Here is a 56,942-nt window from a genome sequence, read left to right as displayed (position 1 = left end):
TTCGATGTCGTATGTGCGCCGCGCGGCAAATCCCATGTCACCCGTCGAGAGGACGACGACGCGATAAGGCAGTTCGAGCTTCTTGAGCACCGTTTCGGCGCACGCCGTCATGCGCTCATGCTCTTCGAGGCTCGCCTGCTGACTGGTGATGGAGACGAGCTCGACCTTGTTGAACTGATGCTGTCGCAGCATGCCGCGCGTATCGCGCCCGGCCGAACCCGCTTCGGACCTGAAACAAGGCGTCAACGCCGTGAAGCGGAGCGGCAGCTCCGCTTCTTCGAGGATCGTCTCACGCACGAGATTGGTGAGCGGCACTTCCGCCGTTGGAATGAGCCAAAGACGCGCGGCCGAGGCTTCATCGTCATCGACGGCTGCGGTCGCATAGAGATCTTCGGCAAATTTCGGCAGCTGCGCAGTGCCAAAAAGCGCATCATCCCGCACCAGGGTCGGCGGCGCGACCTCCGTGTAGCCGTGCTCGCTCGTGTGAAGATCGAGCATGAACTGGCCGAGCGCCCGCTCCAGACGCGCAAGCTGGCCCTTCAGCACCACGAAACGCGAGCCGGAGAGTTTCGCCGCGCTTTCGAAATCCATCAGGCCCAGGGACTCGCCGATCTCGAAATGCTCCGGCGCGCTATCGCTCAACATTGGATCGCCGAAGAGGCGCAGCTCGACATTGGCCGTTTCGTCGGGGCCCACGGGCACGTCGGGCAAGGGAACGTTCGGGATTTCGGCGAGCGCCGTTCGCAGCGCTTCCCCGAGGGCCCGCTCCTGGGCTTCGCCCTCCTGGATGGCACTCTTCAGCTTGGCGACCTCGTCGATGAGGTTTTGGGCCGCGGCTTCGTCGCCGGACGCCTTCGCCTTGCCGATCTGTTTCGAGGCCTGGTTGCGCGCGTTCTGCGCCTCCTGCAACTGACGGATATGGGCGCGCCGCTCATCATCGAGATCGATCAGGCGTTGAGCGGCCGGGGCCGCCCCTCGATCAGCGAGAGCGCGGTCGAGCGCCTGCGGATCTTGGCGAATCCATGTGATGTCGAGCATCTTTCGCGAACCTCTGCTGGACGCCTTGCGGCGACTCCGCGTGCTTGTCTATGGCCGCAGGGCGTAACGCAACGACGGCCGCGGTCAAGTCTCGCTTTGCAGAAGATCCGACGATGCGGATGCCATCAGCGGCCCAAGACCGGGTTCGCCCGACTATGTCGCAGCTTCCTCGGCCCTTGCAGCGTTTTTTAGCTCGACTCGCCGAACAGCGTAGATGGAGATCTCGTAGAGAAGAATTGTCGGCACGGCGAGACCGATCTGGCTGATCGGATCGGGCGGCGTGAGGACCGCTGCCAGGATGAAGGCGATCATGATGGCGTATTTGCGTTTGGACTTGAGCATCGCCGCATCGACGATCCCGACGCGGCCGAGGAGCGTCAGGATGACCGGAAGCTGAAACACGAGGCCAAAGGCGAAGATCAGCGTCATGATGAGGCTGAGATACTCGTTCACCTTCGGCAGAAGCTCGATCGTCGCGCGGCCTTCGCCACCCGTCTGTTCCATCGACAGGAAGAAGGCGAGCGCAAGCGGCATCACCGCGAAATAAACGAGCGCCGCGCCGATGATGAAGAGGATCGGCGTCGCGATCAGGTACGGGTAGAACGCCTGACGTTCATGCTTGTAGAGCCCCGGCGCCACAAATTTGTAGATCTGATTGGCAATGACCGGGAATGCCAGGAAGAGCGCGCCAAAGAAGGCAAGCTTCATCTGCGTGAAAAAATACTCCTGCGGAGCGGTAAAAATCAGACGGATGCTGCGGTCCGCACCGGCTGCGCGCTCATAGGGAATGATCAGCAGATTGAAGATCTGGTCCGCAAAATAGAAGCAGACCACGAACGCGATCGCGATTGCGATCAAGGCGCGCAGAAGACGCTGACGCAGTTCGATCAGATGTTCGATCAGCGGCGCCCGTGAAGCTTCGATATCGTCGTCGCTCATGCTGCGTCGCTCGTGCGCGGGCTTCCGCCTCTGTTGTCGGGAGCTTCTTCGGCCACCCCTTCATCCTTGCTCGACGCCACATCCTGCACTTTTTCTTCCGCCGGTGCCGTGCCCTCGTCCACCCCCGTCGCAGGTTCGGTCGTCGTGGGCTCGGTCAATGCGGGTTCGGCCGACGCGGAAGGCGTCTCCTCTGTGGGCGCGAGAGCGGATGGTACCGGCTCTGCCGTCGACTTCTGGCCACTCCGATTGGCGGCGGCCTCGACGTCTTTCTTGACGCCGGCGAGCGGATCCATCTTGGAAATCGATTGCAGCGACTGCCGGGTTTCGTCCAGCCCGGCCTGCCGCTCAGCCTCTTTCAGAGCATCGTCGAGCTGACGCTTGAAATCGTTCGCGGTACGACGGACCTGGCCCATCGTCTTGCCGAACGTGCGCAGCATTCCAGGCAGATCTTTCGGCCCGACGACGATAATCGCCACACCGGCGATCACCACCAGTTCAGTCCAGCCGATATCAAACATGGCCGAGCTCAAACATAGATTGTGCTGGGTTCGCCGTGGCCGATGCCGTTAGCCGACCTTATTCTTCTTCTCCGCCGGTTCCACGCTGGCGGGGTCGTTGTGCTCGATGGTCCGGGACTGGTTCGTCGACGTGGTGTCGTCCTCGTCGTCCTGCAGGCCCGTCTTGAAGCTCTTGATGCCTTTGGCGACATCACCCATCAGGTCAGAGATCTTTCCGCGCCCGAACAGGAGCACGATGATGATCGCGATGATAACGATCTGCCAGAAGCCTATCGACATAGGATAAACCTTTCAAAACTCGCCACGGCCGGTCGCGGGACTATTGCAAATCGTCGGATTCGCATCAACTCGCCCTCTTCTCCGATCCCCTGCCGCGTCACGAAGCTACGGCCGACATTGAGATCCGCTGGACCAGCGTTTCCTCCACAAAGTCTCGGAGTGATATAAGTGGCCCGATCCTTCAAAGCCACATCGAATTCTGCGCAGTCCGAAAGGGACGAAACCTTCCGCAGGGTCCGCCTCGGCAAACGACGCTCATCCACAAGAGCGGTGAGATTGAGGCTGGAACAGCCGGCGTTTTGCCGCAGATCGGCAAGGGCAAAAAATACGCCGATTCCCAAGAGTCGTTGGGGCGCCCAATCAATTCCTCAGTCGCCATCCAAAGGCTCTTCGTCGTCCCGCAGCGCCTCGCTCCCAAAGGCAGGAGGCGCTTCGAAGCCCGGAGGAATGTTGGCGTTCAGAAGGCCCGCCGCCTTCAGGTCGAGGAGACCAGGCAGATCGCCGATTGCTGCAAGTCCGAAATGATCGAGAAATTCGTTCGTCGTCCCGAATGTCAGCGGGCGCCCAGGCGAACGCCGACGCCCCCGCGGCCGCACCCAACCTGTCTCTAGAAGGACATCCAGCGTACCCTTGGAGGTCGAAACGCCCCTCACCTCTTCGATCTCCGCGCGCGTGACCGGCTGGTGGTAGGCGATGATGGCGAGCGTCTCCATCGCGGCCCGAGAGAGCTTGCGCTCCTCGACCTTGTGCTCCTGCAACAGAAAGCCGAGATCGCTCGCAGTGCGGAATGCCCAGCTATCGCCGATGCGCCTCAGATTAACGCCCCGGCTCGCATAAGCGGTCTGCAATTCGTGCAGGAGCACGTCGACCGTCACGCCCTCGGGCATCTTGGCAGCCAGTTCCGCCTCGCTCATGGGCTTCGCCGAGGCGAACAACATCGCTTCGAGCATCCGCAAATGCAGCCGGCGGTCCTCCGGCGACAGGCTGGTGACATTGCTGCCGCTGGCGAAAAGATCAGGCACGCTTCGCCTCCAGCGAAGCAGACCTCCGCCGCACGTAGAGAGGTGCAAAATTGGAGGACTGCGTCAGTTCCAGCTTGCCCTCCCGCACCAGTTCGAGACTAGCCGAGAGCGCACTCGCCCGGGCTGTCGCCCGCAGTTCCGGCTTGGCCAGAAACTCGGTCAGATAGGTGTCCATCGGCATCCAGGTCGCATCTTCGCCGATCAGGCGCATAAGGCGATCGCGCGCTTCCTGCAGACCGATGACTTTGCGCTTCTTCACCTTCACGAAGCTCGCAAACTGGCGCGCACGCAAAGCCGAATAAGACTGCAAGAGGTCGTAGAGCTCCGCCCCCCACCGCATCGTTCGGTCGCTCGCGATGGCTTCCGGCATACCGCGCTCGAAGAAGCCGGACCCGAGCTTGTCCCGGTCCGACAGCCTCTCGGCCGCTTCGCGCATGGCTTGGAGGCGCTTCAGGCGGAAAGCGAGCCGCGCCGCCATTACCTCGCCAGACGGTTCTTCCATCGGTTCGGGATCGGGCAGAAGGAGCCGCGACTTGAGATAGGCGAGCCACGCAGCCATCACGAGGTAGTCGGCAGCGATCTGCAGATGCAGCTTCCGTGCGTGATCGATGAAAACGAGATACTGCTCGGCCAAAGCCAGCACCGAAATCTTTGTCAGATCGACTTTCTGACTGCGGGCGAGAGCAAGAAGCAGGTCGAGCGGGCCTTCGAAACCATCGACGTCGACAAGCAGCACGTCGGCGTCGTCGACGGGCGTATCTTCCTCGAAAGCATCCGCCGCAGCACTCATCCGAGAACCCTGTCTGATCCCAGCAATTGCGACAACCGCTCGTGCAAGAACGCTCGGTCTCCGACCTCGTCGGCAACACTTGCAACAAGGGACGTCTCGGCACGCTCAAGCGCATCGCCGGAAAGCTCCGGAACAGCCTTCGCCACGTCGCGCATCTCTTCCATCTCGCCATTGCAGTGAAGGACGATGTCGCAGCCGGCGGCAATCGCACGCCTGGAGCGTTCGGCCGGACTGCCGCTCAGCGCTTTCATGGAGATGTCGTCCGTCATCAGCAGACCACCAAAACCGATTCGCTCACGGATGATGTTAGCGATGATTGGAGCGGAATGCGTGGCCGGCTGGGCGTCGTCCACTGCGGAATAGACGACATGCGCCACGATACCGAGTGATGCGCGCGTGCCCAACATCCGAAACGGCGCGAAATCGACGGCCTCGAGTCCCGCCAGACCCGCATCGACGACGGGAAGCTCCTCATGGCTGTCGCAAGCCGCGCGACCATGCCCAGGCAGATGCTTGATCACCGGCGTCACGCCACCGGCCCTCAATCCGGTCATGACGGCACCGCCGAGCGTCACCACCATTTCGACCGTGTCCCCATAGGCGCGATCGCCAATGATATCGTGGCTGCCCGGCCCGGGCACATCGAGAACTGGCAGGCAATCCACGTTGATGCCGAGTTCGATGAGGTCGAGCGCCATCAGCTTCGCGGCAAGCTGTGCCGCCTCGATGCCGGAAATCGGATCGGCCTTGTAGATGTCCCCGAAACGCTTCGCCGGGGGATAGGAGCGCACCACCGGCGGACGAATACGTTGGACGCGGCCGCCTTCCTGGTCGACCAGGATCGGAACGTCGGGACGATCGAGCGTCTCGCGGACACTGTCGGTCAGGCGCCGGATCTGGCCGGCATCTTGGATGTTGCGGGCAAAGAGAATCACGCCCCAGGGTTTTTCATCGCGCAAGAAAGCGCGTTCTTCCTCGCCGAGCGTGAGCCCGGCGAGGCCGCAAGCGAAGGCCTTCGCCATCATTCAGATCGATATCCTGCGTGGAGTTCTACTGCGTTACGAAGCAACTGCCGCCGGCGCTCTGCAGATTCTCGCACAACGAGATCGCCGCCTCACGCGAAGCCATCGGACCGACGCGGACACGGTAATAGATGCCTTTGTCGCCGAGATCGGCCTGAAGGATCATGGCCTCCTGGCCTCCGAGAAGCTGCGGGAAACGACGCTGCAGATTGCTGTAGGACGATCGGGCCTGCTCCTCTGAACGCTGGGAGCTGACCTGAACCGCCCATCCGGCCGGTGCCGTGGAGGCGACCTGCGGCTCTGACGCATTCGACGTCGGCGCCGACGCGGTCAAGGAAGAAGCCGGTGCCGCCGGCTGCGGCGCGGTCTGCGCCGAACTGGGAGACGGTGCGACGAGATCCGGCACAGTCGGTCGCGCCTGCGGCAGGTTCGCGATGTCGAAGCTCGGCGTTTCGGCGGCGGTCGGTGTTTGGCCGAGCCCGTTCGGCTCCGCGCTCGCTTGTGCGTTACTTCCACTGTCGTCAGCAGGCATACCACCGTCTTCCGGCTGCACGCGCACGCTCTGCACCTGGACGGGCTTCGGATCTGTCGCTGGCGCAGGCCCGGCGAGTTCCGTCGGCTCCTGAGGGGTCGCTGCCTGGCTGTCGGGAGCGTTTTCCACGATCGTGCCATCCGGGCGGACCGTCAAAGTGCGAACCTTCTTCGGCCCAATCGGTGTGACCTGTGGCCCGACCTGCGGCTGAGCCGTATCGTCCGAAATCCGCGCGGAGATCTTGCCCTCGTCGTCTGCCGCGGCAGCCCCATCATCGGCGGCCTCGCCCTCTTGCGCGTTCGGCAACACGATGCGAGCGATTTCCCGCGGCTCTTCGTTCCGATCGACGAGCTTTTCGTCGGTCTCGGGATTGCGGCCAGAGACGCGGTCGAACACGGCTTGGCCAACCTCGTCGTCTTTGTTGTCGCCTGGGCTTTCGACGGCCACTTTCACGTCGCCGCCATCGGCGGTGATGACAGGAACGGACCCATCTGAATCGCCGTCACCTCCGCCGAGCATGGCAATGACGCCGCCGCCGACAACGACGACACCCAACACGGCCGCAAGCGCCATCAGGCCTTTGCGGCGTCCTTTGCGTCCATCCCCCTCGTCGTCCATACGGATCTGACCATCGGGATCGCCGTCTGCACGACTGACGAGTGGGTCACTGTCGACAAGGAACGGAAACTCTTCGTGGCTCGGCTCGGGGGTGTCGGCGAGATCATCGCTTGCGGGCCAGTCGCGCTCCGCGCGCGGGGATCCCGCCTGAACGTGCGGGACATAGGGAGCGCGCGGCTCGCGCGCCTGCGAGACACGCTCATCTTCGACAGGATCGGCCCGCTCCGGTTCCCCATAATCGGCACCGCCGCGCTGCGGTTCCGACCATGACGGCTCTTCCCTCTCCGACTGGGCCGCGAGTTCGCCCGGGAGTTCATGCTCCATCCAATGCGCAAAATCTCGAGCCGCATCATGATGGGATTGGGCGTACGAACCCTCCGGAGCGTCATAAGGCTCCTGCGGCGGCTCTTCATAACCGGAAGACTGACGCGAATTCTCATACGAGCCATATGGCTCAGAGGCCGGATAACGATCCTCGGAGGCAGATCGCTCGTCAAATTCCTCCGCGGCAGGACCGCTCGGAAACCGTGTCACCAGAGATGCAAGAGGGTGCTCAGCACGCGGCTCGTGGCTCTGCCAATGCGCCGGCTCTTGCGGAGGCTCGGGCACGAACCGGGGTTCCGCGCGCGTGTAGGTCTTGGGTGTGTAGGGCTCAGGCGTGTAGGTTTCGGGCTGGCGCGCACGGTTCGATTGCTCGAACTCGCGCATCAGCTCGGCTTCGAGCTCGGACGAGAACGCGTCCACGTCGGGCTCCCGCCTTGTGGGGGCCGCCTCGGCACGTGGCGACGGACGATAATATGAGCTGTCTTCACTGACGATACGCGCCAGCTCGACGAGCGGATCCTCCTCCTCGGGGCCGGCAGGTCCGCCGCCGGGGCCATGATGCAAGTAGGAGGTTTTCGGACGTTCATCCGCCATCGGGAAACCTTACGCGTTGTTCCGGTAACGCCGGGCGCTCCTGAGACTCAGCGCATCTCCTTGGGCGCCTCGACCCCGAGCACCGACAAGCCCGCTCGGATCACCATGCCAACAGCATCCACCAAGCCAAGCCTCGCTTTGGATATCTCTATATCATCAGGCTTAATGAAGCGTAATTGCGGCGACTCCTTGCCTCTGTTCCAGTGAACATGAAAGGAATTCGCTAGATCGTAGAGATAATACGCAATCCGATGCGGCTCTCTGCTCTGGGCGGCAAGCTGCACGATACGCGGCCAGTCGCAGAGCTGCTTGATGAGCTGGAGCTCGCCAGCGTCTTCGAGCCGGATGAGCCGCTCGGCTGAGGCGAGCTCTGCAGGCGTCTCGTCAACCTCCGGCATCTCCTGCGCAAATTGCCGCCGCACGGAGGCCGTGCGCGCATGCGCATACTGCACGTAGAAAACCGGATTGTCCTTCGACTGCTCGGTCACGGTCTGAAAATCGAAGTCGAGCGGTGCATCCGCCTTGCGGGTCAGCATCATGAAGCGAACCGCGTCGCGGCCCACCTCGTCGACAACGTCGGCGAGCGTCACGAGATCGCCCGCCCGCTTCGACATTCTGACGGGCTCCCCTGCCCGGAAGAGCCGAACGAGCTGTGACAGCTGCACTTCGAGCTCGCCCTTGCCTTCAGAAATGGCTTTAAACCGCGGCCGTCATACGCTTGACGTAGCCGCCGTGATCGGCGCCCCAGACATCGATCATATGAGCGAAGCCGCGCTCGAACTTGTCGAAGTGATAGGCGATGTCGGAGGCGAAGTAGGTATAGCTCCCGTCCGCTTTCTTCAGCGGCCGGTCGACATCGTCACCGAACGACGTCGCCCGAAAGAGAAGCTGCTCGCGCTCGTCCCAGTCTTCGTCCTCGTTCTCCTGCCCCTTGGGCGGAGGCAGCGTTCCCCAGTAGACGAGATCGCGTTCTTCAAGCCACGCGATGAGTTCCGCCACCCGGTCACGGCCGTTCCCGATCAGCGAACGCTCGGAGAAGAACACGTCGTGACGGATATTGAGGCTGGCGAGATCGTTGCGGATATTCTCCATCATCGCAGCGATCGCGAAGTCGCGCACCAGAGGCAGCCAATCGGCTTCATCCTGGTCCTTGAGGGCGTCACCATATTTCTCGGCCAGCGCTTTCCCGACGGGAACGAGATAATCGCCCGGATAAAGGCCCTTCGGGATCTCGCCGACAGTCTCGCCAAGCGCTTCGCGGTAGCGCAGATGGACGGAGCGCGCGAGCTGATCGACCTGCGAGCCGGCATCGTTGATGTAATATTCCCGCGTCACCGCCTGACCGGAGGCGGCCAGAAGGTTTGCGATCGCATCACCGACGACGGCGCCGCGGCAATGGCCGACATGCAACGGTCCGGTGGGGTTGGCCGAGACGTATTCGATGTTGACCGCCGCACCCTGCCCCGCTGGCACGTAGCCATAGCGGTCGCCGGCTTTCAGGATGGCCGCGAGTTCGCGCGCCCAGAAGGATTGGGCCAAACGCAAATTGAGGAAGCCAGGGCCGGCGATCTCCACCGCGTCCACATCGTCGTGGCGCGAGAGCTCGGCACCGAGCCTGGTCGCGAGATCGCGCGGCTTCATCGCCAGGGGTTTCGCGAGCACCAGCGCAGCGTTGGTGGCAAGGTCGCCGTGCGCGGCATCGCGCGGCGGCTCGACCACCACGCGCGCAAGAAGCTCCGGCGCGATCTCGCTTTCCGTTACGACCCGGGCGATAGCGGCCCGGACCCGCTCCGCAAAATCATCAAAAAGGTTCATGCTGGAATATCCGTTGCCGTCTACGCGGCATACCGTTGATAGGCTTGGCCCCTAGCCGAGATCGGGGGTGCGGTCAAACAGGCGCCGATGCTCGGCAACCGCAAAGCCGTCGCTCATCCCGGCGATATAATCGGCCGCACGGCGGGCCCGCCTCCGTTCATCGCTCATATCGAGCTCGGCCTGCCACACGTCCGGCAAGAGCTTAGGCTCCGAATGCAGGCGCTTGAACAGATCCGTGACAATCGCCTCACCGGCATGGGCCGCCCGCATGACGCTCTCATGGCGATAAAGCCGTGAAAAAAGAAAGCCTTTCAGCTCCTTCTCCTCGCGCGCCAGATTCGCCGAGAAACCGACCGTCGGCTCGCCGGCATGGGTGACCGCGCGCACCGACGCCGCACCCTCAAGCCGTCTGGCCGTCTCGACAAGCACATCGGTGATCATCACGGTGATCAACCGCCGCGTGAGCTCGGCCGCAAAACGCGAGCGCTCCAGCGCGGTAAAGGTTCGATCGAGTTCGCCGATGATGCGCGCCGTCAGCGGGACCTCGACAAGGTCTTCCGGATGCAGGAGGCCGGAGCGCAACCCGTCGTCGATGTCGTGCGCATCATAGGCGATGTCGTCGGAAATCGCGGCGATCTGGGCTTCCGCGCCTGCATAATTTTCCAAATCGAGGTCGAGCGCCTCATTGAGCTCCATCACCACCGGAGAGAGAGCCGACGCCTTTCCTTTCAGCGGCCCGTTGTGTTTGACGAGGCCTTCCAAAGAGGCGCGCGACAGATTGAGACCGTCATAGCGCGCATAGCGCCGCTCCAGCCGCGTAACGACGCGCAGGCTCTGAACGTTATGATCAAAGCCGCCATATTCGCCGAGAGCGGCACTCAAAGCCCGTTCGCCGGCATGGCCGAACGGCGTGTGCCCAAGATCGTGCGCAAGCGCGATCGCCTCCGTCAAATCTTCGTCGAGACCCAAGGGACGCGCAATCGAGCGCGCAACCTGCGCAACCTCCAGGGAATGCGTCAGCCGCGTTCGGAAATGATCGCCTTCCGGCCGGATGAAGACCTGCGTCTTGTGCTTCAGTCTCCGGAACGCGGTGCAATGCACGATCCGGTCCCGGTCACGCTGGAACGGCGAACGCAGAGGATCCTCCGTCTCCTCATGCACACGGGCACCTCCCTCTTCCGGGCCTGTGGCGTAGGGCGCTCTCCAGCGGGCGCCGTGCTTGAGGAGATGACGAGGAAGGCTCGCACTCATGATCTGGCTACGATTGACTTGCGGGGCGGTGCTTCTTAGCTACGATGCATTGAGATGAGCAAGGTGGCCACCATGACCGAGGCCTCGACGATCAGCGCCCCCACGACCGAACAAGCCCCGGAGACGGCGGTTGTTTTGACGGATCGTGCGGCAAAGCGCATCGCCAAAATTCTCTCCGGCGAGCCTGAGGAGACGGCCCTGCGGATTTCCGTCGAAGGCGGCGGCTGTTCCGGCTTTCAGTACCGTTACGATCTCGTCCAGGACCCGCATGACGACGACGATCTCGTGCTCGCGCGCGACGGGGCGACGGTGCTGATCGATTCCATGTCGCTTCCCTTCATGGAGGGCGCTGTGATCGACTTCGTCGACGATTTGATGGGTCAGTCCTTCCAGATCAAAAACCCGCATGCCACCGCCTCGTGCGGCTGCGGCACCAGCTTCTCAATCTGACACACAGAACGCGCTGACCGACAAAGGCGCGCAGAGATCGGACAGGCCGTTGAAGATTGCCACCTGGAACATCAACGGCGTGAAAGCGCGTCTTGATGGCCTCGTCACCTGGCTCGGAGAAGCGAGCCCCGACGTCGTCTGCCTGCAGGAAATCAAATCGGTCGACGAAGCATTCCCGCGCGAACCGATCGAGGCGCTCGGCTACAATGTCGCCACGCATGGCCAGAAAGGCTTCAACGGCGTCGCGATCCTGTCGAAGCGACCGCTGGAAGACGTGACACCACGCCTTTCCGGTGACGAGGACGACGTCCAGGCCCGCTTCCTGGAGGCGATCGTGCCGGACGACAACGGCGGTATCGTCCGTGTCGTCTCCGCGTACATGCCGAATGGCAATCCGATCGGGACGGAGAAATTCTCCTACAAGCTCGCCTGGATGGAACGCCTGGAGACCTGGGTGGACGAGCGGCTGGCGCTCGAAGAGCCCTTCGTTCTGGCCGGCGATTTCAACATCATCCCGGAGCCGATCGATGCCCGTCACCCGGAACGGTGGACGGACGATGCCCTCTTCCAGCCCGAAACGCGCAATGCCTACAGGAAGCTCACCGCACGGGGGCTGACCGACGCCCTGCGCGCGGTGACCGATGCGGGCGACATCTACACGTTCTGGGACTACCAGGCCGGCGCCTGGCAGAAGAACAACGGCATCCGCATCGACCATCTTCTCCTGTCGCCCGAAGCCGCCGACCGTCTGGCAGGCGTGGGCATCGACAAGCATGTGCGTGCCTGGGAAAAGCCCTCAGATCACGTCCCGGTGTGGATCGCACTCAGCTGAGGCCGACGTGAAGGTCAGGCGTTCCCGGCAAGCCGCTTCAGCTTTGCGAACATCGAATCGCTGTCCTCACCGTAATTGAGGGTTCCGACGAATTTTCCGTCCTGATCCATCAGATAGACGGACGCCGTGTGATCGATCGTGTAGTCGCCATCATCGGTCGGGACCTTCTTGTAATAGATCTTATAGGCCTTCGCGATTTCCTCGATCTGCGCTTCGTTGCCGGAGAGCCCGCGGATATGCGGATCGAAGGCGGAGACGTAATCCTTCATCTTCTCCGGCCCATCGCGTTCCCAGTCGACCGAGACGAAGAGGAAATTGAGCTTCTCGGCATCGTCGCCCAGCCGCTTGATCAGACCCGAGAGCTCGTAAAGTGTCGTCGGGCAGACATCGGGGCAGAAGGTGAAACCGAAATAGATCACCGTCGGCTTGCCGCGGAAATCCTCCTCGCTGACGGTCCTGCCGTCCTCATCGACGAGCGTGAAGGGGCCGCCAATGGCGGCCACCCCAACGCTTTGCTGCAACCGTTCAGGAGGCGTCAGCAGAACGGCGAAGACCGCCGAGACTGCGAGGATCGCTACCGCTCCTGCAACGAGCAGCCAAATTTTGCGCATCGACATCACTGAGCTTTGCTGTTTTCCGGCCTATCCATCGTGTGCCCGTCCATCTTCATCGCATCGCCGTTCGGGCCAGGAGCCCCCACGGCCGAAGCGGGCATTTCCACGTCGACCGAGCCAGCCCTCTCGAAAGTGAGCGTGACCGGCACGTTCGCCCCTTCTTCGATGGGAGCTGTCAGATCGATGAACATGACATGCAGGCTGCCGGGCTTCAGTTCGACCGTCGCTCCGGCCGGCACCGGGATGCCATCTTCGAGCTGGCGCATCTTCATCACGCCACCCGACATATCCATGGTGTGCAGTTCCACCCGGCTGGAAATCGGTGATGAGGCGGAGACGAGACGGTCGTCCTCATCACCGGTATTCGTGATCTTCAAAAACCCGCCGCCGGCGGTGGCCGAAGGCGGCGTCGCGCGTGTCCAGGGATGCCCGATCTCGAGATTGCCGAGCTTGTATCCGTGAGCGAGAGCGGGTGTGGCAGCAAAAACGAGAGCAGCCGCAATGAGGTGTGCAACAAGGCGCATCGATTTCTCCATCTGCGCATAAAAAGAACCGTCGGCAGAGGCCGGACGGGGAAAGGCGTCAGCTGGAGAGAATGGGTGGCGCTCGGGCCTCGGCTGCGAGACGCAGCTCGGACGGATGCAAGGCACTGCCCCTAACGTCGCGGCCAACCACAAGAAATGGCCCGTAACCCGCAAGGAGAATAGCGCCATCTTGCGGTACCGCAGGCAGCATGAGGCTTGAGGAATGACAGAGCGCAGAACAACAGGGGCATGCCCCGTTGTCGTGGTTCTTGCCTTCCCCCTTGTGGTCAGGCGATGCGAGCGGATTGCACAGGGCGGTCGAGTTGCCCCCGGCCATGAAGCCGATGGCATAGGCACCTGAAACGCCCTGCAAAAGAAGCATATAGGCGACGACGACGGCGACCAGGCCACCGACGAATCTGTCACCGAGCACGTGCCTCATAAAGCGCATGACGAAGTCATGCCCGATCGCCGGGCGGAAGCCAATGGCAAAAAGCGGAAACTCAGAGGAAGGAATTAGGATCGCGCAGCAATGCCGGCCCGGATGGCCCGGTCTGAAGAACGCCGGTTGCACGAGACGGCGAAGACCGCTGGTTACACGAGACGGCTTGGACGACAGCGATCCACCGCATGGCGGCAGCCTTCGTCGATAAGCGATTGCCAGGAGATGGAGGCCGCAGGCGGAGGAGAGACGAAAGCTATTTCGTCTTGCTCTTGGCGAGGTAATCCTCCGCCAGAGCCATAGCCGTGCGGCGATCGTTCTCGCTCGCAGCCGCAAAGGCCTCTTCATGGAGCGATTGGATGGCGTCGTCGCCACGGTAGGAATTGCGCGCGATTGAGAGCCACATCAGCCCTTTCACCGCATTGCGCCGAATGCCGATACCGTCGAACAGGAGCCGCCCAAATTCCGCCTGGGCCTGCGCATGGCCTTTATCGGCCGCGAGTTTCAGCCAGCGCGCCGCCTGGCGATCGTTCTTTTCGCCGCCGCGGCCGTTCAGATACATCATGCCGAGCTGAAACTGCGCCTCCGGATCGGCGAAGTAGGACGCGGCATAGGAATAAAAGCGCCGGGCCTTCCCCTCATCGGCGACGACCGTTCCCGCGATCCCGTCACGAAAATAGCCCGCGAGCGCGACGAAGGCATCGGAGACAAAGCGTGCATCTGAGCCACGCGGGTTGCCGTCGGCATAGTCGTTGGCGATCTTGGCGAAGATCCGAAAGGCGTGCGCGTCATCCTCGCTGACACCGTCGCCGGTGGCATAGATGCGCCCGAGCTTCCACAACGCGGCAGTGTGACCCTTGTCCGCGGCATAGGACAGCGCTTCCAGAGCCTCGGCCGTGTGGCCCTGTTTGTAGGCGATATATCCTTCACGAAACGCCTCGCGGGCCGACGTATCGGGATCGAAGGCGAAGGCAGGCGTCGCCATCGCCACCGCCAGACACGCGACCGGCAGAACACTACTGATCCGCATAGCACACCGTTTCCGCCGCGCCGCCCGGATGCGTCACGGCACCTTTTCGCGCCGCTCCGACGGTCTGCGCGTATTTCCACAAAGCGCCGGAGCGATAATCCGTCTCGCGCGGCGTCCATCTTTGACGCCGACGATCCAATTCCGTGTCGTCGAGCTCGACCGAGATCGTCCCGGCCTCAGCATCGATCTCGATGATGTCGCCATCCTGAAGGAGAGCGATCGGTCCGCCCACGGCCGCTTCCGGCCCGACATGGCCGATGCAGAACCCGCGCGTCGCGCCGGAGAAGCGTCCATCCGTGATCAACGCCACTTTGCTGCCCATGCCCTGCCCATAGAGAGCGGAGGTCGTGGACAGCATTTCGCGCATGCCAGGCCCACCTTTCGGGCCTTCATAGCGGATCACCAGAACGTCTCCCTCCTGGTACTGACGGCTCCGCACGGCCTCAAAGCATTCCTCTTCCGTATCGAAGCAGCGCGCCGGACCTTTGAAGCGCAGATTGGTCATGCCCGCGACTTTCACGATCGCGCCATCAGGGGCGAGATTTCCGGAAAGACCGACCACGCCGCCTGTCGGGCTGATCGGTTTGTTCGCGGGATGAACCACGTCTTGCTCATCGTTCCACTGAACATGTTCCAGATTTTCGGCAATTGTGCGGCCGGTGACTGTCATGCAGTCGCCGTGCAAGAATCCGTTATCGAGAAGGGTTTTCATCAACAACGGGATGCCGCCTGCCTCGAACATATCCTTGGCGATATACTTTCCGCCTGGCTTGAGGTCGGCAATGTAGGGCGTACGTTTAAAAATTTTCGCAACTTCGAAGAGATCGAAGTCGATGCCGCATTCATGCGCGATCGCCGGCAGATGCAGCCCGGCATTCGTGGATCCGCCCGAGGCTGCGACCACCGTTGCGGCGTTCTCCAACGCCTTGCGCGTCACGATATCTCGCGGACGGATCTGCTGCGCGAGAAGCTCCATGATCTGCTCGCCGGCCGCATAGCAGAAACGGTCACGGAACTCATAGGGCGCCGGCGCGCCGGCCGAATACGGCAGAGCGAGCCCGATCGCCTCGGAAACCGTCGCCATGGTGTTGGCCGTGAACTGTGCCCCGCAGGCGCCGGCTGAAGGACAGGCAACCGCTTCCAACTCGGCAAGATCTTCGTCGGTGAATTCGCCGCTCAGATGCTTCCCGACGCCTTCGAAGACGTCGAGGACGGTGACCTCCTTGCCGCGAAAACTGCCGGGAAGGATCGTCCCGCCATAGATGAAGATCGACGGCACGTTGAGGCGCACCATCGCCATCATCATTCCGGGCAGGGATTTGTCGCAGCCGGCAAGACCGATCAGAGCGTCGTAGCAATGGCCCCGCATGGTCAGCTCGACGGAATCGGCGATCACCTCGCGCGACGCGAGCGAGGCCTTCATCCCGGCGTGACCCATGGCGATCCCATCAGTCACGGTAATGGTGGTGAATTCGCGCGGCGTACCTTTGGCCGCTGCAACGCCCTTCTTGACGACCTGCGCCTGTCGCGACAGCGCAATGTTACACGGCGCGGCCTCGTTCCAGCAGGTCGCCACACCCACGAACGGCTGATGGATTTCCTCAGTCCCGAGACCCATCGCATAGTAATAGGAGCGATGCGGCGCACGCGACGGCCCTTCCGTCACATGGCGGCTTGGCAGACGTGACTTATCAAAACTTTTCGCGTCCATGCCCCTAAGCCCCATGAACTCTTGCCCCAGGTGGAGCCTTCGCCATAAAGCTCCGCCTGCGCTTCGTTTATGACTGAAACGTGGCGCTTGTTAATGGGTCTAAGGGGGTGAGTTTCTCGCGCTAAGCGGCTGTTGCGCAATGGCCACAGCGACTCCCCGCACGGAGCCGTTTCACACGACAAAACGCGACGAATGTAAGGCGATGCTTCGCCCGAAGCCCCATGCGTAGGAATAGGCGCGCGACGGGGCCGTAGTGATGGCCCCGTCAAATGCTCCGGTCAGTGCGTGTCGCTCAGCCGTCCGAGCGCGGCGGCCAAACGTTCGCGATCGGCGACGTATTCCGCGCGTTTCTCACGTTCTGCCGCAACGACCTCTTCAGGCGCCCGGGCCACGAATTTCTCGTTGCTGAGCTTTTTGTCGAGGCGTGAGATCTCGCCGTCGACCTTGCCGATCTCTTTCTCAAGGCGCGAGCGTTCGGCATCGAAGTCGATCACGCCCTCAAGCGGCAAGGCACAGGTCGCCTCGCCCACGAGAAATTGTGCCGCGTTCTTCGGCACATCCGGGGCGGTCGAGATGGCGTCCACCCGCGCGAGCCGTTCGATCGCCGCTTGATGGCGCGCAAGCCGCTCCTGCGTCAGCTCGGAGGCTGCGCAGACCACGAGCGGCGTACGGGCACCGGCCGGCACGTTCATCTCCGCACGAACCGATCGGATCGACGAGACGAGCAGAACCAGCCAGTTGATGTCGTCCGCTGAAGCCTCGTCACCAAACGCACTTTCCGGCCAGGACGCGAGTGCCAGAAGCCCGGCCTCCTCTCCGCCGAGTTCATCCCAAAGCGCCTCGGTGATGAACGGGCTGAAGGGATGCAGAAGCTTCAGGATATCGACGAGAGCCCGGCCGGCAACCGCCCGCGTCTCGACCGCGGCCGCTTCATCGTCTCCGTCGAGCACCGGCTTGATGAGCTCCAAATACCAGTCGCAGAACGTATCCCACACGAAGTGATAGATGGCATCGGCCGCCTCGTTGAAGCGGTACGCCGTGATGCCTTCGGTGACTGCGGCGACCGTGCGGGCAGCCTCCGTCAGAATCCAGCGATTGACCGGCAGTTTCGCCTCGGCCGGATCGAAACTCGCATCCAGCCCGCAGCCCTTCATCTGACAGAAGCGCGCGGCATTCCACAGCTTCGTTCCAAAATTGCGATATCCTGCAACACGTTGCGGAGACAGCTTAATGTCGCGTCCCTGCGCCGCCATGGCGGCCAGCGTGAACCGCAGCGCATCCGCGCCGAACTCCTCGATGAGCTCCAGCGGATCGATGACGTTGCCTTTCGACTTCGACATCTTCGCGCCGTGCTCGTCGCGCACGAGGGCGTGGATGTAGACGTCCGCAAAGGGCTCCTGCTTCATGAAATGCAGTCCGAACATCATCATCCGCGCGACCCAGAAGAAGATGATGTCGAACCCCGTCACGAGCACGTTCGTCGGATAATAACGGGCGAGCTCCGCCGTCTCGTCGGGCCAGCCGAGCGTGGAGAACGGCCAGAGCGCCGAAGAGAACCAGGTGTCGAGCACATCCTCGTCGCGGTCGAGTTTCACCCGGCTGCCGTAATGGCGGTAAGCGGCGGCTTCCGCCTCTTCCTCGGAGGCCTCCACAAAGACCTCGCCATCCGGCCCGTACCAGGCCGGAATCCGATGTCCCCACCACAGCTGGCGCGAAATGCACCAGGGCTGGATGTTCTCCATCCACTCGAAATAGGTCTTTTCCCAATTCTTCGGGACGAAGGTCGTGCGCCCCTCGCGAACGGAAGCGATCGCAGGCTTCGCCAAGGTGACGGCGTCCACGTACCACTGGTCCGTCAGGAACGGCTCGATCGGCACGCCGCCGCGATCACCGTGCGGCACGACATGGACGTGCTCTTCGATCTTCTCCAGAAGACCTCGCTCATCCATCATCGCGACGACCTTGTCGCGCGCCGTGAAGCGGTCTTGCCCATGAAGGGCCGCGACGGTTTCGGCAAGTTCCGCACTCTCCGGCACGTCGCACAGAAAATCTTCGTTGCCTTCGAGGACGAGATTGGCCTCCACGTCCATGACGTTGACCATGGCGAGATCATTCCGTCGCCCGACCTCAAAGTCGTTGAAGTCGTGGGCCGGGGTGATCTTCACAGCGCCCGAGCCGGCTTCGGGATCGGCATACTCATCCGCGACGATCGGAATACGGCGGCCGACGAGCGGCAGGATCACATGCTTGCCGATGAGATCGCGGTAGCGCTCGTCTTCCGGATGCACGGCCACGCCCGTATCGCCCAGCATGGTCTCGGGCCGGGTAGTGGCGACGGTGATGTATCGGCCTTCCTCTCCCTCGATCGGGTATTTGAAGTGCCACAGATGCCCCTTCATCTCGACCTGTTGCACTTCGAGGTCGGAGATCGCCGTCAGGAGCTTCGGATCCCAATTGACGAGCCGCTTGTCCTTGTAGATCAGCCCTTCCTTGTAGAGCTGAACGAACACCTTGATGACGGCAGCCGACAGCCCCTCATCCATTGTGAAGCGCTCACGCGACCAGTCGCAGGAAGCCCCGAGGCGTTTCAGCTGATTGAGGATCATGCCGCCCGACTCGGCCTTCCAGGTCCAGACCTTCTCCACGAAGGCCTCGCGGCCGATATCGCGGCGGCCCGGCTCCTGACGCTCCATCATCTGCCGCTCGACGACCATCTGCGTGGCAATGCCGGCATGGTCCATGCCGGGCTGCCACAGGACGTCCCTGCCCTGCATGCGGTTGTAGCGCACGAGCACATCTTGCAGCGTGTTGTTGAGTGCGTGCCCCATATGCAAGGAGCCGGTCACGTTCGGCGGCGGGATGACGACTGCGAACGTGTCTGCGCCAGGCTCCGCACCGGCACCGGCACGGAAGGCATCGGCATCAAGCCATTTCTGGGAAATACGGGGTTCGACGTTCTTTGCGTCGAAGGTCTTTTCTAGCATGAGGGAAACGCACCATGGGCCCGGAAGCGGGCGCTGAAACCGCCGGGGTTAAACTGGTGCGCCCGCCGCCTGTCAACAAGCGGTCTGGATCAGCAGCCTGAACGGCTGCGAAGAAAGGGGTCGCCGCGACCGAGGGCCGCGACGGGCTTGATCAGCGACGTCCGCGGGAAACGCGCTCGATCTCTTCTTTGACGAGCCGCTCCACAAGCGGCGGCAGATTGTCGTCGAGCCATTCTTTCAGCATCGGCCGCAGCATCTCGGAGACGAGATCCTCCAAGGTGCGCGCGTTCTGAGACAGAATGGTATGCGCCAGAGAATTGAAGGCACCGGATACCGCCTCATCCGCATCATCGGACAAGAGCCGATCCTCGGCGCGCGCATGCGCTTCATAAGTCGTCATAGAGCTGGGCTCCTTCGCTGCCGACCTTGCCGGCTCGAACGTCTCTGGCCCTGCGCGATGGCCAAAGGAAGGCTGCGCGGCCTCCCGCACCGCCGTCTCGGCGGCCTTTGGTTCCTCAACCGGCTCAGGCTCCGGCGACGGAGCCTCAACGCCGACGGCAGTCTCAAACGGGGCGGAGAAATCCGGAAAATCATCATCCTCGTCGTCGGCCATGTCCGCGGCGGAAGACGGCTCCGCGACGGCTTCCGGAGCCGGGGCAGCAGGCTCGTCGACAGGCTGAGGCGCCACCGGTTGAGGGGCGACAGACTGAGGAGCATCAGGCTGACTGGCATCAGGCTGAACGGCGCCAGGCCGGGCGGCAGCCGCCGTCGGTTCGGCCTCGTCATCCTCGATGGCGACGCGCAGAGACCTCGAAGCACGGGCCTCCGACTTGTCGCCGTCCTCGGAAATGATCTGGCGGATCGACGCCAGGATCTCCTCCATGGTCGGTTCCTGTGCCGCGCTCGGATTAGCCATAAAATGCTCCCTGGGCAGAGGCCTCAGCCTCCACACATCGAATCGCTTTGGTTGTACATGCGCATTTGAAGGTTAAAGAAAGCCCATCACCAGGGGCTTAAACGCATAATCCCCAGGCCGGGCACGCGCGATGCGTGCATCATCTGAGAGAGCAAACGTCTGCGGAAAGGCTGCGGCGCGCGCGAAGGACGCCTGTGCGCTGCGCGGCACCGGCATCGACAAAAGGCGCAGGAGCACGTGGCATTGGCGGAAATGGCGCTATCCGCGAGCTCCCCCAGCGCTTTTGAAGCCAAGGGGAACGGCCGAAACAAAAGAAGCCGTTTCGTTCGCCTCAGCGACCGTCCGGCGTTCTCAGCCCGAACCACTTGTCCTTCACGGCCTCGTAATGGGCTTCCGCGTGATAGCGCTCGACCGGGAGGTTCAGAGCATCTGCATTGAGCCGGCCCACGGCAGCGAGCAGCGAGAAAGCCGCCACGATGCGGTCACGCTGGCTGACCACGCGATTGACGTTGGCGTCGAGAAGCGTGCTGCGGGCGTCCAAGACGTCGAGCTGCGTGCGCTGACCGACCCGCTGCTCCTCGATCACGCCCTGCAGGGCGATATCCGAAGCGGCGACCTGCGCCGTGGCGGCGAGAATCGAGGCGTTGGTCGCCTCGAGAGTGCCCCAGGCCGCAACGGTCGAGGCACGCACCTGCTCGCGCGCCACATCGACCTCGATGCGCCGCTGGCCAAGAAGCTCCTTCGCCTGCCGCACCCGGGCCGAAACCGAGCCACCCTGATAGATCGGAATCGAAACACGGCCGATGATCTGCGCCGTCTCGGTGTTGTCAGGCCGCCCGACGCCGATCTCTTTCTGCAGATTGCCGGTGACGCTGACGGTCGGCAAAAGCTCGCCCTCGATCCGCTTCGCATCATAGGCGGCCGCATCCATGGCGTATTGCGCGGCGATGATGGACGGATGCCGGTCGAGACTGAGCGAAAGTGCCTGCTGAAGCGAGCTCGGCAGTTTGTTCCGGAACGGGAACGTCAGCTGAAGATTGTTGGCCTCGTGACCGACCACCTGGCGATAGATCGCCTTGCTGGCGACGAGATTGGCTTCCGCCAGGCTGAGGTTCGACTGGGCGAGACTCAACTCGGCGCGCGTCTGCGCCACGTCCGTGCGGGTATTCTCGCCAACGTCGAAGCGGTCCTGCGCGGCTCGCAACTGCTCATCGAGAAAGTCGATATTCTGGCGCCGCAATCGCAACAGCGCCTCGTCACGCAGCACATCCATATAGGCTTGGGCTGCATCGAGAAGGACGTCCTGAACTGTGCTTTCCAGGGCAAAGCGACTGGCATAGACGTTCGAGGTCGCGCCGCTCACGGCATTGCGGGTCTGAAATCCGTTGAACAGGTTCTGCTGAACCTGGACGCCGACTGCGAGGTCCGAGGTGTTCTGGCTGAAATCAGCTCCGACGCCACCAGAATGCGCATAGCCGCCGCTATGGGTTCCGTCGATTTCGCCGTAGGCGGAAACCTGCGGCCGGTTGCCGGCCTTGGCGATCGGCACATTCTCGTCGACCGCGCGCGTTTCGGCACGCTGAGAATTGATCGTCGGGTTGTTCCAATAGGCTGAGGCGAGCGCCTCGGTGATGCTCTCTGCTCCGGCGGGAGAAGCCAGAAGCGTAGCGGCGAGAACAACGCCCAGGGAGTATCTACATGGGGTCAGGAGCACGACGTCTACCGGAAGCTGCGACCGCCGCTCGCGGTCATATGGGTTTTAACATCAGATGCACGAAACTCGTCGCCTTTGCTACGACCTCCGGCATTTCTATTATCGGCTGCGGCCCTTCTGCAACACCCGGGAATCGGGCGTTAAAGGCATCAAAAAACGAACTCGCGCTTGCGCTCGAAGCCCGGAATGACTGGTGCAGTCGCATCGAGAACCGGTCTGCCACTGGTATGGGTACCGACGCGAGAATAGATCATCACACGCCCCGCCTCGCCGTTCATCTCGATCGTGGCAAGACGGCCATATTCGCTGAGTTGCTCGAAAATCGCCGGCGGAATCACCTCGATTCCCCCCGCGATGAGAATCGCATCGTACGGACCCTCTGAGGGATACCCCTCGGTCAGAGACCCTTCGACGATTGCAACATTGTCGATTTTCAACGAGACCATATTGGCCTCCGCCGCGTGACGCAGCTCCTCGTCCGGCTCGACAGCGACGACCGCTTCGGCAAGACGCGCCATGAGCGCCGAGGCGTAACCCCGCCCACATCCGAGATCGAGCACCACCTCTTTGGGGGTGATCTCCATCGCCTGGATGATTCGGCCGAGAAGCGCCGGACTGAGAAGCACACGTCCCGGCGATTCGAGCGGCAAGTCCAGGTCGGAATAGGCGAAAGGCTGCTGCACTCCGGACACGAAGCGCTCGCGGGGCACATTCAGAAATGCCTGAATGAGTTCACGATCGGTGACGTCCCGGGTGCGGATCTGGTTGTCGACCATCCGCTGACGCAGGGTTTCATTGTCTGTCATGGCTCGTTCCTGACCGTTGCGTCGTCTTTCCTAGCGGGGGTCGAGCGGTGCGACAAGCAAGGCCGCCCGCAAACATGGAGAAGCCCGCAGAAAGAGCTGCAAATCGTAGCTCGAGACCGTCTAGGACATCTCAACAGGAGGACGCGAACTCATCTTCGGAGGTGTCAGGCGTCTCTGCGAGGATGGGAGGGCTCTGGAGGCCTCGCCCGGAATCGAACCGGGGTATACGGATTTGCAGTCCGCTGCGTCACCACTCCGCCACGAGGCCAGAGGCGCTCCCGTAGCAAAGCTTTGCCGGTCCGACAAGCACAAGCAGCTCCCGCGGCAAAAAGATGCTGCGGGGGGCTGCATCCCGCTTTTTGGGGAGCCGAGGCCTCGTCGCAGGGCCTTGAGTTGCGCTATGAGGCGCCCGGGCAAAGGGAAACGAAATGTATCACGGCGGCGACCCGGCAGCGGCGGGGGCACTCTACGGCATTTTCCGCGACGACTGGCTCGATTTGTCGACGGGAATCAATCCTCGTGCATGGCCATGGCGGAAACGCGTCAATCTCGACGAGGTCGCCCTGGAGCGACTGCCGTCCCGGGGTGATCTCGACTCCGTGATGGCCGCAGCAAGAGACGCTTACCGGGTTCCGGAAGACGCCGAGATTCTGCCCGTGGCCGGCATCGAGCCGGTCATACGCCAACTCCCCTCTCTCATGAGGAAGGCGGTTCTTCTCGACACCTCGTATGCGTCCTATCGCACGGCTTTCGATAACCAGATCCCTGTCATCAGGGCGCCGAGCGAGATTCCGGCGCGCACAAGCGTCATTCTGGTCAATCCCAACAATCCCGACGGGAGAGTTCTGTCGCCGGAGACGATTCTGTCGCTCGCAGAGAGCCGGCAGGACGCCGATCTCGTCGTGGTGGACGAAGCTTATGAGGACGCGCTGACTGAACGCACGTCGGTGATCCCGTTCATGAGTCGGATGCAGAATCTCGTCGTGCTGCGTTCGTTCGGGAAATTCTACGGCCTGCCCGGACTGCGTCTCGGCTTCATCATCGCTCACGCGCAGCTGATTGCGCCGCTGCGCGAGCGCCTCGGCGACTGGCCCGTCTCACAGCTGGCCATCACCCTTGGCCGTCAGGCGCTCGCCGACAGAGAATGGCAGGAAAAGACGCGCCTCAGCCTCGACACTCAGGCACGAGAACTCCGGGCGCTCCTCCTCGCCCATGGCCTGCAGTTCGAAAGCCAGTCTCCACTTCTGGCCCTCATTCGCGACGACCGCGTGGCCGAGATGCACCGCGGCCTCGCCGCGCATGGCATTTGGACCCGCATCTTCACCGACCGACCCGACTCGCTCCGCCTCGGGCTTCCGGGCGACGAGAGCGAATTTCGTCGGCTCGAGGTCGCTTTCAACGAGATTTTGCCGTCATGAGCCGTCTTGTCGTTCTTGCCCTCGGCCTTCTGATCGACCGCCTCGTCGGAGACCCGGACGAATTGTGGAGGAAGATCGGCCATCCGGTCGCCTGGATCGGACGCTTGATCGAGGGTCTCGATCAAGGCCTCAACGATGAACGAAAAACCGGTGACGAACGCCGCAAGCGAGGCATGCTGGCCGTCGCCGTCCTTCTCGGGCTCGCGGTCTTCGCGGGTGTCGTGCTGCACCGAATCGCTGCGGCACTTCCTCTCTCCCTGATCGTCGAAGCGCTGCTCGTCTCTGTGTTCCTCGCTCAGAAGAGCCTTTTGGAGCATGTCCAGGCCGTCGGCGACGCCATGGCAGAGGGCGGCATCGGCCCGGCGCGGAAAGCCCTCTCCTGGATCGTCGGCCGCGACGTCACCCAACTCGACGAAGCCGGCGTCAACCGCGCAGCCCTCGAATCGCTGGCGGAGAACTTTTCTGATGGGCTGGTGGCGCCGGCCTTCTGGTATCTCGTCGGCGGGCTTCCCGGCCTCCTCGCCTACAAGGCGCTCAACACGGCCGATTCCATGATCGGACATAAGAACGAGCGCTTTGAGGATTTCGGCTATGCCGCGGCGCGTCTCGACGATCTTGCAAATTATGTCCCCGCTCGGCTTTCCGCGCTCCTCATCGCGGCTGCCGCGGCGTTCGCCGAAGCCTCCCCGAGACAGGCCCTGAAGGCCGCGCGGCGCGACGCGCCGCTGCATCGCTCGCCGAATGCCGGCTGGCCCGAGGCGGCACTCGCCGGGGCGCTTGGCCTCGCTTTCGGAGGACCACGAAGATACGGGAACGACGCCGTCGAAGGCGCCTGGCTGAACGCAGAAGGCCGCCGCGAGGCGACGCTCAAGGATCTCCGCCGCGGATTGAGGCTCGCCGACGCAACATGGCTGCTTGGCCTGGCGCTGGTGGCCATCAGCGCGCTCCTGATCTGGGGATAACAGGCGCGCTCCCGCAGCCTCGGCGAAACGTCACGAGAGTGAAGCCTTCGCCGCTCTGAGCTGGCGTGATCTCAGGCGCTCTTGCGCTCGTGCGAACCGCGAGAGGCCGCGATCTCAAAAATCCGGTTGAGCGACAGATGCTCTTCGAGATGCTGTGCCAGGGCATCGAGGACCTCTTCGACGCCCTCGTCGTAGCGCGTGCTGCTTGTCGCTCCGAGATTGGCGAGGAAAGCCCCTCTGAAAGCGTCGGAGCCGAAAAGGCCGTGAGCATAGGTGCCCATAACGCGCCCATCATAGGCGACAGCCCCATCCGGGCGCCCTTCGAGCGTTGCGAACGGTTCGGAGCGGCCGGGCCCAACGGTCTCGCCGACATGGATCTCGTAGCCAGAAAACTCCGCGCCCGTGGCCACATGCACCCCCCGCACTGGCACCGTCGTCTTGTCGGCGGTGAGGTTCGTGGTGACATCGAGAAGCCCGAGACCCCGCACATTCTGAGGGGCGCCTTCGATGCCGTCCTTGTCCGCGATCAGGCGGCCGAGCATCTGAAACCCTCCGCAGATCCCGAGAACGTGGCCCCCCCGGCGCACATGCGCGGCGATATCGATATCCCAGCCGGCCTCGCGCAGCGCCGCCAGATCGGCGATCGTCGACTTCGAACCCGGAAGAAGCACGAGATCGGTGTCGCCCGGCAGCGCCTCGCCCGGCTCGAGGATGACGAGTTCGACGGACGGCTCCTGCCGCAACGGGTCGAGGTCGTCGAAATTGGCGATGCGGCCGAGACGCGGCACCACCACCTTCACGGTGGCGGCACCTTTTTTCGGTGTCTCCGCCGGTTCTTCGAGCCCGAGCACATCCTCGGCCGGCAGCTTCGCAGCGCCCGGAAAATGCGGCACGACGCCGAGGCCGGCCCATCCGGTGCGCTCTTCGATGATCCGCATACCTTCGTCAAAAAGTGTAACATCGCCACGGAAGCGATTGACGATAAAGGCTTTAATAAGGGAGCGGTCAGCCTCATCAAGGATCGCATGGGAGCCGACGAGGCTCGCGATCACACCGCCGCGTTCGATATCTCCGGCGAGAATGACCGGCACATCGGCCTCCAACGCAAAGCCCATATTGGCGATATCGCCCTCACGCAGATTGACCTCCGCCGGAGAGCCGGCCCCCTCGACGATAACGATATCGGCAGCCTCGAGCTGCCGGTTGAAGCTGTCCATCACGGCGGCCAGGAACTCGGGCTTGCGCACCGTGTAATCACGCGCCTTCAGCGTCGCTACGCGCCGTCCCTGCACGATCACCTGAGCACCGATATCGCTTTCGGGCTTCAGCAGAACCGGATTCATGTGCACGGACGGCGGGACGCGGGCGGCCAGCGCCTGCGTCATCTGGGCCCGTCCGATCTCGCCACCGTCCGCCGTCACGCCGGCATTGTTCGACATGTTCTGCGGCTTGAAGGGTCTCACCTTGAGACCCCGATTGCTGAAAGCCCGGCAGAGGCCGGCAACCAGAAGCGACTTGCCGACATGCGAGCCGGTGCCCTGGATCATAATGGCGGGGGTACGAGACACGATAACTCCGAAGGGTTGGCGAAAGAGCCTAGAATTCGATCCCGACCTGCGCCTTCACGCCGGACCGGAACGGATGCTTTATCTGCGTCATCTCGGTGACGAGGTCAGCGGCCTCGATGAGCTCGTCCTTGGCGTTGCGGCCGGTCACGACGACATGCTTCATGGCCGGACGCGCCTCGATCACCTCGAGCACTTCCTCAAGCGGCAGATAATCGTAGCGCAGGACGATGTTGAGCTCGTCGAGGAGAACGAGATCGTGTTCTCCATCTTCGATCATCGCCTTGGCCTTTTCCCAGACCTCGCGCGCAGCGGCGATGTCATGCTCGCGATCCTGCGTCTCCCACGTGAAGCCCTCGCCCGTCGAGACCACGGTGATCTGATCGGAGAACTTCTCCAGAGCGTGGCGTTCGCCCGTATCGCGCTTGCCCTTCACGAACTGCGCGATGCCGACTTTCATGCCGTTGCCGAGGGCGCGAAAGACGAGACCGAAGCCAGCCGTCGTCTTGCCCTTGCCCTTGCCCGTATGAACGACGAGAAGCCCCTTTTCGATCGTCTTGGTGGCGATGATCTTGTCGCGCGCCTCTTTCTTCCGGCGCATCTTTTCGGCGTGCTTCTGGTTGAGCTCGTCCTCGCTCAGCTCTGCCTTGCTCATAAACTTCCTCCGTTCGCGAGCTCGTGAAGTTCGTTGTGGATCGAGTTGCGCCGCGGCGCCCACAGGCCGCGCTCGATCGCTTCGTTGAAACGCGCCGCGATCTCTTTCAACGCCGGCGCATTGTTGTCTGCCAGAAAGGCGCGCACATCCTCGTCTTCGAGGTACGCGGCATAGAGCTGGTCGAAATGGTGGTGTTTGACCGCTGGCGTCGTGGCCGCGAAGGCGAAGAGATAATCGACCGTCGCCGCGATTTCGAAGGCGCCCTTGTAACCGTGGCGCATGACGCCCTCGATCCATTTCGGATTGGCGGCACGCCCACGCACGACGCGTGCGAGTTCTTCATCGAGGCCACGGATCACCGGCCGCTCCGGACGCGAATGATCGTTGTGATAGGCTCTCGGCGCCGATCCTTTCAGCGTTTCGACGGCAGACGAGAGACCACCCTCGAACTGATAATAATCGTCGGAATCGAGAAGATCGTGCTCGCGGTTGTCCTGGTTCTGCACAATCGCATCGGTCGTCTTGAGCCGCCGCTCAAAGAGCTTTCGTGTGCGCTCGCCACCTTCACCCTCCGAACCGCCGCCATAGGCGTAGGACGACCATTCCAGGAACGCTGTGGCGAGATCTCCCCGCTCCTGCCAGATACCTTCATCGATCAGCGCCTGAAGGCCGGCACCGTAGGCTCCGGGCTTGGAACCGAAGACGCGGAAGGAGGCGGCCCGGCGCGCATCGTCCTCCGCCATCCCCGCCTCTCCCAATCGGGCGCTGTCCTGGCGGATGCGCGCGGCGATCGGATTGGCGTCTTCCGGTTCCTCGCGCTCCGAAACGGCCAGCACCGCCTGATGGAAGAGATCGATCTGATGCGGGAAGGCGTCACGGAAGAGGCCGGAGATCCGCAGCGTCACATCGATGCGCGGGCGGCCGAGCTCCGAGAGCGGCACGACGTCGATGCCCGTCACACGCCCAGAGGCCTGCTCCCATACGGGACGCGTGCCAAGAAGCGCGAGCGCCTGGGCAATGTCGTCACCACCCGTGCGCATGTTCGACGTGCCCCAAACGGTGAGCGCCATCGCGGTCGGCCATTCTCCCTCGTCGGAGAAATAGCGCTCTGCCAGCAGCTGCGCCGAACGCCAGCCGAGATCGAAGGCGGCGCGCGACGGCACGCCCCGAACATCGACGGAATAAAAATTGCGTCCCGTCGGCAGGCAATCGGCGCGTCCGCGCGTCGGCGCGCCGGAAGGCCCGGGCGCCACGAAACGCCCCGACAGCGCAGCAAGCGTCGCGGCGATCTCGGCCCGGCCGGACCCATCGAGCGTCGGCGCGATCGCCTCGCGCAGTCGGGCCAACACCGCCTCGGTTTTTCGACCCGGCGTTTTGCAATGCAGAAGCGCAACATGGAACGCGTCGTCGGACGTCAGCTCGCCGGCCACGGACGTTACCGCCGGACCTCCGTCGACCACTTCCAGAACCCTTGCAGGTTCCGTTGACGGGCTGCCCGACTCGGCTGCGGGAACGAGCGCCTCCACGAGCGCCGCCGCAAAAATCTCCAGCCGCTCCACCGTGTCGCCGTTGGTACGCCAGGCTGCGTCCGTCAGATCCGCCAGGAGCTTTGGCCGTTTTCCTTCCCAGCGCTCATGCAGCACGCAATCGAGCGGGTCGAAGCGCAAATCGAAATCATCGGCGAGTGCGCGCAAAAGCGAGGCATCGCCGGCCTCGCCTCCGCCGCGGGGCACACGGGCGAGTGCGGCGAGCGTGTCGGTCCTCAGCCGCCCGGCCGGAGACTGACCCAGAATGTGCAGCCCGTCGCGAATCTGCAGCTCTTTCAGATCGCAGATCTGCTCGTCGAGCTTGAGAATGATTTCCTCGCGCGATTCCCTGCCCGACGCGATCCCGAGATCGGCCAGAAAACCTTCGCTTTCCGCGCGCTCCACGATCGCTTCGGCGACCTTTTTCGAGCGTCGCGGATCGACGAGGTCGGCGGCCGCATATTCGTCGATCAGATATTCAAGCTCGGCCGCCGCCCCGTGGCTTTCGGCGCGCGTCATCGGCGGCATCAGATGGTCGATGACGACCGCGGCCGCGCGCCGCTTCGCCTGCGCCCCTTCGCCCGGATCGTTGACGATGAAGGGATAGACAAGCGGCACGGGCCCGAGGGTGGCCTCGGGAAAGCAATCCTGTGACAGCGCGAGTGCCTTGCCCGGCAGCCATTCCTGGTTGCCATGCTTGCCCATATGGACGAGCGCATCGGCCGCGAATGAGCGCCGCAGAAAGGCATAAAAGGCGAAATAGCCATGCGGCGGCACGAGCGCCGGGTCATGATAGCTCGTCTTCGGATCGACATTGTAGCCGCGCGCCGGCTGCACGCCGATGACGACATGCCCGAAGCGATGCAGGGCGAGCGCAAAGGCACCTTCGCCAGGATCGAAGAACGGATCGTCTTCAGGCCGACCCCAGGCGGTCTCGACCTCGCTCTGCACGCTCTCCGGCAGCGCGCGGAAGAATTCTCGATAATCCTCGAGCGAAAGCCACTCGCCACCCGTGCGCTCGACCCGTCCGTCGATCGCGTTCGTGGGCCCGGCGAGGATCGTCTGCATCAAGGCCTCTCCCGTTTCGGGCGCGCCCTCGGTGTCATAGCCAGCCTCGGCCATCGCCGTCAGGAGCCGTACCGTCGATTCGGGTGCATCGAGACCGACGCCGTTTGCGAGCCGGCCATCCTTGTTCGGATAGTTCGACAGAACGATGCCGATATGTTTCGCCGCGTTCGGCTTCGTCGAAAGCTGCGCCCAGGCCGCCGCGAGATCGGCGACGAAGGCGACGCGGTCTGCGAGCGGGCGATGCGCCATCGGCCGGCACTGCGTGCGCAGCTCGAACGCTCCCTCTTCCTTGAACGAAATGGCACGGGTGATGAGACGTCCGTCGACCTCCGGGAGCACCACGTTCATGGTGAGATCGGAGGGTGAGAGACCGCGCGGATGTTCACGCCAGATCGCCTCGGACACACCCGCAAAGGTCACCTGAAGAACCGGCCGCCTTCCGCCATCGAGAAAGGTCTCGGCAGACGGATCGCCGGTCTTGCCGAGAGCAAAGGCGGTGGCGTTCAGGATGAGCGCAGGATCGTGCTCCTGAAACAGCCCCATTACGAACTCTTTGTCCGCCGCCGCCTTGAGGCTTGAGACGAAAACCGGAAGCGGCCGCAGTCCCCGTTCGGCAAGAGCCGCAGAAAGCGCTTCCACCGGCGCCGTCTGACCCGATTGCACGAGCGCACGATAGAAGACGATCGCCGCAGTCGGCCCCTCGCCCTCAAACTTCCGTCCGCCCTCGGAAACGCCAAAAGCCGGCACCGTCTTCGGTGGCGGCGGCACCTCGTCATGTCCGAGAAGATGGCCCGAGAACCGCAACGCGTTTTCGAAATTCTCCGCTCCGCCCTCAACGAGATAGGACCAGAGAAGCCGCGTTTCGTCGGCGCCGAGCGTGCCCTCGGCCGCAAGGTCGCCATCCCATTTGGTATCGCCCGGCATCAGCGCCACTTTGGCGCCTGAGCCGCGCGCAATCCGCAGCGTCTCCTCGACGCCGTAGCGCCAATAGCCGACGCCGCCGAGAAGCCGAACGACGATCAGCTTCGCCTCGGCCAGCACCTTCTCGACATAGAGATCGACCGAATAGGGATGCGCGAGCGACATCCAATTGGCGAGCCGAATGGCCGGAAAATCGCCCGCCAGCCGGTTCGCCGCCGCAGCCAACCCGGCAATCTCGGTGTCAGCTGCGGAAAGGATGACGATGTCGCCCGGGCTCTGATCGAGATCGACCGCTTCGGAGGCCGCGTCGAGCCCCCGACTCTGGCCCTTGAAGATATGCAATTCAGCCTCCGAGGGCCTCCGTGACGGCCGCCCGATCGACATCGGACAGGCCGATCACCACGAGCTTCGGCTCGCCCGACGATTCACCGTTGCCGCGGTCGAACCAGCTCTCCAGCCTCTGACCCACAGCCTGGACGACCAGCGGCACCTTTTTGCCGTCGATCGCAAGGCGTCCCTTGATGCGCAGAACGCCAGGCATGGCGAGCGCCTTGGTGATGCGTGCTTCGGCCTCGGCCTTGTCCGGCGCTGTCACGGTGATGCTGAAGGAATCGAAATCGTCGTGCTCGTGCTCCTCGCCTTCCATCTCATGGTGCGAAAGCCGGGTCTCGCTGTCGTCCTCCGCCCCGGCCCCGACGCCCAGGAGCACTTCGGGCGGCACGATGCCATGCGTGGCACGAATGAGCGACGCAGCGACGCGCTTGTCCTCTCCGACGCGCTTTTCCACGCGCAGCATGCCCGCTTCATCGACGAGATCGCTCTTCGACAAGACGATGAGATCGGCGCAGCGCAGCTGATCCTCGAACAATTCCTCGATCGGATCGTCATGATCGAGCGACTGGTCGGCTTCGCGTTGCGCGACGAGCTTCGCTTCGTCGCTCGCCATACGACCGGCCGCGACGGCCTCGGCATCGACGACGGTCACCACCCCATCGACGGTCACCCGGTCGCGGACAGCAGGCCAGGCAAAGGCTTTGACGAGCGGCTGCGGCAGAGCGAGGCCCGAGGTCTCGATGACGATGTGATCGGGCGCCTGGCCGCGTGCGAGGAGTCCCTCCATCGCCGGCAAAAAATCGTCCGCCACCGTGCAGCAGATGCAGCCGTTGGAGAGCTCGACGATATCCTCCTCACCGCAGGCGGGGCTGCCGCAATCGGAGAGAAGCCCGCCATCGAAGCCCGTATCGCCGAACTCGTTGACGATGAGGGCGATTTTTCGGCCGTTCGCGTTTTCGAGGATGTGGCGGATGATCGTCGTCTTTCCGGCTCCAAGGAAGCCGGTGATGATCGTCGCGGGAATGCGTTCCGAAGCGTTTGTCATGAAGGAAGCTGTCCTTTCAGTGCCAGAGGCAGTCCGGCCGCCATGAAGACGACCAGCTCCGCCGAGCGGGCGATTTCCTGGTTGAGACGGCCCTGCGCATCGCGGAAGCGACGAGCCAGGGCGTTATCGGGTACGAGGCCGAGGCCGACCTCGTTGGAGACGAGGACGACGGGGCCGTTCGCCGCGGCGAGGGCTGCGCAGAGCTCGCGCGTACGCACGGCGAGGTCCTCTTCGGCGAACAAAATGTTGGAAAGCCAGAGTGTGAGGCAGTCGACGAGCAGGGCCCGATCCGGCGCGGCCTCGCCGGCAATGACGTCCGCAAGCGCGACCGGCTCCTCGACGGTGCGCCATGCCGGTCCGCGCCGAGCCCGATGTGCGGCGATGCGCTCACCCATCTCCGCATCGTCGTCTGCGGGAGGACACGTGGCGACGTAGACGGGGTTGAGCCCGCTTTCCTCCACGAGGCGTTCCGCATAGGCGCTTTTTCCCGAGCGGGCGCCGCCCAAAACGAGTGCCGTGGTTATCATGAGGATTTCGCGGAGCGTTTCCGCGCCAGGGGCCAGGCCGACGACACGAGCGGTCGGATGCTTACCGTCCTGCCGGTCGCCATGAAGGCCGCATGACCCACGGCCATGCCTTGAACGTGAGGAAACATGACTGCCTCAACGGCAGCGCGGCGAAGATGCGTTTTCTGAAAGATCAGGCGGCGGACACCGCCCGGGCATGAAAGCGAAACCGCTCTGCACGGTGCGCAGATCGTTGGCGATCAATGCGGCGCACCCGGCTCGAACCCTGGATGGAATCGCCGACGGAAATGTTCCGGAACTTTGCATGCTATCCCCTTTGCCGTCCCTCCGACGGCGTTCGAGTTGCCCTGGTCCGGCAGGTCTCCTGGCTTGCGGGTCTCCGCCCTTCTGCGCCTTCCCGTTGCCGGTGGCTTATGCAGGGGGCTCGCCGCGTACAGTTGCGGGGGCAGCTGCGGATGAGGGATCCCGATCTGGGTCATCCCTGTCGCATTCCCTTTTGATCCCCAGGTGCTGTGCACCATTCGGGAACCGGAACCATTTCAAAGACTAAACGGAATCGGAAGACTGTCGCAAGCGCGATTCCGCCGATCGCTCCGTTTCGCTCATGCGTGTATCGCCCGGCGAAACGAACGGTGTCTGCGAATCGATTTTGCCGGCAACGGCCGCCTTCCCATTGCCATTTCCCGCGGGCGCGGCCACGTCGAATCGCCGCGCCACGCCCGGATAACGCGTGTAGATCCACACGGTGAACCGCCGCCGCCAACGCCGCACCGCGGGAATATCGATCGACAACACGATCAGCCCGAGCGGCAGCATCCACAGGCCGAGCACCGGAAGGAAGGCGAAGAGACCGCCGAGAACCAGCAGAATCCCGATACCAACACGCAGAAGCGGGCTGTGCGGCAGAGGCATCTGCCGGCCAAAAAGATGGAGGCGCGAGCGCCGCTTCCTGTCGTTCTTTACCACTTCGGCTTCCTGCCTGTTTTGCATGCGTCAAAAATGGGCTGCGAAAGGATGCTTGCAATGCCCGATGAGTTTGGTATATCGCGCCCCAATTCCCCGGTAGCTCAGTTGGTAGAGCAAGCGGCTGTTAACCGCTGGGTCGCTGGTTCGAGTCCGGCCCGGGGAGCCACCTTCCTTCTCTTCTCATCGCACGATCTCGTCGAAACCGTGTCTTCACGGTGGGTGCCAAAAACTGTGAGCACCCGGACCGGCTTGGCCAGGGCAACGGCGCTTGGCCACGCACAGGCCACTCCCGCCTCCATCGACGCGAAGAAGATCTGAAACGATCGCCGTTCGACCTCGAAGGCGGGGTTCACCAGGCGATTCGCAACGCGCCCAGCCCCGCGCAGGATCAGACGTCTCCACGCAGCAGCGGATGCGCAGAATGCGATCGAACGCAGAGAGATTCGCGACGGCCGCTTACGCGCCATCAAAGTTGAAGCGAAAGCAACCTGATTGTTACCATATGTATCGGCGCACGCTATCGTGCCGAAATGAAGTCTATTCATTTCGATTGGTTTTTCTGGACACAATATACAAGCTGGAATAAAGGGATGGCCGATATTCTACATTGAGATACGCCCTCCCCCGATGCAATGACAGACTCCCCAAACCTCTCCAGCGACGAAGAGGCGTCCGCAGGACACGTTTTCCGTATCGCCGTCGGCGACGCTCTCGTCGTGATTCTGACTTTCCTCGTGATGTTCATGGGCGTCGGCCAGCTCAGCGCTGAAGCCGGTCTCAACGCCGTGCAGACCGCATTGATGACCAGCCTCACGGTCGCCGCGCCCGCTCAGGCTGCCGCCATGCAGATCCTGACGAGCGAGGGCGCAACCGCCGGCGCCTGGGCCGCGGCCGTCGTCGCCGTCATCATCGTCAATCTCCGCTTCATCGTCATGGTCGCCTCGGTCCTGGCGCGCTTGCCGGAGACGACATTCTGGCGCGCTTTGGGCGGCGTCGGGCTGATTTCGGCGAGCTCCTTCGCCGTCATCCTCCCCCGCCTCATGGAGGAGCCGCCTCCACGACCGATTCTCTATTGCGGCATGGTCGGAGGCATGTGCTCGCTCTCCGCCGTCATCGGCGCCGTGACCGGCCATCAGCTCGCAGCCTCCGTGCCGGTCATCGTCGGCGCGACTTTGGGCGCCATGATCCCGATCTATTTCGCCACGCTGATCGCCCGCCAGAAGAAGCTGCGCCCGTTGATGGTGAACGCTCTCTTCGGCGCACTTCTCGTGCCGCTCGGCGTGCCCTTCATGGGCGCATCCGCGCTCCTCGTCCTGCCCCTCATCGTGGCAGGCCTCAGCATGCTGGTCGATCAAGGAAAACAAGGAAATGCCTGACGTTCTCTCTCACTGGCAGCTTTGGGCGGTGGCGGCCGGCGCCGGCCTTGGGACACTGCTGTTGCGGCTCGTGCCGCTGTTTGCCCGAGAGGCGATCGGTGGCGAACGCATCCGCGAATTCTTCGACCGGGCAGGCTACGGCATTCTGGGCGGCATCGTCGCGACATCGGCTTTGCGCTCAGGCCAGGGCCTGTTTCACGGCGCACCCCTCGTCGGGTCGGTGGTCGCTATCGTCTGCGTGGTCATCGCCTTCACGATCGCCGTGTGGAAGGGCGGCACGATCGTGCCGACCCTCATCGGCCTTGCGGGTTTCGTGGCGGCCGGCCTCCTCTATCTCGGCTGACCGCCCTATTCGCGCAAACGCACCGTCTAGGCCGTCCGCTGAATGATCGGATAAGACCGCTTCACGGAAACCGCGATAATGGCGGCAAGACCGGCTTTGACGAGGTCACCCGGAATGAAGGTCGCCGAGGCGATCGCGGTCTTCGTCAGCGGCAGGCCGACATTGACCGCGGTCCACGGGATACCGATCGCATAAAGAACCACGATGCCGCCGAGCGCGCAGAAGACGAACGAGGTGACCACATTGAGTCGGTTCCAGCCCCATTCGTGCAAAAGACCGACGGCGAAGGCAGCCGCGACCCAGCCGAAGAGGTAGCCGGCGGTCGGACCGAAGAAGACGCCGAGACCGCCGCGACCGGCGGCAAGGAGCGGCAATCCGACGGCGACGAGCGCGAGGAAGAGCAGGATCGACAGCGCCCCCCGACGCGCACCGAGGATGGCACCAGCCAGCATCGGCCCCATCGACTGAGCCGTGATGGGCACGCCGATCAGCGGCAGCATCACCGGCGGGAAAATCCCCAGCGCAGCCATGAAGGCTGCGAACAGGGCGATATAGACTATGTCTTTAGTTGTGGTTCCGCGTCGTTGCATGACATCCTCGCATTGGACGTATTCGGTTCCAGGACGAAGCGCGGCGGCAGCTCGCCTTCGTCGCCGGAGTGATCACTGTAGGGTGAGCGCGCATCGATCGCATCGGCAACATCGCTCGCCATTCGAAGGGTCCGGACGATGAGCGGCAAGGCGAGCGCGAGGGGATTGGCTCCAAGCCCCCTCGCCCGCTGCGCGTCGCGAATATCGTTTGCCTGTTGGGCAATGACGGGGATGAACCGGAGCGCCAGAGAAAACGCGAGACCGACCTTGGCGGGATTGACGCCGAGACGCCGAAACGGCGTGAGCGCCCTTTCGACAGCCGCAATCAGCGCATCGGTGCGCGTCGTCAGGGTCACGAACGCGGCCAGAAGGATGAGCGTCGAGATCCGCAGGACGACGAGACCGGCAAGCTCCCATGACTGCCAGATACCCTGGACGATGAAGAGGAGCACCAGCAGCCACAACAGCGGGCGCAATTGCTGGAACGCCTGCCTCTGCGAGATGCCTGCAAGCCGATAAAGGAGCAGCGTCGCGAGAAATGCGCCGGCGAGAACGGGAAGACTGCCGACGAGGACGAGCCCTGTGCCCGCAGCCGCCAGAACCAGGAGCTTGGCAGCCGCCGGCAGCTCATGCAGGAACGAGGAGATGTCGCCGCGGGATCTCATTGCATACGCTCCACATAGCGCGCGAGGGCGGAATTCGGTTCATCGTCGGCAATCACCCTGCCCTGATCGAAGACGATGACGCGATCAAACGATTGAAGAAGCGGCAAGTCGTGCGTGACGACGATGACGGTCTCTTCCATCTCGGCGATGACCTTGGCAACCCGCCTGGCGTTGCGCAAATCGAGAAGCGTCGTCGGCTCGTCGAAAACGACACAATCGGGCCGCGTGATGAGGACACCCGCCAGCGCCAGAAGCTGCTTCTGTCCGCCGGACAGCGTGTGCGAGGGATGCGAGCGAAAGGGTCCGAGCCCGTAGCGTTCAAGCACCTCTTCGACGAGGGCGCCACGCTGGGCCGCGGGGAGCTTCAGCCCCTTGAGGCCGAACGCGACATCTTCTTCCACGATCGGGAAGACGATCTGATTGTCTGGATTTTGAAAAACAAAGCCCACCTTGCGACGAACCGCCTTGCCCGACTTGGCCGTATCGAGCCCGTCGACGAGAACCTGTCCGGAGGTGGGAATGAGAAGCCCGTTCAAGAGCCGGGCAAACGTGCTCTTGCCGGAACCATTGGAGCCGACGATCCCGATACGCTTCTCGTTCAGCGTCAGATCGATTCCCTTCAGGGCTTCGAAGGTCTCGAAGCGCTGATGAACCGCGCGGATCTCGATCGTCGTCATGATCTGCCCCTTGGAGCGTTGGCGCCGCCGGCATCTCTTTGAAGGAGACGAGCCGGCGGCTGCAGGTTCGGAACGCGAACGTCGTTCACATGTTCGTGCTCCGGAACCCTATTCGTAGCACCATCGCTTGAAACACTGTCTCAGGTGTCTCATTCTTAGGTGTGTTGCGCAGGATGAAACCCTGACTGGTCCTTCGGCAAAAGGTTCAACCAACCAGGGCGACGATCGCCGCGTAACCGAGTGACGGGACGACCAGGCAGCCAAAGCCCGTGTAGAATGTCGCCGTCATCGCACCATAAGGAACCAGCCGCGGATCGGTAGCAGCCAATCCGGCGGCTGTTCCGCTGGTCGTCCCCATGAGACCACCATACACAGCCGCTGCGGCCGGGTTGTTGAGGCCTGCCATCTTGGCAAGGAACGGGGTCAGGATCATCACGGAGATCGACTTCACCACGCCGGCGGCAACCGACAGGGCGATCACTTCCGAAGATGCGCCGAGAGCCGCACCGGTCACCGGACCGACGATGAAGGTCGCCGCGCCGCCGCCGATCGTGGCCATGTCGACCGGGTTCGTGTAGCCGAACGCGTAAGCCGTAGCCGCACCGATCGCCGTCGACAGGATCATCGACACGACAAGAGCGACGACGCCAGGCACGCCGGCCTTCTTCAGCTCTTCAAGCTTCACGCCAAAGGCCGTGGCAACGATGGCGAAGTCACGGAAGACGCTGCCGCCCATCAGGCCGATACCTGCGAACAGGCCGACATCGGAGATGCCGTGCTTGCCACCGGTGTATTTGCCGCCGACGAACGCCAGGATCAGACCGATGACGATCGCGATCGCCGAAGCATGGATGCGGTTGTTGAAGATTTTGCCGATATAGGTCGACACCCACATGATGAGGCCGACGACGACGAAGGCAGTAACCAGAGGATATTTGGAGACTGCTTGTACCAGGATGTCCATGATTATTTGACCTCCTTCGCGGATTCAGGCACCGCGACGGTGGCGGCGGGAGCAGCATTGTCCGCGTCGAGGGGCGGAAGTGGATCACTCTTCGGGCTGAGAGCCGCGATCGGCCGGATCAGCAGGAAGCCGGCGAACACCGCGCCAAGTCCGGCGACAAAGGCGAGAGCGCCGGCGTCGAAAGCCGCGACGACGTTCTGGCGGGCGCACATCGCGACCACGATCGGGATGTACATTGCACTCCAGAACATGATGCCGTCCTGGGCCAGCTTGGAGAGCTGTTCTTTGTCCATAAGCTGGCGCGAGATGATGACGAGCAACAGCATCGCAATGCCGACGCCGCCCACATTCGCGTCAATGCCAACAAGATGACCGATCAGGTAACCGAGGCCGGTACCTACGATCATGCACCCGCCCATCAGGGCTAGTCCGTAAATCACCATTTCACTTACTCCAGAGTATCGGAGCCTTCGTTTGAGAGGGCGGCGCGACGCGCCGCCCCACGTCACTCAATCACTCGACCACCATCAGAACGGCGCCCGGCTTCAGGCGCTCGCCAACGGCAGCCGAAATCGACTTGACCGTGCCGTCGACCGGCGAAGGCGTGTTGTTTTTCATCTTCATCGCCTCAACCACTGCGAGGCTCTGACCCTTCGTCACCGTGTCTCCGACGGCGACCTCGATCGACACGACGGTCGACGGCATTTTCACTTTGATATCCATCATTCACTCCATTGGTTTTCGATGGTTTCGGTTGCGGGGACCTTGCAATTTTCCCCGGAACGCCCGGCAACAGAGGCGCTAATATTCACCTCATCAGACGAGCAACTCTGCAATTCAATTCGATCTATGAGCTCCACATCATTAATCGTTTTCGCAAGAAGAACTTCTCTTCCTGAAATATATTCGGAAAGCTTGACGCCGATGGAACGATTAAATTCCAATTCGACATCGACCTTGACCCCGATCTCCCGCGAGATTGCCGCAAGAGACGCGTGAAAAGCTTGGAAATCCCCCCCGTGATCGGCATCGATGAGGAGATCGAGATCCGATTGAGGCCGCACATATGGAAGGCCCGTCATCGCAGCGAGCGCTGCCGATCCGATGAGACCGAGCCGGATCTCGAAGCGGCGGGCGAGCGACAGCGCGACGCGCAAAGCCGCGTGCGGCGGAGGAAAACGCAGAGCCGCTCGCTCCATCACCTCGTAGGGTGACAGGAAAGACGCGACCTGTTCTGGCTCGACCAGGACCGAGCTCCTCACCCGTTCTTCGCCGATGCGCAGCGGGAAAGAGAAGCCGAGCTGACCCTGCCCGTCCGTGCAAGGCCTGGTCGGACGGCAGACGATGCCGGGAATCCGATCCGTCAGGAACCCATGCAGGACCGCCGCTTCGGTGGTGTGATCGCGCATCGTGTGCGGCAGACCTTCCACAAGGGTGGGCGCGAGCACCTGACGGGCATCAGGATGAAGATAAGCGAGGAAATGGCGCCGGTTCAGCATGATCAGCGCCTCTTGATCCAGGCAGGATCCGCTTTCGCGGTCTTCTGCAAATTGGCCTGGGCCTCGACCAGTACGTCGAAGAGGCGGGTCTTCTCGGGTCCGACGATCTCGACGCCGGCCTGTGTGGCAGCATCGCCGAGCGGAAGACCGGGGATGAGTTTGAGACGGGTCGCAGGAGCGCCGACCACGACATCCGGCGCCACTTTCACGACGCGGCCTTTGATCCGCAAAATCGTGCGCGCCGCCTTTTCGACGGTCTCGGCAGCCATCGCCGTCGTGTGGGTGACGACGACTTCATATTCCGGATAGGTGCGCTCGCGGCGATAGGTGATGATTTCACCCGCGCGATCGCACACATGCCCGGACTGCGAGACGATGAAGCTGTCGCCCATCGGCAGACCGCCGACGACAAGTTCGCGGTACGAAGGCCCACGGGGCGATGCGACGAGACTGATGTCATCGCGCAGCGGCACGCCATCGAGGGTCAGCCAGCCGAATTCCTGGCAGCCATAAAGGTCGTGGACGGTGTAACCGAAACGTTCCGCAACCGGCAGCAAGCCTTCGTCGAGCGGCGTGCCGGCCGTGAGAAGGACAGCCCCCTCGGGCAATTCGTCCTTCAGTCCAAGCGGACCGGCCTGCTCCAGGCTTGCCCGCAGGAAAGAAGATTCTCCAAGGATAATCGAAGGCTTTTCCCGGCAGGCCGCAACAAGAAAGGCGTCGCGGCTCGAGCGCTTCAGGAAACTCCATTCCACCCCGCATTGGCGCAGCGCCTCTGCGGAGAAGACATTGACGAGAGGCGGATAGCTGACGAGCATCCGAGCTCCAGGCCCGGACCCAAGTCTTTCGAACAGGGTCCGGGCCACCGCGCAGCGGCCGGAAATCTCGCCATGGACCACGCCGACGATATTCTGGAACGCCGAAGAGCCTGTCGTGAAGGTGAGATACGCCAGATTGAAAGGCGTATGCACCTCCTCGATGACATGGGCGGCGGTAGGACCGTCGATACCCTTGTCCGCCAATGTCCGCCGCGGCATCTCCTCCAAAGTCGGAGCTGTGCCGAAAGCGTCCAGGGCTGCTTCGAGAACCGTCAAATCGTCAGACATGGTCGTCGTCCCTTTTGGGTCGTCAGCGAGATGGAGCGTATTTCTCGGCGACTGCTGCGAACTCTTGGTTCATCAGCTTGATCACTTCGGGCCGGACTTTGCGGCCTTCACGCTCTGCACCGAGCTGTCCCCGGCCCCACGGGCCGAGCTTGTCGGCTTCACCGGCCGCCTTGGCGGCACGGATCGCCTTGATGTGCTCGATGATCGTCGGACGCATGCCGTCGATCGTTCCGACCAGTTCCTCGACGCCACCAAGGGCGTAGAAGAAGCGCGGGCCGGCGGCGAAGACGGGATTGCCCTTCGACAATTCCTGCAGCGTCTCGAGGTCCTTGCGGATGATGCGCGACACCGAGGTGAGCGGCATCACGTGGATCATCGTGCCGAAATTGGCATCGAGCGACACGATGTGGTCCGCCTGCAGCCCGTGGCACAAGAAGGCGCCCGAGATCGCCCGGCCGATGACCATGGCAACGATCGGATGACCCGCGAGCCGAGCCTCGGCGAGCGCCAACTGATAGGCCCCGGTCGCCTTGTTCATGCCGAAGATTTCTTCGACCTTGCCCGGACCGTTTCCTGGGGTGTCGACGATGAGGACGAGCGGACGCTTCTCGGCGACCGGCTTGGCCTTGTCGGCTTCGAGGGAGGCATAGACGGCCTGCGCCATCTTGTAGCCCTCCTCCATGCCGATGATGCCGGCATAGACGACAGGGAACTTCTCGTTGAAGGCGTTGGCGTCTGAGGCGATGATCGTCACCGCCTCGCCGTTGAGGGCTGCTGTTCCGACAACGGCACCCGGACCGAATTCGGGATCGTCGAAGGTTTTGGCACCGATGGTGCCCTCGTTGAAGCTGTCGGCATCGACGATCATGTCGATCGCGTCCCGACCTCTTCCCATCATGGTCTCAGTGGCTTCCATGATTGTCTCCTGATTAAGGGATTTGTGACCGGGCTCAGACCGACAGCCGCTTCACGTCGGCGATGAAATCGTCGAGCGGAATGTCGGTGAGAGCGACGGGATCGGGATTGCCGGCTTTCGCCCAGACGTCACGGGCATCCTGCGGCTGCATCTCGGCAGCGAGCGCGACGGCACGCAGCTGGCGTTCGACGGCCTCGGGCGAGCCGATGCGGCGCATCTTCTCAAATTCCGAAACCGGAAGAACGGCGAGCTTGGCAACCGCATCGCGGAAGGCGCCGATCGTGTTGTGCACGAGGACGTTGCAATCGCCCATGATGTATTTGTGGCGACCGCCCGTGGTGCGGAAGACGAGCGCACGATCGGAAGAATCGAATTCTTCCTTGCCCATCTCCTGTTCGATGACCTCAGGACCGGTCAGGCCAAGGCGTCCGAACTCGCTCATTACGATGGCGTCCGTCGCAGCCGCGACAAAGCCCATGCCACCAAAGCAACCGACCTTCGAGCCGATGAGCGTGATGACCGGCACCTTGTGGCGTGCCTTCTGCAACTGGTCCATCACCTCGGCATGGGCGAGAAGGCCCGCATTCGATTCATGCAGGCGCACGCCGCCGGTTTCGAAAGAGATGACGACGACCGGCTTCTCCTCGTCGGAGATGTTCGGATAGTCCGCCACCAGCTTGTCGTGGAATTCGATGGCGAGACGGATGGTGTTGACCATCTTCGCGCCACCGACCTCGCCGACGGAACCGCCGATGAAGCGGCCTTCCTGCGAGATGACGAAAACCGGGGTCTTGCCGATCTTGCCAACAGCGGTGACGATCCCGTCGTCGAATTCGACGGCTTCGCCCAAGACTTCCAGGTGCGGGCTGTAGAACCTGTCGAACGGACCCGCGAGTTCTGTGTAGGTGCCCTCGTCGACCAGGCCGACGGCCCGGGCGCGCGCATCAGATTCCAGGAAGCTCTGCTCCTGAAGATCATTCCATTTCGGCATCAGATCTCTCCTTACTCGCCGGTCGCTTCCGCAAAGCCCTGGCGCAGGCGCAGCAGGACCACGGCAGGCGTGGCGTTGTTGTCGTTGATCTCGAGGTGGACATCGCCGAGGAGCGTTTCGGAGACGAACTTCTCCACCACGCGCTTCCACAGGTCGTCGAAGCCAGCGACGGGGGTGACGATGCGGACCGAGACGGCGCCCTTCAGATCCTTGGGCTCCATCAGGACTTCCATGTCGCCCGAACCGACGACGCCGAGATGGATCGGCGTGTCGATCGAATGCGTCACCTCATCGAGCTTGAGGTCGAATTCCAAGGTATTCAAAGCCATGATTCAAATGTCCTTCGTCACCAGTTGCGGAACCGGGCCGGCGGGTTGTAGAGGCCGCCCGACCAGCTCACGAGGTCGCGGATGTTGCGGGCTGCGAGCAGCGAGCGGTTGGCACGGGAGCGATCGACACCCAGGTCTTCCGGCGTCTTGACGATGCCGGCTTCACGCAGCTGCCGGGTTTCGTCCGGATTGGCCTTAAGGCCGATCTCGGTGTAGCCGGCGACCGCGCGGATGGCGGCCATGCGCGCTTCGATGTCCGCGCAGCGGTTGAGGTAGGCGATGCCTTCCTCGGTCACGACATGGGTAAGGTCGTCGCCGTAGATCATTACCGGCGGCAGATCGAGCTTGGCGTTCTCAGCCAGCTTCCAGGCGTCGAGCTCTTCCACGAACACGGGCGCCCTGCCCTCGCCGAACGTTTCGACACCCTGCACCACAAGGCGCTTGCCGCGCGGCATGTTGCCGATCTGACGGTCGAGCGTCGGCATTTCCTTGCCAACCTTCAGCCAGCTGTCTGTCACGTGACGACGGCCCTTGGCATCGCAACCCATGTTCGGTGCGCCACCGAAGCCCGCCACACGCGACGCGGTCGCCGTGGAGGAATTGCCGTATTTGTCGATCTGCAGCGTGCCGCCGATGAACATGTCGAGGGCGTAATGGCCGGCGGTCTGGGCGTAAGCGCGGTTGGAGCGCAGCGTGCCGTCCGGACCCGTGAAGAAGACGTCCGGCCGCGCCGCAACGTATTTCTCCATGCCGAGCTCACCGCCGAAGCAGTGGATCGTATCGACCCAGCCCGATTCGATCGCCGGGATCATCGTCGGATGCGGGTTGAGGATCATATGCGTGCAGGCTTTGCCCTTGAGGCCGAGCTCTTCGCCGTAAGTCGGCAGAAGCAGTTCAATGGCCGACGTCAGGAAGCCGATGCCATGGTTGATCCGCTTCACCTCGTATTCGGCGTAGATGCCTTTGAGGCACAGCATCGCGAGGAGGATCTGGCTTTCCGTGACGAGAGCCGGGTCACGGGTGAACAACGGTTCGATGAAGAACGGCTTCGGCGACTGCACGACGCCGTCGATCCAGTCGGCCGGGATGTCGACGCGCGGCAGCGTATCGACGATCTCGTTGACCTGGGCGATCACGATGCCCTGACGGAACTTCGTCGCCTCGACGATGGTCGGCGTGTCTTCGGTGTTGAAGCCGGTGTAGAGGTTGCCCTGCCGGTCCGCCTTGTAGGCGCAGATCAGAGACACTTTCGGCGTCAAGTCGAGGAAGTAGCGGCCGAAGAGCTCGAGATACGTATGGATGGCACCAAGCTCGAGCTTGCCTTCGCTGATGAACTTGGCGACGCGGCCGGCCTGCGGTCCACCGAATGCGAAGTCGAGCTTCTTGGCGATGCCGTTCTCAAACAGGTCGAGATGGACCGGAAGCGGCACAGCCGACTGCACCATGTGCAGATCGTGGATCTTCGACTTGTCCACCTTGTTCAGGCATTCGGCCAGGAAGTCGGCCTGCTTCTGATTGTTGCCTTCGATATTGACCCGGTCGCCGGCGCGGATCACCGCTTCAAGCAGCGCGACCGTATCCTCCGGCTTGAACTGCTTTCCCGGACCAATGTACCGGGAGGCAGCCTCCAGCCTCTCTGCAGTATCTGCAGAGCGGCGGTCCCACTTCTTTTCTGTAGAGTTAGTGGACATGGAACAACCTCTGTTTCCTTTTATTAGCGCGCAATGCTCGCGATGGCGGGTGAATGACACGCTTCTCCGTAGTAGAAGCGGTGTAGAGAGCCACTTCCGTCTCGAATACTTAAGCTGCCGTCAGGGCCGAGATCGGTTGCAACGCCTCGGCAGCGCGCGTCGCCAGCATCGAAGGAGATCTCCCTCCCGATGGTGCAGGAGCGTGCGATCCAGGCGCGGCGAATGGGGTCGAAGCCTTCGTCTTCCCAGCGCTTCATCCAGCGCTCGACCGAGGCGAGAACCGCCGAAAGCACAGTTTCGGAATCGATCGTCCGACCGGCTTCGATCGCGAGAGATGTGGCGATGCTTTCAAGGATCGGAGGGAAGTCGGAGGCGGCGACGTTCACGTTGAGACCGATACCGGCAATCACGTGAGCCATGTCCCCTTCCGGGGTCAGGACGAGCTCGCACAGGATGCCGCAAAGCTTGCGACCGTCGACGAGGATATCGTTTGGCCATTTGAGCTCGGCCGCGACACCGGTCGCCTGCACGATGGCCTCAGCGACGGCCACACCCAGCACGAGGGTCAGCTGGGAGACTTCTTCAACTGGCCGTGTCGGCCGCAACAGCAGTGACAGAGCGAAACCCTTGCCCGGCTCTGAAAACCAGAAACGCTTGCCCTTCCCCCGACCCGCCGTCTGATGCGCCGCCACCACCGCGAGACCTGGCGCCACCCCTTCGGCAGCGAGATCCCGGATGAGCCGGTTCGTCGAATCGACGGCAGAGATCCGGTAGATTGGGTCGATCCCACCGCTCCGACGCTCGACACCGCAATGACTTGCGAGGTCGGCAGGCGTGGCAGCGAGGGCGAAGAAGGTGGACATGGTTTCGTCCGGAGTGAGGGTTTCGATGCTTTGAAAGGTGGCGTCCGGTGTCTGCAGGGTTGGGGGGCGCGCAGACACCGGACGCTCCGTCATCCGACCAGGCCGATCGTCGAAGCGAAGACGCCGACGGCGATGGCGGAGACGATGACGCCGCAGATCGAAGCGCCCATGGCCAGAGGCATAATCATGGCGTAGGGGCTTGCTTCGAAGGCGCAGCGTTGGGCGATTTTGGCGGTGGACGGCATGCAGGAGACACCTGCGATGCCTGTCGCCGGGTTGTACTTGCCCTTGCTCAGGAGCCAGACCAGCCAGCCGCCACCGATGCCGCCGAGGGCGGAGACGGCGAGCGCCGTGATGCCGAGGACGAGCAGGATGGCCACCCGCGGATCAAGCAGGGTCGAAGCCTCGCAAAGCACGCCAAGCACAAGGCCGAGGAACAGGGTCGACCCGTAGGTGATCGTGTTCTCCAGGAGCTTCTGGTAGGGCTCGATCTCGGCTTCCTTGATCGCAACGCCCATGAAGAAGGACAGGATCAACGGAGAGGCCACCGGCAGGAGCAGGCAGAGGAGTCCCGCAGCAACGATGGTGAAGATGAACTTCGCCTGCGGGGAGACGTCAGGGAAGTCGATCTCGACCTCGATGCCACGGTACTTCTCAGGCACCAGCCAGCGCACAAGGTACGGATAGCCGGCGTAGCACAGCGACAGGTAGAGATAGGCGATGATGGAGATCGGGACGAAGAGGTCCTTCGCCATGATCAGCGAGGCAAACAGCACCATCGGGCCGTCAGCGCCGCCGATCGTGCCGACTGCAGCCGCCTGCCCCGGCGTCAGGCCGAAGTAGTATCCAATCACCAGCGTGACGAAGGTGCCGAGCTCGGCGCAGATCGCAACCGTGATCGAGGCCCAGGGCCGCGCCAGGATGAAGGAGATATCGGCCATCGTGCCGATACCCATGAAGAGCATGCAGGCGACGAGCGAGTTCACGAAGGTGAAGTTGTAGATCGGCTGCAGAAAGTTGATCTGCATGATGTCGACCAGCGGCCCCGTCTCAGAGACCATCGGTGCGATAATCAGAGTGCCGATCTTGCCGGCCTCCAGGAACATGACGCCGGCGTTGACCGCCATCATGCCGAGGCCCATCGGCACCATGATCAACGGCTCGAGCGTGCGCTTGAAACCGAGATAGGCGAGCGTGAAGCCGAGAATGATCAGGCCGATGCGCGAAAACGCGATAACCGGATCCTGAATGAAGAGCGTCCCGATGCCCGGGAAGATGCTAAGAAGTTGGTGTAACATGGTTTCGCCGGTTTATTCGGAAGGCTGAGAGAGAAATTTGGAGATGCCGACGATCACGCCGATCACGCCAAAAGCGATGACTGCGGTGATGAGGTAGGCCATCCCGGCATAGACAATGATGTTCATGAGATCCTCGGGGGGTTGGGGGAATGACCCGCCATGAGGGGCCGGTCGGTGAAAGCGGCTCCGGGGGCAGGATGGCCGCTCAAGAGCGCATCGACGCCAAAGGTGATGGCCAGAAGATCGGCCGAGCCTCCGGGGCTGATATTTCGGGTGATGCATGCCGCATCGAGACGGCGGATCGCGGCCATGCCGGCCTCGCTCAGCGCCCCGCCGAGACGAAGCACCTCGCGGGCTTCCGCACGGACGAAGTCGAGCGCCGCAAAGCCGCCGCGCCACAAAAGCGTTGTGTCTTCGGCGACAGCCATCAAAGAGATGAGGGTGTGAATGAGAGCAGTCTGGACAGACGCTCCCTTTTTGCGCGCCGCCTGGAAGGCCGGCAGCCCGGCTTCGGCGACGGTCGGAAAGCCTGCCTCCACTTCGCCGCGGATGCCTTGGACACCGTAGCGTTGATAGAGCCACTCGCCGGCGGTCGCCGGCTCACGATCGTCAAGGCTGCAGAGCTCGCGGGCGCAAAGCCCATCGACCATCAAGGCGGCAGTCGCGAAGAGAGCATCGGCGCTCATGGCCGCCGGCTCGCGCGCCAGCAGACCAGCCGCAGCGCTCAAAATACCGGCGGAGAAGAGAAAACCGCGTTGTGTGTTGACGCCGCCGGTGGCGGCGAGAAGCAGGCCTTCATAATGGGAACCAATGCCGCGCACGACCGGGAGAAGGCTGCCCACCTGCCCTTCATGACGTTGGCCAGCATCGGCACATTGAAAAAAGCAGGGAGCGATCGCGGCCGAGGACACCATGAAGGTGGAGATGTCCATGTCGCGGTGTGCGCCGTTGGAGCGGGCCGTTACGAGGCCGGGCTTCGGATGGGTTGCGACTTCGAGCAAAGCGCCGGCGAGGAATGCCGAGCCGATGCGCCAGGCAACTGCGCTTACGCCGGCTTCGAAAGCGGGGGTCTGCTCCGGATTGTTCGCGGTAACTTGCTGAGGGGCTTGCATAATCTCGTACTCATTTCGCCTCCCCAGGCTGCGCTTTGATGACGGTCGTAGCTTGCGCAAAGCCTGCATCGGCGATTTCGCCGCGTCCGAACGTCGCTCGTAGCGGGCGGCGCGAGGGCGCAATTCCCCGTTGACCTCAAGCGCCCGTAAGCGCCGAAAGCCGCAAGGAGATTCAGGAGTTCACCGGCACGGAGAACACTGAGTCACTGGTGAGGAATGGGTTTGAGCAAAGGATGGAACGAAACTCCCCGAAGGGGCGCCCAAGCTGCTCCAGTCACGAGATCACACGCCCCAGAGGGGCTCTGAAGATAGGTGCTCACCTCCGCGAAGCGGTCGGCGTCACCCCTGATCACTGTATCACTAGCTCTCGAAAGAGCAGTACATCTCCGCCAGGCGGAGCATCACATGGCCCGAAGGCCCGCCGGGTTCCCGTATCGGTACCCCCGACTTAAGTCGTATATCTCACTATGGAGCCGAAGAGTCCAGACCTCTGTCAGGCCAAGGGTTGCGGCAAAATGGCATCATTATAAGCGAGACGTACAAATATAGATTATTCTTTTATCTCAGATACTTAGATCGACGATCACAAAGATTTTTGGCAGATCGACCGCCCTCTGGCGGAGTTGTGCAGGCAGTGAATTTCGACTTCTAAGACGTATTCTAAATATCTGAAAACGCGACGTTTTCACTGCTCATCAGCCGCAAATTGAACACGATTGAGATCGTCGTTTATAATTTTGCACGTACAATCACGTGAACAGAAATCGCCGCGCTCCCTCGCGCCCGCATGTCGCCGGGCGCCTCGTTTCGGCAGAACAGACCGGCACGATCTGCGCAATGGACCGGTGTGGCGCAGCGAATGGCCCGCACCTTATCGAGGCAGCATCCGCTCCGAGCCGGCGCACGTCCGTCCACAAAAGGTGGGCCGAGAGAATGCTTCTTCCCATCGGACGGACGGAGGCGAGTTCGACCGACGATCAGGTCATTCACGCGTCGGTACGGGATCTCCAGCGAAACGAGGCCGCTGAAGACGGAGGGGATTTCCAAACTGGGACCGTGAAGCGGACTACGCAGAGCGCGGTCTCCCCCGCCCGCGCCACGCGGATCCAGAAAGCGTCAGGCTCCGCCTCTAGAGATGCATGACCCCAAACCCCATACGCTCATGGTTCGTTTCGGGGTGGAAAGCCGATTCGCCGTGCGCAGCGATGGCAAGCCATCTTCCGTCGGAAACGATAGCCACCTTGAGCTTCAGGCTCGATTCGGCCGCGACGTCCGAGCTGACGCCCTTCAGGCATTCGAGACCCGCATGGATGACGGCGTGGATTTCGTTGTGATGGTGGTGAATGATGTGGCTCTGAAGAGCGCAGGCGACGAGCGACTTCACGAATGTCTTCGTCACATCCGTGCGGATACCGCTGACAAAGGTGATGCCGAGCTTCAAGCGCGTGCTCGCAGCGATATACTGCTTGAAGACTTCTTCCTCCTCGCGCGAGCTGATCGCAGCAATGATCGCGACCTTACCCAGACGGTCAGGATTGATGTCCATTGGGGGAGTTCCTTGTGCGAGAACATGCCCGGCCCGCGATAACCCAAGGTTATCCCGCGAAACCCTTCCGCTATGCTGCCCCCCAAGGCGTGCGGTCGGGCCGGTGCCGGGAGGCATCTCGATAGGGCGTCACTTGGTTCCAGTAAACCCTAAAGATCGCTCCAGGCTTGCAATCGAGATTGTCCTTTACGACGCGTGCGAGGGGCATAAATGTGAACACAGACACCCCCGAGCGAAGGTGCATTCGCCTGCGCTATCCCCATAACTCTGCGGCGCCGACCCCTGTTCCGCCGCAAGCGCAAGACGCGAGGAGACTCTATGCCCGCTGCCATCACACCGTCCGTGCTGGAAACGATTGGCAACACACCGCTTTTGCGGCTCCGACACGCATCGGAGACGACCGGCTGCGAAATCCTTGCCAAAGCCGAGTTTCTCAACCCGGGCCAGTCGGTCAAAGACCGGGCCGCCCTTGGCATCATCCGCGATGCGGAAAAGCGTGGATTGTTGCAACCGGGCGGGACCATCGTCGAAGGGACAGCCGGCAATACGGGCATCGGGCTCGCCCTCGTTGCGAAAGCGCTGGGCTACCGCGCCGTCATCGTCATCCCGCAAACGCAGTCTGAGGAGAAAAAACAGGCCCTTCGTCTGCATGGCGCGCGCCTGATCGAGGTCCCTGCCGTGCCTTACCGCAACCCCAACAACTACATCAAAGTGTCGGGCCGGCTTGCCGAGAGGCTCGCCGCAGAGGAGCCCAACGGAGCGATCTGGGCCAATCAGTTCGACAACACCGCAAACCGCAACGCCCATATCGAGACGACGGGTCCGGAAATCTGGCGGCAGACGGATGGCAAGCTCAACGGATTCATCTGTGCCGTCGGCACGGGCGGCACGCTCGCCGGATGCGGCATGGCGCTGAAAGAGCGGGACAGCTCGATCAAGATCGGGCTCGCCGATCCCGACGGCGCAGCCTTGTTCAATTACTATGCCCATGGCGAGCTCAAATCCTCCGGCTCATCCATCACGGAGGGCATCGGCCAGGGGCGGATCACGGCCAACCTCGAAGGCGCGACCGTCGATATGCCCTTCAACATTCCCGATTCGGAAGCGATGACCGTCCTCTTCGACCTCGTCGAGAAGGAAGGGCTGTGCCTGGGCGGTTCGTCGGGGATCAATGTCGCGGGGGCCATCCGCATGGCCCGCGAGCTGGGTCCGGGCCATCGTATCGTGACCATTCTGTGCGACCATGGCGCACGTTACGCCACGAAATTGTTCAATCCCGACTTCCTGCGCGCTAAGAACCTGCCTGTGCCGACCTGGCTGTCACAGCCGCCGGCGATCGATATTCCATTCGAGGAGGTGCCCGAGTGAGTGGGCCGACTGAACTTCTCTTTCGCGACGATGCCTATCTGAAGGAATGCGAGGCGGAGGTCGTCGCCATCAACGATCGTGGCGGCGTCATCCTGGACAAGACCGTTTTCTACGCCACCGGTGGTGGCCAACCGGGCGACACCGGACGCCTTCTCTTCGCCGACGGAGAGGTGGCGATCGGCACCACCGTCTATGGCGAAGACAAATCTGAGATCGTGCATGTGCCGGCTGGCGAGACAAAGCTTCCTTCAGTGGGCGAGCGTGTGAAGCTCATCCTCGACTGGGACCGCCGTCACGCGCATATGCGCATGCATACCGCCTTGCATCTCCTCTGCTCGCTGATCGCCTTCCCTGTGACAGGAGGATCGATCGGAGCGTCGGAAAGCCGGCTCGATTTCGATATCGCCGAGGCGGATGCCATCGACAAAGACGCGCTGACCGATGCGCTCAACGAACTCGTGAAAGCTGACCACGCCGTGACAACACGCTGGATTACGGATGAAGAACTCGCCGACAACCCGGACCTCGTTCGGACCATGAGCGTGAAGCCGCCGACCGGCTCCGGCAAGGTTCGGCTCGTGGCGATTGGCGCCGATGGTTCGGTCGATCTTCAGCCCTGTGGCGGCACCCATGTGCGCTCCACCGGAGAGATCGGCGCGCTCAAGATCGGCAAGATCGAGAAAAAGGGCCGCCAGAACCGCCGAATCCGTCTGCAGCTGGCGAGCTGACGATGGGCACCATGCTGGTCAGTCCCAAGTGGCTCAACGAGCACCTTGCCGACGAAAAGGTGAAAGTAATCGACGCCTCCTGGTACCTCCCCGCCCATGCGCGCGATGCCAAGGCGGAGTACGGGGCCGGACATATACCCGGTGCGGTCTATTTCGACATCGACCGGATCGCCGATCCCGACACGGACCTGCCGCACATGCTGCCGAGCCGCGAAGCTTTCGCAGAAGCGGCAGGAAAGCTCGGACTGTCGGAGAAAGATACGATCATCGTCTACGACGGGATGGGCTGCTTCTCCGCGCCGCGCGTGTGGTGGACGCTCAAAATCTTCGGCGCCACCGATGTGCGGCTCCTCGAGGGCGGCCTGCCGGCCTGGCGCGCGGCGGGACTGCCGCTGGAGACGGAGACACCCTCGCCTCCCGAAACCACCTTTAACGTCCGGTTCGACCGTGACGCGGTTGCCGATCTCGAGCGGGTCCGCAATGCGATCGCCAACAAGAATGCGCAGGTGGTCGATGCACGCCCCGCGCCGCGTTTCAGCGGCGAAGCGGCCGAACCGCGCCCCGGTCTCAAGAGCGGCCACATGCCAGGCTCTTTCAATCTGCCTTTCGGCGCGCTTTTCGCGGAAGACGGCAAAAGCCTGGCCGAACCAGGCACCATCCGTCGACTTTTCGAGCAGGCCGGCGTCGACTGGCACAGACCCATCATCACATCCTGCGGCTCGGGCGTCACGGCCGCCGTCTTGAGCTTCGCGCTGGCCACTGCGGGCAAGCGGGATGTGGCCCTTTACGATGGTTCGTGGGCGGAATGGGGCGGCAGAACCGATACGCCCATCGAACGGGGAAGCGAATGACGCGTCTGGTGCCGACGACCATCACGGATCTGCGGATGAGTGCGCCTCCGCGACACCTTCCCCCGCCCCCGGCCGGCATTCGTCTTGCGCTGATGCGTGCCGAAAACTGCCCCTTGCATTTCTATCGATATCTCTACGCCACGATTGGTCGGAGCTATCTCTGGGTCGAGCGGCACGGGCTCGACGATGCGACCTTGGCCGAGCGCATCCACGGCGACGGCATCGAAGTCTGGGTTCTTTACGGGAATGGTGCACCGGCCGGCTTTTTCGAGCTCAACTTCGCCGACCCCACGACTGTCGACCTCGTCTATTTCGGTCTCATGCCCGACTGGAAGGGGCGCCGCATCGGGCCCTGGCTCCTCGGCACCGCCGTCAACGAAGCTTTTTCGCGCGGCGCGGAAGCAGTTACTGTGAATACCTGCACGATGGATCACCCGGCAGCTTTGCCGCTTTACCAGCGCCTCGGATTCGAGGCCGTGGGCCGGCGGGAGCATCAGCTTCCGGTCCCGGAAGGCTTCACCCTGCCGAGTCACGTCCCGCCCGCGAATTCACCGTAAGAGGGAACAATTCGCCGTCGGCGGATTTAGCCGTGTCCGAGGGGGCTCGGAACACGGATACGTCGATGAGATTTGCAGCCATACTCGCGGCGACGGCGCTCACTCTGCCGTTCGCCCACACCGCTTCCGCCGCTACTGCCGGCGTCGAGCGACCGACCGTTCTTGCTCAGGCGGGCCAGCCCGACTGGCCGCCCAACATCGGTCCGAGACGTGGCGACGGCGAGGGTGAGAAGAAGCGCGAGCAAAACCCCGACCGCCCAAAGCTCGGACAGCCCGGCCCGCCTCCGCAAAAGGCTCCCCAACCGCAGGCGAACAAGCCTCAGAGGCCTCCCCAAGGTCCGGGTCCAAAACAACCCGCAGCGCCTGCACCTCAGGCCGAAAAACCAAAGCAACCTCCAAAACAGGCACCGCAGCGACAGGCGGAGCCGCCTCAGAAGTCCGCACCTCAACCGTCACCGAAGCGTGCAGAACCGGCGCGTCCAGAAAGGCCCGCGGCCGCGCCACCAAGGCGCGAAGAGCAGCCTCATGCCGCAGATCCACGCCGAGAGAAGGCAGGTCCAGGAGCGGAATTCCTGCGTCGGCAACAGGAGCAGGCGAACGAACGCCGGCAGCGGCCCGCGGAAGCGCCCGCAAAGGCGCCAGCCCCGCCAAAGCCGGACGCAGCACCACAAAAGCGCAACGTGCAGCAGCAGCCGGAGGCGGAGCCGAGAGGCAACGCGGCCCCTTCCCCAACGCCCCAGCTCGGCATTGCGGGCGAGCGTGAGGATCCGAGAGTGCGCGAGCTGCGCCAGAAACTGCATCAGCAACGGCGCGAGGCTGTTCGGGAGGCGGATAGGCCAGATCGTGACGAAGTCCGTCGTCGTGGACAGGATGGTCGCGACTGGTCGGTCGAGGATGACCGGCGAGATCGGCGTGGCCCTCCCCGCGGCGCTGCCGGCTTCATGCTGCCCTTTGCGACAGGCGACGTAGTTCAGGATTCGGGCGACAGGGTTATCGTCCGCCGCAATGGTCAGCTTCTCATTCGGTCCGACAGCGAAACCGACCGCCTTCTGCGCCGCGCGCGGGATGTCTCAGTCGACGAGCTGGGCGGCGGCCGGACGCGCACCATCGTGACCCGTCCCGATGGAGTCCGCGTCATCACCGAGCGGGATTATGACGGAGAGATCATCCGGCGCGTCCGCCAGTACCCGGACGGCGACCAGGTCGTGCTGATCGACGAGCGTGGCTACGACCGTCGTGATCGCGAATATGAGCCGGGTTATTTTGAACGCTCTCTGCCTCCGCTCGACCTGCAGATGCCGCGAGATCGCTACATCGTCGAGATGCAGCGCGCATCGGAACGCGATCTCGAAGATGCCTTGATGGCTCCACCGGTCGAAAGCGTGGAGAGAGTTTATACGCTGGAGGAGGTCCGCGACAGCTCGCGGCTCCGTGACAAGCTCCGTCGCGTGGATCTCGATTCGATCACCTTCGACACGGGCAGTGCCGCGATAACACGCAGCCAGATCGGCCAGCTCTCCGCGATCGGCCAGGCCATCGAAGACGTGCTGTCGCGCAACCCCAACGAGATCTTCCTCGTCGAAGGGCACACCGACGCCGTCGGCTCGGACGTGTCGAATCTTGCGCTGTCAGACCGGCGCGCGGAATCGGTTGCGATCGTCCTGTCGGAGAATTTCGATATTCCGCCGGAGAATCTCGTCACTCAAGGCTATGGCGAACAATATCTGAAAGTTCCGACGGAGGCCGCGGAACGGGCGAACCGGCGTGTCGCCGTTCGCCGCATCACGCCGCTCATTCAAAGCACGAGCCGGTAACTCGCCGCTCTTTGTGAGCTGAGGGCTAAAACGAATGGGTCCGCCGTCGCGGGCCCATTTTTCGTTGCGGCCCATCTTCAGTGGGCTCTCGCAACGGACCCGGTCTCCGACGCAGACACGGTCAGGAGACGCGGCCCCCGTCCGGCCTGACGTTCCATCGCGTCGGCAACGCTTCCATGGACGAGATTTCCGATATCGTCCCGGTGCCGTTCGCCAATCAAAAGGACGGGCGCATCGATCGTCTCTGCTCGCGCAAGGATGGCCTGAGCGACGTGAACGGCGCCCGCCTCCAAGACCTCTCCTTCCGCGCTCACCCCCTGCTCTCGGAGCCAGAAGAGCCCCCGTTGCAAAACAGCCGTAGCTTCGGTCTCGCTCTCGGCATCGACGGCATCTTCGTCCACCACCTCGAAGGGGCGCACATGCAGGACGAAGACGGTTTCGCCCTTCGTTGCGATCTCGGCGGCCCGCTCGAGAACCGCCCGGTCATGGTCTGTCCCGTCGACCGCTGCGAGAACCGCAATCCTTGGCGCGCCGCCGAGAGGCTCACGGACCTCAGGCCGAACGCCGGCATAACGCCCAAGACTGCTTCGCCGGGCAAAGAGCACGACCGGCGAGATGAGAGCCGCGGCGCAGGCCACATAGAAGGCCATATGGGCGCCAAAGCTTTCCGCCAGCAGCGGCGCCGCGTAGGGCGCGACGACGCCAGCGAACCACCGCACGAAGTTGTAGGCAGCGGACGCGACGGGTCTCGGAACCGTCGAGACTTCGAGCGCCATCTCCGTAAAGACCGTGTTGCAAACCCCCATCAAGGCACCCGAAAGCACCACGCAGGCGGCAACGATCTCCACGGAGCTGAAAGCCATGACCATGAGCAGGACGGCGAAGAGAACGAGACACGCAGCAAGCAGGATCGGAGCGCTCAGCCGCGCCTGCAGACGTGGCGCGACGAGAACCGAAAACACCGCAAGCAGGAGCCCCCATCCGAAGAAGATCAGTCCGACCGCATGCGCCGACATCTGCAGGACGAACGGAACGAAGGCGAGGACCGTGAAGAAGGCGTAATTGTAGAAAGCCGCGGCGACAGCGGTCGTCAGAAGACCCGGCTGGCGAAGCGCCTTGAGAGGCGCAGAGAGCGCAATCTTCTCCTTGGGCTTTGGCAGTTCCGGAAGAAGCACTGCGACCGCGACAAAGCCGATCGCCATCAATGTCGCCGTCCCGAAGAAGGGATAACGCCAGGAAATACCGCCCAGCGCAGCGCCGAGGAGAGGTCCCGCAGAAATGCCGAGGCCGAGTGCGGCTTCATACATCAAAATCGCTGCAGCCGTGCCGCCACGCGAGGAGGCGACAATGACGGACAGAGCCGTGACCACGAAAAACGCATTGCCGAGACCCCACCCGGCTCGGAACGCGACCAGTTCGCCAACCGACTGCGAGGTTCCGGCAAGCGCGGAGAACGCGACGATGAGAAGTGCCCCCACCATCAACGTCTTGCGACCGCCCAGCCGACTGGAAACGAAACCTGTGACCAGCATCATCACCGAGGTGACGAAAAAGTAGCTGGTAAACAGTAGCGATACCTGACTGGGGGATGCGTTGAGCCCCGCTGCGATCGAGGTGAGGATCGGATCGACCAGACCGATCGACATGAAGCCGACGACACAGGCGAAAGCGGTCGCCCAAACGGCTTTTGGCTGATCCAGAAAATGGGGAGATGCGGAAGTGGCGGACATGCGGATCCTGAACGTCAAAAACAGGTGTATGATACAGGCATATGCGCGGCCCGCACCCAAGAACAAGTTGTATAATACAGGTATTTTGATAAGGCCGCGCAAGAGCGGGAGGCCGGCATGACAGACACGACGGCGGTGATCGAAAAGCTGGAACGCGAACTGGCGTTCTTTGCGCGAAGG

Annotated in this window: 52 protein-coding genes, 2 tRNA genes, 2 pseudogenes and 1 riboswitch (2 of these 57 running past the window's edge); of the genes and pseudogenes, 13 read left to right on the top strand and 43 right to left on the bottom strand. The window is 62.8% G+C overall.

Annotation, left to right across the window (positions count from 1 at the left end):
- The 10 genes and pseudogenes from serS to ACK8CP_RS04890 all read right to left on the bottom strand — a co-directional run.
- Positions 1-1,038: the 5' portion of a serine--tRNA ligase gene (serS, locus tag ACK8CP_RS04935; RefSeq protein WP_414833528.1), read on the bottom strand. It extends 264 nt beyond the left edge of the window; only the first 1,038 of its 1,302 coding nucleotides appear in the window; its start codon is at positions 1,036-1,038; the stop codon falls past the left edge of the window.
- Positions 1,039-1,191: 153 nt separating this feature from the next.
- Positions 1,192-1,977, bottom strand: a complete 786-nt coding sequence (tatC, locus tag ACK8CP_RS04930) for a twin-arginine translocase subunit TatC (protein WP_234628135.1) — start codon at positions 1,975-1,977, stop codon at positions 1,192-1,194.
- Positions 1,974-2,495 (bottom strand): Sec-independent protein translocase protein TatB, encoded by a 522-nt coding sequence (gene tatB, locus ACK8CP_RS04925; RefSeq protein ID WP_414833527.1) that lies wholly within the window; start codon positions 2,493-2,495, stop codon positions 1,974-1,976. Before tatB ends, tatC begins: the two co-directional genes overlap by 4 nt.
- Before the next feature lie 48 nt (positions 2,496-2,543).
- Entirely contained in the window at positions 2,544-2,774 is a 231-nt protein-coding gene (locus ACK8CP_RS04920) for a twin-arginine translocase TatA/TatE family subunit (RefSeq protein WP_414833526.1), read from the bottom strand.
- Between the two features lie 368 nt (positions 2,775-3,142).
- On the bottom strand, positions 3,143-3,796 hold the full coding sequence (gene scpB / locus ACK8CP_RS04915; protein WP_414833525.1) for an SMC-Scp complex subunit ScpB: 654 nt from the start codon (positions 3,794-3,796) through the stop codon (positions 3,143-3,145).
- A complete protein-coding gene (locus ACK8CP_RS04910; protein WP_414833524.1) occupies positions 3,789-4,586 on the bottom strand; it encodes a segregation and condensation protein A in 798 nt (265 codons plus the stop codon). The genes scpB and ACK8CP_RS04910 overlap by 8 nt, the downstream gene beginning before the upstream one ends.
- Positions 4,583-5,611 carry a beta-N-acetylhexosaminidase gene (gene nagZ, locus ACK8CP_RS04905; RefSeq protein WP_414833523.1) on the bottom strand — a complete coding sequence of 343 codons (1,029 nt, stop codon included), beginning with the start codon at positions 5,609-5,611 and terminating at the stop codon, positions 4,583-4,585. Before nagZ ends, ACK8CP_RS04910 begins: the two co-directional genes overlap by 4 nt.
- 25 nt (positions 5,612-5,636) lie before the next feature.
- Positions 5,637-7,676 carry an SPOR domain-containing protein gene (locus tag ACK8CP_RS04900; protein ID WP_414833522.1) on the bottom strand — a complete coding sequence of 680 codons (2,040 nt, stop codon included), beginning with the start codon at positions 7,674-7,676 and terminating at the stop codon, positions 5,637-5,639.
- A gap of 47 nt (positions 7,677-7,723) precedes the next feature.
- A pseudogene (gene argS, locus ACK8CP_RS04895) lies at positions 7,724-9,491 on the bottom strand (arginine--tRNA ligase).
- 51 nt (positions 9,492-9,542) lie between these two features.
- Positions 9,543-10,742 carry a deoxyguanosinetriphosphate triphosphohydrolase gene (locus ACK8CP_RS04890; protein ID WP_414833521.1) on the bottom strand — a complete coding sequence of 400 codons (1,200 nt, stop codon included), beginning with the start codon at positions 10,740-10,742 and terminating at the stop codon, positions 9,543-9,545.
- 72 nt (positions 10,743-10,814) lie between these two features.
- Between ACK8CP_RS04890 and erpA the strand changes: the two genes are divergently transcribed.
- Together erpA and xth are read left to right on the top strand one after the other, a co-directional pair.
- Entirely contained in the window at positions 10,815-11,192 is a 378-nt protein-coding gene (erpA, locus tag ACK8CP_RS04885; RefSeq protein ID WP_128294342.1) for an iron-sulfur cluster insertion protein ErpA, read from the top strand.
- Between the two features lie 49 nt (positions 11,193-11,241).
- The gene (xth, locus tag ACK8CP_RS04880) at positions 11,242-12,024 is read left to right on the top strand and encodes an exodeoxyribonuclease III (RefSeq protein ID WP_414833520.1); all 783 of its coding nucleotides are present in this window, start codon (positions 11,242-11,244) and stop codon (positions 12,022-12,024) included.
- Between the two features lie 14 nt (positions 12,025-12,038).
- Here xth and ACK8CP_RS04875 read toward each other — a convergent pair whose 3' ends face one another.
- From ACK8CP_RS04875 to ACK8CP_RS04830, 10 genes and pseudogenes are all read right to left on the bottom strand, one after another.
- Positions 12,039-12,641, bottom strand: coding sequence for an SCO family protein (locus tag ACK8CP_RS04875; RefSeq protein ID WP_414833519.1), 603 nt, complete (start codon positions 12,639-12,641; stop codon positions 12,039-12,041).
- Positions 12,641-13,162, bottom strand: a complete 522-nt coding sequence (locus ACK8CP_RS04870) for a copper chaperone PCu(A)C (RefSeq protein ID WP_414833518.1) — start codon at positions 13,160-13,162, stop codon at positions 12,641-12,643. Before ACK8CP_RS04870 ends, ACK8CP_RS04875 begins: the two co-directional genes overlap by 1 nt.
- Before the next feature lie 58 nt (positions 13,163-13,220).
- Positions 13,221-13,736 carry a hypothetical protein gene (locus tag ACK8CP_RS04865; RefSeq protein ID WP_414833517.1) on the bottom strand — a complete coding sequence of 172 codons (516 nt, stop codon included), beginning with the start codon at positions 13,734-13,736 and terminating at the stop codon, positions 13,221-13,223.
- A gap of 124 nt (positions 13,737-13,860) precedes the next feature.
- Entirely contained in the window at positions 13,861-14,634 is a 774-nt protein-coding gene (locus ACK8CP_RS04860) for a tetratricopeptide repeat protein (RefSeq protein ID WP_128294161.1), read from the bottom strand.
- Positions 14,621-16,345, bottom strand: coding sequence for a dihydroxy-acid dehydratase (gene ilvD / locus ACK8CP_RS04855; protein WP_234628147.1), 1,725 nt, complete (start codon positions 16,343-16,345; stop codon positions 14,621-14,623). Before ilvD ends, ACK8CP_RS04860 begins: the two co-directional genes overlap by 14 nt.
- A gap of 278 nt (positions 16,346-16,623) precedes the next feature.
- Entirely contained in the window at positions 16,624-19,329 is a 2,706-nt protein-coding gene (locus ACK8CP_RS04850; protein ID WP_414833516.1) for a valine--tRNA ligase, read from the bottom strand.
- A 151-nt stretch (positions 19,330-19,480) separates the two neighbouring features.
- A pseudogene (locus ACK8CP_RS04845) lies at positions 19,481-19,666 on the bottom strand (PopZ family protein); the annotation flags it as partial.
- 910 nt (positions 19,667-20,576) lie between these two features.
- Positions 20,577-21,959 carry a TolC family outer membrane protein gene (locus ACK8CP_RS04840; protein WP_234628149.1) on the bottom strand — a complete coding sequence of 461 codons (1,383 nt, stop codon included), beginning with the start codon at positions 21,957-21,959 and terminating at the stop codon, positions 20,577-20,579.
- A 149-nt stretch (positions 21,960-22,108) separates the two neighbouring features.
- Positions 22,109-22,765, bottom strand: coding sequence for a protein-L-isoaspartate O-methyltransferase family protein (locus ACK8CP_RS04835; RefSeq protein ID WP_414833515.1), 657 nt, complete (start codon positions 22,763-22,765; stop codon positions 22,109-22,111).
- Between the two features lie 194 nt (positions 22,766-22,959).
- Positions 22,960-23,033 (bottom strand) — tRNA-Cys (locus ACK8CP_RS04830).
- Positions 23,034-23,193: 160 nt separating this feature from the next.
- Here ACK8CP_RS04830 and ACK8CP_RS04825 point away from each other — a divergent pair.
- On the top strand, positions 23,194-24,183 hold the full coding sequence (locus tag ACK8CP_RS04825; RefSeq protein WP_414833514.1) for an aminotransferase class I/II-fold pyridoxal phosphate-dependent enzyme: 990 nt from the start codon (positions 23,194-23,196) through the stop codon (positions 24,181-24,183).
- On the top strand, positions 24,180-25,145 hold the full coding sequence (gene cbiB, locus ACK8CP_RS04820; RefSeq protein ID WP_414833513.1) for an adenosylcobinamide-phosphate synthase CbiB: 966 nt from the start codon (positions 24,180-24,182) through the stop codon (positions 25,143-25,145). Before ACK8CP_RS04825 ends, cbiB begins: the two co-directional genes overlap by 4 nt.
- A gap of 71 nt (positions 25,146-25,216) precedes the next feature.
- Here cbiB and ACK8CP_RS04815 read toward each other — a convergent pair whose 3' ends face one another.
- The 6 genes from ACK8CP_RS04815 to ACK8CP_RS04790 form a co-directional block, all read right to left on the bottom strand.
- Positions 25,217-26,692, bottom strand: coding sequence for a cobyric acid synthase (locus tag ACK8CP_RS04815; RefSeq protein WP_414834190.1), 1,476 nt, complete (start codon positions 26,690-26,692; stop codon positions 25,217-25,219).
- Between the two features lie 49 nt (positions 26,693-26,741).
- Complete coding sequence (gene cobO / locus ACK8CP_RS04810; protein ID WP_414833512.1) at positions 26,742-27,365, bottom strand: cob(I)yrinic acid a,c-diamide adenosyltransferase; 624 nt, start codon at positions 27,363-27,365, stop codon at positions 26,742-26,744.
- Positions 27,362-31,222, bottom strand: coding sequence for a cobaltochelatase subunit CobN (cobN, locus tag ACK8CP_RS04805; RefSeq protein WP_414833511.1), 3,861 nt, complete (start codon positions 31,220-31,222; stop codon positions 27,362-27,364). Before cobN ends, cobO begins: the two co-directional genes overlap by 4 nt.
- Before the next feature lies 1 nt (position 31,223).
- Positions 31,224-32,258: a cobalamin biosynthesis protein CobW gene (gene cobW / locus ACK8CP_RS04800; protein WP_414833510.1), complete on the bottom strand. Its 1,035-nt coding sequence runs from the start codon at positions 32,256-32,258 to the stop codon at positions 31,224-31,226.
- Entirely contained in the window at positions 32,255-32,785 is a 531-nt protein-coding gene (gene cobU, locus ACK8CP_RS04795; protein WP_414833509.1) for a bifunctional adenosylcobinamide kinase/adenosylcobinamide-phosphate guanylyltransferase, read from the bottom strand. The genes cobW and cobU overlap by 4 nt, the downstream gene beginning before the upstream one ends.
- 336 nt (positions 32,786-33,121) lie before the next feature.
- Positions 33,122-33,333, bottom strand: a riboswitch (cobalamin riboswitch).
- Positions 33,332-33,751: a hypothetical protein gene (locus ACK8CP_RS04790; RefSeq protein ID WP_414833508.1), complete on the bottom strand. Its 420-nt coding sequence runs from the start codon at positions 33,749-33,751 to the stop codon at positions 33,332-33,334. (Overlaps the previous riboswitch by 2 nt.)
- Before the next feature lie 90 nt (positions 33,752-33,841).
- On the opposite strand from ACK8CP_RS04790, the gene ACK8CP_RS04785 reads away from it, so the two are divergent.
- The 3 genes from ACK8CP_RS04785 to ACK8CP_RS04775 all read left to right on the top strand — a co-directional run bounded on the left by ACK8CP_RS04785 (position 33,842) and on the right by ACK8CP_RS04775 (position 35,470).
- A tRNA-Asn gene (locus ACK8CP_RS04785) sits at positions 33,842-33,917 on the top strand.
- Between the two features lie 466 nt (positions 33,918-34,383).
- On the top strand, positions 34,384-35,127 hold the full coding sequence (locus ACK8CP_RS04780; protein ID WP_414833507.1) for an AzlC family ABC transporter permease: 744 nt from the start codon (positions 34,384-34,386) through the stop codon (positions 35,125-35,127).
- Entirely contained in the window at positions 35,120-35,470 is a 351-nt protein-coding gene (locus ACK8CP_RS04775) for an AzlD domain-containing protein (protein WP_234628159.1), read from the top strand. The genes ACK8CP_RS04780 and ACK8CP_RS04775 overlap by 8 nt, the downstream gene beginning before the upstream one ends.
- Positions 35,471-35,496: 26 nt before the next feature.
- Here the strand turns inward: ACK8CP_RS04775 and ACK8CP_RS04770 are convergent, their stop codons facing one another.
- The 16 genes from ACK8CP_RS04770 to ACK8CP_RS04695 form a co-directional block, all read right to left on the bottom strand.
- Positions 35,497-36,000: a biotin transporter BioY gene (locus tag ACK8CP_RS04770; protein WP_414833506.1), complete on the bottom strand. Its 504-nt coding sequence runs from the start codon at positions 35,998-36,000 to the stop codon at positions 35,497-35,499.
- 26 nt (positions 36,001-36,026) lie between these two features.
- Positions 36,027-36,725, bottom strand: a complete 699-nt coding sequence (locus ACK8CP_RS04765; protein WP_414833505.1) for an energy-coupling factor transporter transmembrane component T family protein — start codon at positions 36,723-36,725, stop codon at positions 36,027-36,029.
- Positions 36,722-37,402, bottom strand: coding sequence for an energy-coupling factor ABC transporter ATP-binding protein (locus ACK8CP_RS04760; protein WP_414833504.1), 681 nt, complete (start codon positions 37,400-37,402; stop codon positions 36,722-36,724). Before ACK8CP_RS04760 ends, ACK8CP_RS04765 begins: the two co-directional genes overlap by 4 nt.
- 205 nt (positions 37,403-37,607) lie before the next feature.
- A complete protein-coding gene (gene madM, locus ACK8CP_RS04755; RefSeq protein WP_128294177.1) occupies positions 37,608-38,369 on the bottom strand; it encodes a malonate transporter subunit MadM in 762 nt (253 codons plus the stop codon).
- Entirely contained in the window at positions 38,369-38,809 is a 441-nt protein-coding gene (madL, locus tag ACK8CP_RS04750; RefSeq protein WP_092816082.1) for a malonate transporter subunit MadL, read from the bottom strand. The genes madM and madL overlap by 1 nt, the downstream gene beginning before the upstream one ends.
- 70 nt (positions 38,810-38,879) lie before the next feature.
- Positions 38,880-39,092, bottom strand: a complete 213-nt coding sequence (locus tag ACK8CP_RS04745; RefSeq protein ID WP_234628163.1) for a biotin/lipoyl-containing protein — start codon at positions 39,090-39,092, stop codon at positions 38,880-38,882.
- Entirely contained in the window at positions 39,089-39,865 is a 777-nt protein-coding gene (mdcG, locus tag ACK8CP_RS04740) for a malonate decarboxylase holo-[acyl-carrier-protein] synthase (protein ID WP_414833503.1), read from the bottom strand. The genes ACK8CP_RS04745 and mdcG overlap by 4 nt, the downstream gene beginning before the upstream one ends.
- Positions 39,866-39,867: 2 nt before the next feature.
- A complete protein-coding gene (locus ACK8CP_RS04735) occupies positions 39,868-40,968 on the bottom strand; it encodes an acyl carrier protein (RefSeq protein ID WP_414833502.1) in 1,101 nt (366 codons plus the stop codon).
- Between the two features lie 22 nt (positions 40,969-40,990).
- Positions 40,991-41,884, bottom strand: coding sequence for a biotin-independent malonate decarboxylase subunit gamma (gene mdcE / locus ACK8CP_RS04730; protein WP_234628166.1), 894 nt, complete (start codon positions 41,882-41,884; stop codon positions 40,991-40,993).
- 34 nt (positions 41,885-41,918) lie between these two features.
- A complete protein-coding gene (locus tag ACK8CP_RS04725; protein WP_234628167.1) occupies positions 41,919-42,875 on the bottom strand; it encodes a biotin-independent malonate decarboxylase subunit beta in 957 nt (318 codons plus the stop codon).
- Between the two features lie 11 nt (positions 42,876-42,886).
- A complete protein-coding gene (gene mdcC, locus ACK8CP_RS04720) occupies positions 42,887-43,204 on the bottom strand; it encodes a malonate decarboxylase acyl carrier protein (protein ID WP_128294183.1) in 318 nt (105 codons plus the stop codon).
- 17 nt (positions 43,205-43,221) lie between these two features.
- Positions 43,222-44,895 (bottom strand): malonate decarboxylase subunit alpha, encoded by a 1,674-nt coding sequence (mdcA, locus tag ACK8CP_RS04715; RefSeq protein WP_414833501.1) that lies wholly within the window; start codon positions 44,893-44,895, stop codon positions 43,222-43,224.
- A 23-nt stretch (positions 44,896-44,918) separates the two neighbouring features.
- Positions 44,919-45,836 (bottom strand): biotin--[acetyl-CoA-carboxylase] ligase, encoded by a 918-nt coding sequence (locus ACK8CP_RS04710; RefSeq protein WP_414833500.1) that lies wholly within the window; start codon positions 45,834-45,836, stop codon positions 44,919-44,921.
- Positions 45,837-45,847: 11 nt separating this feature from the next.
- Positions 45,848-47,056: a Na+-transporting malonate decarboxylase, carboxybiotin decarboxylase subunit gene (madB, locus tag ACK8CP_RS04705; RefSeq protein ID WP_234628169.1), complete on the bottom strand. Its 1,209-nt coding sequence runs from the start codon at positions 47,054-47,056 to the stop codon at positions 45,848-45,850.
- Positions 47,057-47,178: 122 nt separating this feature from the next.
- The gene (gene mdcB / locus ACK8CP_RS04700; RefSeq protein WP_414833499.1) at positions 47,179-48,168 is read right to left on the bottom strand and encodes a triphosphoribosyl-dephospho-CoA synthase MdcB; all 990 of its coding nucleotides are present in this window, start codon (positions 48,166-48,168) and stop codon (positions 47,179-47,181) included.
- Between the two features lie 1,129 nt (positions 48,169-49,297).
- Positions 49,298-49,714, bottom strand: a complete 417-nt coding sequence (locus tag ACK8CP_RS04695; RefSeq protein ID WP_092816060.1) for a HutP family protein — start codon at positions 49,712-49,714, stop codon at positions 49,298-49,300.
- A 318-nt stretch (positions 49,715-50,032) separates the two neighbouring features.
- Between ACK8CP_RS04695 and ACK8CP_RS04690 the strand changes: the two genes are divergently transcribed.
- From ACK8CP_RS04690 to ACK8CP_RS04670, 5 genes are all read left to right on the top strand, one after another.
- Positions 50,033-51,082, top strand: a complete 1,050-nt coding sequence (locus ACK8CP_RS04690; protein WP_414833498.1) for a cysteine synthase A — start codon at positions 50,033-50,035, stop codon at positions 51,080-51,082.
- On the top strand, positions 51,079-51,810 hold the full coding sequence (locus ACK8CP_RS04685; RefSeq protein ID WP_414833497.1) for an alanyl-tRNA editing protein: 732 nt from the start codon (positions 51,079-51,081) through the stop codon (positions 51,808-51,810). The genes ACK8CP_RS04690 and ACK8CP_RS04685 overlap by 4 nt, the downstream gene beginning before the upstream one ends.
- A gap of 11 nt (positions 51,811-51,821) precedes the next feature.
- Entirely contained in the window at positions 51,822-52,661 is an 840-nt protein-coding gene (gene sseA, locus ACK8CP_RS04680; RefSeq protein WP_414833496.1) for a 3-mercaptopyruvate sulfurtransferase, read from the top strand.
- A complete protein-coding gene (locus ACK8CP_RS04675; protein ID WP_414833495.1) occupies positions 52,658-53,218 on the top strand; it encodes a GNAT family N-acetyltransferase in 561 nt (186 codons plus the stop codon). The genes sseA and ACK8CP_RS04675 overlap by 4 nt, the downstream gene beginning before the upstream one ends.
- A 773-nt stretch (positions 53,219-53,991) precedes the next feature.
- Entirely contained in the window at positions 53,992-55,032 is a 1,041-nt protein-coding gene (locus tag ACK8CP_RS04670; protein ID WP_414833494.1) for an OmpA family protein, read from the top strand.
- Positions 55,033-55,109: 77 nt separating this feature from the next.
- Here the strand turns inward: ACK8CP_RS04670 and ACK8CP_RS04665 are convergent, their stop codons facing one another.
- Positions 55,110-56,762, bottom strand: coding sequence for an MFS transporter (locus ACK8CP_RS04665; RefSeq protein WP_414833493.1), 1,653 nt, complete (start codon positions 56,760-56,762; stop codon positions 55,110-55,112).
- Positions 56,763-56,897: 135 nt separating this feature from the next.
- Here ACK8CP_RS04665 and ACK8CP_RS04660 point away from each other — a divergent pair, with 135 nt between their 5' ends.
- Positions 56,898-56,942, top strand: the beginning of a protein-coding gene (locus ACK8CP_RS04660; RefSeq protein ID WP_414833492.1) for a MarR family winged helix-turn-helix transcriptional regulator. Its footprint extends 468 nt past the window's final position; 45 of the gene's 513 nt are visible here — the first part of the coding sequence; the start codon lies at positions 56,898-56,900; its stop codon lies beyond the right edge, outside the window.

It is taken from the genome of Afifella sp. YEN Y35, assembly GCF_047553465.1.
Taxonomy (GTDB): Bacteria; Pseudomonadota; Alphaproteobacteria; order Rhizobiales; family Afifellaceae; genus Afifella; species Afifella aestuarii.
This window is presented reverse-complemented; position numbering and strand designations above follow the sequence as displayed.

Excerpts from the sequence above, each read along its gene's own strand:
- ACK8CP_RS04835 (WP_414833515.1), bottom strand. The coding sequence starts at position 22,765 with ATGACAGACAATGAAACCCTGCGTCAGCGGATGGTCGACAACCAGATC.
- ACK8CP_RS04875 (WP_414833519.1), bottom strand. The coding sequence starts at position 12,641 with ATGTCGATGCGCAAAATTTGGCTGCTCGTTGCAGGAGCGGTAGCGATC.
- tatB (WP_414833527.1), bottom strand. The coding sequence starts at position 2,495 with ATGTTTGATATCGGCTGGACTGAACTGGTGGTGATCGCCGGTGTGGCG.
- ACK8CP_RS04690 (WP_414833498.1), top strand. The coding sequence starts at position 50,033 with ATGCCCGCTGCCATCACACCGTCCGTGCTGGAAACGATTGGCAACACA.
- ACK8CP_RS04695 (WP_092816060.1), bottom strand. The coding sequence starts at position 49,714 with ATGGACATCAATCCTGACCGTCTGGGTAAGGTCGCGATCATTGCTGCG.
- ACK8CP_RS04760 (WP_414833504.1), bottom strand. The coding sequence starts at position 37,402 with ATGACGACGATCGAGATCCGCGCGGTTCATCAGCGCTTCGAGACCTTC.
- ACK8CP_RS04770 (WP_414833506.1), bottom strand. The coding sequence starts at position 36,000 with ATGGCTGCGCTGGGGATTTTCCCGCCGGTGATGCTGCCGCTGATCGGC.
- ACK8CP_RS04860 (WP_128294161.1), bottom strand. The coding sequence starts at position 14,634 with ATGCGGATCAGTAGTGTTCTGCCGGTCGCGTGTCTGGCGGTGGCGATG.
- tatC (WP_234628135.1), bottom strand. The coding sequence starts at position 1,977 with ATGAGCGACGACGATATCGAAGCTTCACGGGCGCCGCTGATCGAACAT.
- mdcE (WP_234628166.1), bottom strand. The coding sequence starts at position 41,884 with ATGGAAGCCACTGAGACCATGATGGGAAGAGGTCGGGACGCGATCGAC.
- ACK8CP_RS04765 (WP_414833505.1), bottom strand. The coding sequence starts at position 36,725 with ATGAGATCCCGCGGCGACATCTCCTCGTTCCTGCATGAGCTGCCGGCG.
- cobO (WP_414833512.1), bottom strand. The coding sequence starts at position 27,365 with ATGAGCAAGGCAGAGCTGAGCGAGGACGAGCTCAACCAGAAGCACGCC.
- ACK8CP_RS04735 (WP_414833502.1), bottom strand. The coding sequence starts at position 40,968 with ATGTCTGACGATTTGACGGTTCTCGAAGCAGCCCTGGACGCTTTCGGC.
- cobW (WP_414833510.1), bottom strand. The coding sequence starts at position 32,258 with ATGACAAACGCTTCGGAACGCATTCCCGCGACGATCATCACCGGCTTC.
- ACK8CP_RS04910 (WP_414833524.1), bottom strand. The coding sequence starts at position 4,586 with ATGAGTGCTGCGGCGGATGCTTTCGAGGAAGATACGCCCGTCGACGAC.
- ACK8CP_RS04665 (WP_414833493.1), bottom strand. The coding sequence starts at position 56,762 with ATGTCCGCCACTTCCGCATCTCCCCATTTTCTGGATCAGCCAAAAGCC.
- ACK8CP_RS04725 (WP_234628167.1), bottom strand. The coding sequence starts at position 42,875 with ATGCCGAAATGGAATGATCTTCAGGAGCAGAGCTTCCTGGAATCTGAT.
- erpA (WP_128294342.1), top strand. The coding sequence starts at position 10,815 with ATGACCGAGGCCTCGACGATCAGCGCCCCCACGACCGAACAAGCCCCG.
- ACK8CP_RS04815 (WP_414834190.1), bottom strand. The coding sequence starts at position 26,692 with ATGATCCAGGGCACCGGCTCGCATGTCGGCAAGTCGCTTCTGGTTGCC.
- nagZ (WP_414833523.1), bottom strand. The coding sequence starts at position 5,611 with ATGATGGCGAAGGCCTTCGCTTGCGGCCTCGCCGGGCTCACGCTCGGC.
- ACK8CP_RS04675 (WP_414833495.1), top strand. The coding sequence starts at position 52,658 with ATGACGCGTCTGGTGCCGACGACCATCACGGATCTGCGGATGAGTGCG.
- cobU (WP_414833509.1), bottom strand. The coding sequence starts at position 32,785 with ATGATAACCACGGCACTCGTTTTGGGCGGCGCCCGCTCGGGAAAAAGC.
- ACK8CP_RS04890 (WP_414833521.1), bottom strand. The coding sequence starts at position 10,742 with ATGAGTGCGAGCCTTCCTCGTCATCTCCTCAAGCACGGCGCCCGCTGG.
- sseA (WP_414833496.1), top strand. The coding sequence starts at position 51,822 with ATGCTGGTCAGTCCCAAGTGGCTCAACGAGCACCTTGCCGACGAAAAG.
- mdcA (WP_414833501.1), bottom strand. The coding sequence starts at position 44,895 with ATGTCCACTAACTCTACAGAAAAGAAGTGGGACCGCCGCTCTGCAGAT.
- mdcB (WP_414833499.1), bottom strand. The coding sequence starts at position 48,168 with ATGCAAGCCCCTCAGCAAGTTACCGCGAACAATCCGGAGCAGACCCCC.
- madB (WP_234628169.1), bottom strand. The coding sequence starts at position 47,056 with ATGTTACACCAACTTCTTAGCATCTTCCCGGGCATCGGGACGCTCTTC.
- ACK8CP_RS04850 (WP_414833516.1), bottom strand. The coding sequence starts at position 19,329 with ATGCTAGAAAAGACCTTCGACGCAAAGAACGTCGAACCCCGTATTTCC.
- ACK8CP_RS04775 (WP_234628159.1), top strand. The coding sequence starts at position 35,120 with ATGCCTGACGTTCTCTCTCACTGGCAGCTTTGGGCGGTGGCGGCCGGC.
- madL (WP_092816082.1), bottom strand. The coding sequence starts at position 38,809 with ATGGTGATTTACGGACTAGCCCTGATGGGCGGGTGCATGATCGTAGGT.
- mdcG (WP_414833503.1), bottom strand. The coding sequence starts at position 39,865 with ATGCTGAACCGGCGCCATTTCCTCGCTTATCTTCATCCTGATGCCCGT.
- cbiB (WP_414833513.1), top strand. The coding sequence starts at position 24,180 with ATGAGCCGTCTTGTCGTTCTTGCCCTCGGCCTTCTGATCGACCGCCTC.
- mdcC (WP_128294183.1), bottom strand. The coding sequence starts at position 43,204 with ATGGCTTTGAATACCTTGGAATTCGACCTCAAGCTCGATGAGGTGACG.
- ACK8CP_RS04870 (WP_414833518.1), bottom strand. The coding sequence starts at position 13,162 with ATGCGCCTTGTTGCACACCTCATTGCGGCTGCTCTCGTTTTTGCTGCC.
- ACK8CP_RS04780 (WP_414833507.1), top strand. The coding sequence starts at position 34,384 with ATGACAGACTCCCCAAACCTCTCCAGCGACGAAGAGGCGTCCGCAGGA.
- ACK8CP_RS04900 (WP_414833522.1), bottom strand. The coding sequence starts at position 7,676 with ATGGCGGATGAACGTCCGAAAACCTCCTACTTGCATCATGGCCCCGGC.
- ACK8CP_RS04825 (WP_414833514.1), top strand. The coding sequence starts at position 23,194 with ATGTATCACGGCGGCGACCCGGCAGCGGCGGGGGCACTCTACGGCATT.
- ACK8CP_RS04745 (WP_234628163.1), bottom strand. The coding sequence starts at position 39,092 with ATGATGGATATCAAAGTGAAAATGCCGTCGACCGTCGTGTCGATCGAG.
- ACK8CP_RS04920 (WP_414833526.1), bottom strand. The coding sequence starts at position 2,774 with ATGTCGATAGGCTTCTGGCAGATCGTTATCATCGCGATCATCATCGTG.
- ilvD (WP_234628147.1), bottom strand. The coding sequence starts at position 16,345 with ATGGACGCGAAAAGTTTTGATAAGTCACGTCTGCCAAGCCGCCATGTG.